General features: G+C 72.8%; 56 protein-coding genes and 1 pseudogene (1 of these 57 cut by a window edge). 27 read left to right on the top strand and 30 right to left on the bottom strand.

Features of this window, described 5'->3' with window-relative positions; all coding sequences use genetic code 11:
• Positions 1–198 precede the first annotated feature (198 nt).
• The 7 genes from E6R62_RS19480 (at position 199) to E6R62_RS19510 (ending at position 5,323) form a co-directional block, all read left to right on the top strand.
• The gene (locus tag E6R62_RS19480) at positions 199–480 is read left to right on the top strand and encodes a hypothetical protein (RefSeq protein WP_136214759.1); all 282 of its coding nucleotides are present in this window, start codon (positions 199–201) and stop codon (positions 478–480) included.
• A gap of 243 nt (positions 481–723) precedes the next feature.
• Positions 724–1,611 (top strand): STAS domain-containing protein, encoded by an 888-nt coding sequence (locus E6R62_RS19485; protein WP_276615618.1) that lies wholly within the window; start codon positions 724–726, stop codon positions 1,609–1,611.
• Positions 1,608–2,015 (top strand): STAS domain-containing protein, encoded by a 408-nt coding sequence (locus tag E6R62_RS19490; RefSeq protein ID WP_136214760.1) that lies wholly within the window; start codon positions 1,608–1,610, stop codon positions 2,013–2,015. The genes E6R62_RS19485 and E6R62_RS19490 overlap by 4 nt, the downstream gene beginning before the upstream one ends.
• On the top strand, positions 1,999–2,469 hold the full coding sequence (locus tag E6R62_RS19495; protein WP_136214761.1) for an ATP-binding protein: 471 nt from the start codon (positions 1,999–2,001) through the stop codon (positions 2,467–2,469). The genes E6R62_RS19490 and E6R62_RS19495 overlap by 17 nt, the downstream gene beginning before the upstream one ends.
• 14 nt (positions 2,470–2,483) lie before the next feature.
• Positions 2,484–3,482: a SpoIIE family protein phosphatase gene (locus E6R62_RS19500; protein WP_240801769.1), complete on the top strand. Its 999-nt coding sequence runs from the start codon at positions 2,484–2,486 to the stop codon at positions 3,480–3,482.
• Complete coding sequence (locus tag E6R62_RS19505; protein WP_136214763.1) at positions 3,479–4,801, top strand: PP2C family protein-serine/threonine phosphatase; 1,323 nt, start codon at positions 3,479–3,481, stop codon at positions 4,799–4,801. Before E6R62_RS19500 ends, E6R62_RS19505 begins: the two co-directional genes overlap by 4 nt.
• 12 nt (positions 4,802–4,813) lie before the next feature.
• Positions 4,814–5,323 (top strand): MarR family winged helix-turn-helix transcriptional regulator, encoded by a 510-nt coding sequence (locus E6R62_RS19510; protein WP_136214764.1) that lies wholly within the window; start codon positions 4,814–4,816, stop codon positions 5,321–5,323.
• Between the two features lie 69 nt (positions 5,324–5,392).
• On the opposite strand, the gene E6R62_RS19515 is transcribed toward E6R62_RS19510, so the two are convergent.
• The 3 genes from E6R62_RS19515 to E6R62_RS19525 form a co-directional block, all read right to left on the bottom strand.
• Positions 5,393–5,854 carry a MarR family winged helix-turn-helix transcriptional regulator gene (locus tag E6R62_RS19515; RefSeq protein ID WP_168714109.1) on the bottom strand — a complete coding sequence of 154 codons (462 nt, stop codon included), beginning with the start codon at positions 5,852–5,854 and terminating at the stop codon, positions 5,393–5,395.
• A gap of 268 nt (positions 5,855–6,122) precedes the next feature.
• Positions 6,123–6,479, bottom strand: coding sequence for a PRC-barrel domain-containing protein (locus tag E6R62_RS19520; RefSeq protein WP_136214766.1), 357 nt, complete (start codon positions 6,477–6,479; stop codon positions 6,123–6,125).
• Positions 6,480–6,621: 142 nt separating this feature from the next.
• On the bottom strand, positions 6,622–6,984 hold the full coding sequence (locus E6R62_RS19525; RefSeq protein WP_136214767.1) for a MerR family transcriptional regulator: 363 nt from the start codon (positions 6,982–6,984) through the stop codon (positions 6,622–6,624).
• A gap of 388 nt (positions 6,985–7,372) precedes the next feature.
• Between E6R62_RS19525 and E6R62_RS19530 the strand changes: the two genes are divergently transcribed.
• A complete protein-coding gene (locus E6R62_RS19530) occupies positions 7,373–7,795 on the top strand; it encodes a secondary thiamine-phosphate synthase enzyme YjbQ (RefSeq protein ID WP_136214768.1) in 423 nt (140 codons plus the stop codon).
• A 53-nt stretch (positions 7,796–7,848) separates the two neighbouring features.
• Here the strand turns inward: E6R62_RS19530 and E6R62_RS19535 are convergent, their stop codons facing one another.
• Both E6R62_RS19535 and E6R62_RS19540 read right to left on the bottom strand, forming a co-directional pair.
• Positions 7,849–8,697 carry an aldo/keto reductase gene (locus tag E6R62_RS19535; RefSeq protein ID WP_136214769.1) on the bottom strand — a complete coding sequence of 283 codons (849 nt, stop codon included), beginning with the start codon at positions 8,695–8,697 and terminating at the stop codon, positions 7,849–7,851.
• Positions 8,698–8,835: 138 nt separating this feature from the next.
• Positions 8,836–10,695 (bottom strand): M1 family aminopeptidase, encoded by a 1,860-nt coding sequence (locus E6R62_RS19540; protein WP_136214770.1) that lies wholly within the window; start codon positions 10,693–10,695, stop codon positions 8,836–8,838.
• A 373-nt stretch (positions 10,696–11,068) separates the two neighbouring features.
• Between E6R62_RS19540 and E6R62_RS19545 the strand changes: the two genes are divergently transcribed.
• Positions 11,069–11,578, top strand: a complete 510-nt coding sequence (locus E6R62_RS19545; protein WP_136214771.1) for a hypothetical protein — start codon at positions 11,069–11,071, stop codon at positions 11,576–11,578.
• A 78-nt stretch (positions 11,579–11,656) separates the two neighbouring features.
• On the opposite strand, the gene E6R62_RS39620 is transcribed toward E6R62_RS19545, so the two are convergent.
• Both E6R62_RS39620 and E6R62_RS19550 read right to left on the bottom strand, forming a co-directional pair.
• Complete coding sequence (locus tag E6R62_RS39620; RefSeq protein ID WP_168714110.1) at positions 11,657–11,818, bottom strand: hypothetical protein; 162 nt, start codon at positions 11,816–11,818, stop codon at positions 11,657–11,659.
• Positions 11,819–12,020: 202 nt separating this feature from the next.
• Entirely contained in the window at positions 12,021–12,731 is a 711-nt protein-coding gene (locus E6R62_RS19550) for a ribonuclease H (protein ID WP_136214772.1), read from the bottom strand.
• 380 nt (positions 12,732–13,111) lie between these two features.
• Here E6R62_RS19550 and E6R62_RS19555 point away from each other — a divergent pair.
• Positions 13,112–13,891, top strand: a pseudogene (locus E6R62_RS19555) (VanW family protein); the annotation flags it as partial.
• An 89-nt stretch (positions 13,892–13,980) separates the two neighbouring features.
• Entirely contained in the window at positions 13,981–15,759 is a 1,779-nt protein-coding gene (locus tag E6R62_RS19560; RefSeq protein ID WP_136214774.1) for a serine/threonine-protein kinase, read from the top strand.
• 44 nt (positions 15,760–15,803) lie between these two features.
• On the opposite strand, the gene E6R62_RS19565 is transcribed toward E6R62_RS19560, so the two are convergent.
• On the bottom strand, positions 15,804–16,310 hold the full coding sequence (locus E6R62_RS19565) for a DUF4232 domain-containing protein (protein ID WP_240801770.1): 507 nt from the start codon (positions 16,308–16,310) through the stop codon (positions 15,804–15,806).
• Between the two features lie 283 nt (positions 16,311–16,593).
• Positions 16,594–17,163: a hypothetical protein gene (locus E6R62_RS19570; RefSeq protein ID WP_136214776.1), complete on the bottom strand. Its 570-nt coding sequence runs from the start codon at positions 17,161–17,163 to the stop codon at positions 16,594–16,596.
• A gap of 543 nt (positions 17,164–17,706) precedes the next feature.
• Here E6R62_RS19570 and E6R62_RS19575 point away from each other — a divergent pair.
• Genes E6R62_RS19575 through E6R62_RS19585 form a run of 3 tightly spaced genes read left to right on the top strand, consistent with a single transcriptional unit; the run spans position 17,707 to position 21,633 of the window.
• On the top strand, positions 17,707–19,131 hold the full coding sequence (locus tag E6R62_RS19575; protein WP_136214777.1) for a hypothetical protein: 1,425 nt from the start codon (positions 17,707–17,709) through the stop codon (positions 19,129–19,131).
• 28 nt (positions 19,132–19,159) lie between these two features.
• The gene (locus tag E6R62_RS19580) at positions 19,160–20,596 is read left to right on the top strand and encodes a hypothetical protein (protein ID WP_136214778.1); all 1,437 of its coding nucleotides are present in this window, start codon (positions 19,160–19,162) and stop codon (positions 20,594–20,596) included.
• Positions 20,596–21,633 (top strand): beta-ketoacyl-ACP synthase 3, encoded by a 1,038-nt coding sequence (locus E6R62_RS19585; RefSeq protein WP_136214779.1) that lies wholly within the window; start codon positions 20,596–20,598, stop codon positions 21,631–21,633. Before E6R62_RS19580 ends, E6R62_RS19585 begins: the two co-directional genes overlap by 1 nt.
• A gap of 24 nt (positions 21,634–21,657) precedes the next feature.
• Here E6R62_RS19585 and E6R62_RS19590 read toward each other — a convergent pair whose 3' ends face one another.
• Positions 21,658–22,491: a lysophospholipid acyltransferase family protein gene (locus E6R62_RS19590; RefSeq protein ID WP_136214780.1), complete on the bottom strand. Its 834-nt coding sequence runs from the start codon at positions 22,489–22,491 to the stop codon at positions 21,658–21,660.
• Between the two features lie 198 nt (positions 22,492–22,689).
• Here E6R62_RS19590 and E6R62_RS19595 point away from each other — a divergent pair, with 198 nt between their 5' ends.
• The 3 genes from E6R62_RS19595 to E6R62_RS19605 all read left to right on the top strand — a co-directional run bounded on the left by E6R62_RS19595 (position 22,690) and on the right by E6R62_RS19605 (position 25,278).
• Complete coding sequence (locus E6R62_RS19595) at positions 22,690–22,941, top strand: acyl carrier protein (protein ID WP_168714111.1); 252 nt, start codon at positions 22,690–22,692, stop codon at positions 22,939–22,941.
• The gene (locus tag E6R62_RS19600) at positions 22,938–24,143 is read left to right on the top strand and encodes a beta-ketoacyl synthase (protein ID WP_136214782.1); all 1,206 of its coding nucleotides are present in this window, start codon (positions 22,938–22,940) and stop codon (positions 24,141–24,143) included. Before E6R62_RS19595 ends, E6R62_RS19600 begins: the two co-directional genes overlap by 4 nt.
• Before the next feature lie 88 nt (positions 24,144–24,231).
• Positions 24,232–25,278, top strand: a complete 1,047-nt coding sequence (locus E6R62_RS19605) for a LacI family DNA-binding transcriptional regulator (protein ID WP_136214783.1) — start codon at positions 24,232–24,234, stop codon at positions 25,276–25,278.
• On the opposite strand, the gene E6R62_RS19610 is transcribed toward E6R62_RS19605, so the two are convergent.
• The 8 genes from E6R62_RS19610 to E6R62_RS19645 form a co-directional block, all read right to left on the bottom strand.
• Entirely contained in the window at positions 25,275–25,982 is a 708-nt protein-coding gene (locus tag E6R62_RS19610; RefSeq protein WP_136214784.1) for a sulfite exporter TauE/SafE family protein, read from the bottom strand. The two genes, E6R62_RS19605 and E6R62_RS19610, sit on opposite strands and share 4 nt — an antisense overlap.
• Positions 25,979–27,385, bottom strand: coding sequence for an amidohydrolase family protein (locus E6R62_RS19615; RefSeq protein ID WP_136214785.1), 1,407 nt, complete (start codon positions 27,383–27,385; stop codon positions 25,979–25,981). The genes E6R62_RS19610 and E6R62_RS19615 overlap by 4 nt, the downstream gene beginning before the upstream one ends.
• Positions 27,386–27,409: 24 nt before the next feature.
• Positions 27,410–28,870 (bottom strand): uracil-xanthine permease family protein, encoded by a 1,461-nt coding sequence (locus E6R62_RS19620; RefSeq protein ID WP_240801771.1) that lies wholly within the window; start codon positions 28,868–28,870, stop codon positions 27,410–27,412.
• A 210-nt stretch (positions 28,871–29,080) separates the two neighbouring features.
• Positions 29,081–29,260 carry a hypothetical protein gene (locus E6R62_RS19625; protein WP_136214786.1) on the bottom strand — a complete coding sequence of 60 codons (180 nt, stop codon included), beginning with the start codon at positions 29,258–29,260 and terminating at the stop codon, positions 29,081–29,083.
• Between the two features lie 181 nt (positions 29,261–29,441).
• On the bottom strand, positions 29,442–30,689 hold the full coding sequence (locus tag E6R62_RS19630) for an SLC13 family permease (protein ID WP_136214787.1): 1,248 nt from the start codon (positions 30,687–30,689) through the stop codon (positions 29,442–29,444).
• 70 nt (positions 30,690–30,759) lie between these two features.
• Complete coding sequence (locus E6R62_RS19635) at positions 30,760–31,212, bottom strand: DUF2267 domain-containing protein (protein ID WP_240801772.1); 453 nt, start codon at positions 31,210–31,212, stop codon at positions 30,760–30,762.
• Between the two features lie 49 nt (positions 31,213–31,261).
• Positions 31,262–31,657, bottom strand: coding sequence for a DUF2267 domain-containing protein (locus tag E6R62_RS19640; protein ID WP_136214788.1), 396 nt, complete (start codon positions 31,655–31,657; stop codon positions 31,262–31,264).
• 203 nt (positions 31,658–31,860) lie between these two features.
• Complete coding sequence (locus E6R62_RS19645; protein ID WP_136214789.1) at positions 31,861–32,298, bottom strand: Hsp20/alpha crystallin family protein; 438 nt, start codon at positions 32,296–32,298, stop codon at positions 31,861–31,863.
• A 134-nt stretch (positions 32,299–32,432) separates the two neighbouring features.
• On the opposite strand from E6R62_RS19645, the gene E6R62_RS19650 reads away from it, so the two are divergent.
• From E6R62_RS19650 to E6R62_RS19660, 3 genes are all read left to right on the top strand, one after another.
• Positions 32,433–33,119 carry an HSP18 transcriptional regulator gene (locus E6R62_RS19650; RefSeq protein WP_136214790.1) on the top strand — a complete coding sequence of 229 codons (687 nt, stop codon included), beginning with the start codon at positions 32,433–32,435 and terminating at the stop codon, positions 33,117–33,119.
• Between the two features lie 216 nt (positions 33,120–33,335).
• Complete coding sequence (locus tag E6R62_RS19655; RefSeq protein WP_136214791.1) at positions 33,336–33,836, top strand: C40 family peptidase; 501 nt, start codon at positions 33,336–33,338, stop codon at positions 33,834–33,836.
• 108 nt (positions 33,837–33,944) lie between these two features.
• Complete coding sequence (locus tag E6R62_RS19660; protein ID WP_136214792.1) at positions 33,945–34,172, top strand: DUF6296 family protein; 228 nt, start codon at positions 33,945–33,947, stop codon at positions 34,170–34,172.
• A gap of 23 nt (positions 34,173–34,195) precedes the next feature.
• Here E6R62_RS19660 and E6R62_RS19665 read toward each other — a convergent pair whose 3' ends face one another.
• Both E6R62_RS19665 and E6R62_RS19670 read right to left on the bottom strand, forming a co-directional pair.
• Entirely contained in the window at positions 34,196–34,798 is a 603-nt protein-coding gene (locus E6R62_RS19665; RefSeq protein WP_240801773.1) for a VanZ family protein, read from the bottom strand.
• Between the two features lie 69 nt (positions 34,799–34,867).
• On the bottom strand, positions 34,868–35,206 hold the full coding sequence (locus E6R62_RS19670) for a hypothetical protein (RefSeq protein WP_136214793.1): 339 nt from the start codon (positions 35,204–35,206) through the stop codon (positions 34,868–34,870).
• A gap of 211 nt (positions 35,207–35,417) precedes the next feature.
• Here E6R62_RS19670 and E6R62_RS19675 point away from each other — a divergent pair, with 211 nt between their 5' ends.
• Positions 35,418–35,639, top strand: coding sequence for a DUF5133 domain-containing protein (locus tag E6R62_RS19675; protein WP_136214794.1), 222 nt, complete (start codon positions 35,418–35,420; stop codon positions 35,637–35,639).
• Between the two features lie 157 nt (positions 35,640–35,796).
• The gene (locus E6R62_RS19680; RefSeq protein ID WP_136214795.1) at positions 35,797–36,375 is read left to right on the top strand and encodes a Dps family protein; all 579 of its coding nucleotides are present in this window, start codon (positions 35,797–35,799) and stop codon (positions 36,373–36,375) included.
• Positions 36,376–36,578: 203 nt separating this feature from the next.
• Here the strand turns inward: E6R62_RS19680 and E6R62_RS19685 are convergent, their stop codons facing one another.
• The 5 genes from E6R62_RS19685 to E6R62_RS19705 all read right to left on the bottom strand — a co-directional run bounded on the left by E6R62_RS19685 (position 36,579) and on the right by E6R62_RS19705 (position 40,628).
• Positions 36,579–37,016 (bottom strand): ATP-binding protein, encoded by a 438-nt coding sequence (locus E6R62_RS19685; RefSeq protein WP_136214796.1) that lies wholly within the window; start codon positions 37,014–37,016, stop codon positions 36,579–36,581.
• Between the two features lie 250 nt (positions 37,017–37,266).
• Positions 37,267–37,638, bottom strand: coding sequence for an STAS domain-containing protein (locus E6R62_RS19690; RefSeq protein ID WP_136214797.1), 372 nt, complete (start codon positions 37,636–37,638; stop codon positions 37,267–37,269).
• Between the two features lie 126 nt (positions 37,639–37,764).
• Complete coding sequence (locus E6R62_RS19695; protein WP_306432446.1) at positions 37,765–38,721, bottom strand: sensor histidine kinase; 957 nt, start codon at positions 38,719–38,721, stop codon at positions 37,765–37,767.
• A gap of 100 nt (positions 38,722–38,821) precedes the next feature.
• Complete coding sequence (locus tag E6R62_RS19700) at positions 38,822–39,607, bottom strand: MEDS domain-containing protein (protein ID WP_136214798.1); 786 nt, start codon at positions 39,605–39,607, stop codon at positions 38,822–38,824.
• A gap of 103 nt (positions 39,608–39,710) precedes the next feature.
• On the bottom strand, positions 39,711–40,628 hold the full coding sequence (locus E6R62_RS19705; RefSeq protein ID WP_136214799.1) for a SigB/SigF/SigG family RNA polymerase sigma factor: 918 nt from the start codon (positions 40,626–40,628) through the stop codon (positions 39,711–39,713).
• 216 nt (positions 40,629–40,844) lie between these two features.
• On the opposite strand from E6R62_RS19705, the gene E6R62_RS19710 reads away from it, so the two are divergent.
• The gene (locus tag E6R62_RS19710) at positions 40,845–44,915 is read left to right on the top strand and encodes a HAMP domain-containing protein (RefSeq protein ID WP_136214800.1); all 4,071 of its coding nucleotides are present in this window, start codon (positions 40,845–40,847) and stop codon (positions 44,913–44,915) included.
• A gap of 87 nt (positions 44,916–45,002) precedes the next feature.
• Positions 45,003–47,420, top strand: coding sequence for a SpoIIE family protein phosphatase (locus tag E6R62_RS19715; RefSeq protein WP_136214801.1), 2,418 nt, complete (start codon positions 45,003–45,005; stop codon positions 47,418–47,420).
• Between the two features lie 44 nt (positions 47,421–47,464).
• On the opposite strand, the gene E6R62_RS19720 is transcribed toward E6R62_RS19715, so the two are convergent.
• The gene (locus E6R62_RS19720) at positions 47,465–47,887 is read right to left on the bottom strand and encodes an ATP-binding protein (protein WP_136214802.1); all 423 of its coding nucleotides are present in this window, start codon (positions 47,885–47,887) and stop codon (positions 47,465–47,467) included.
• A 187-nt stretch (positions 47,888–48,074) separates the two neighbouring features.
• On the opposite strand from E6R62_RS19720, the gene E6R62_RS19725 reads away from it, so the two are divergent.
• Entirely contained in the window at positions 48,075–48,302 is a 228-nt protein-coding gene (locus E6R62_RS19725; RefSeq protein WP_136214803.1) for a DUF5133 domain-containing protein, read from the top strand.
• An 80-nt stretch (positions 48,303–48,382) separates the two neighbouring features.
• Here E6R62_RS19725 and E6R62_RS19730 read toward each other — a convergent pair whose 3' ends face one another.
• Both E6R62_RS19730 and E6R62_RS19735 read right to left on the bottom strand, forming a co-directional pair.
• The gene (locus E6R62_RS19730) at positions 48,383–49,495 is read right to left on the bottom strand and encodes a glutamate--cysteine ligase (protein WP_136214895.1); all 1,113 of its coding nucleotides are present in this window, start codon (positions 49,493–49,495) and stop codon (positions 48,383–48,385) included.
• 98 nt (positions 49,496–49,593) lie between these two features.
• Positions 49,594–49,803, bottom strand: coding sequence for a hypothetical protein (locus E6R62_RS19735; protein ID WP_136214804.1), 210 nt, complete (start codon positions 49,801–49,803; stop codon positions 49,594–49,596).
• Between the two features lie 328 nt (positions 49,804–50,131).
• Here E6R62_RS19735 and E6R62_RS19740 point away from each other — a divergent pair, with 328 nt between their 5' ends.
• A complete protein-coding gene (locus E6R62_RS19740) occupies positions 50,132–51,229 on the top strand; it encodes a YihY/virulence factor BrkB family protein (RefSeq protein WP_136214805.1) in 1,098 nt (365 codons plus the stop codon).
• A gap of 109 nt (positions 51,230–51,338) precedes the next feature.
• Here E6R62_RS19740 and E6R62_RS19745 read toward each other — a convergent pair whose 3' ends face one another.
• The gene (locus E6R62_RS19745) at positions 51,339–52,124 is read right to left on the bottom strand and encodes a VOC family protein (RefSeq protein WP_136214806.1); all 786 of its coding nucleotides are present in this window, start codon (positions 52,122–52,124) and stop codon (positions 51,339–51,341) included.
• Between the two features lie 120 nt (positions 52,125–52,244).
• Positions 52,245–53,489, bottom strand: a complete 1,245-nt coding sequence (locus tag E6R62_RS19750; RefSeq protein ID WP_240801774.1) for a beta-lactamase family protein — start codon at positions 53,487–53,489, stop codon at positions 52,245–52,247.
• Between the two features lie 174 nt (positions 53,490–53,663).
• Between E6R62_RS19750 and E6R62_RS19755 the strand changes: the two genes are divergently transcribed.
• Positions 53,664–55,612, top strand: the 5' portion of a protein-coding gene (locus tag E6R62_RS19755; protein WP_240801775.1) for a helix-turn-helix domain-containing protein. The gene runs 1,834 nt beyond the window's last position; the window shows 1,949 of its 3,783 coding nt (coding positions 1–1,949); the start codon lies at positions 53,664–53,666; its stop codon lies beyond the right edge, outside the window.

Below are 55,612 nucleotides of genomic sequence, written 5' to 3' on the forward strand. Positions count from 1 at the left end.
CCCGCGAGGGCGGCGCGGCCGGCGCCGCCGCCTGCTACGCGGCCGCTCGCCCGGCGGGACCGCGGCGCCGGCGCGCGCTCTCCCTCCTGACCGGCGGCCGCCCCTGAACCTCCACCCGCCCGGCGGCCGGACACCTGACAGCCGAACCACCGTACGTACGCGCCCCTCGGGGGCGACACCCGCCATCTGGAGGCGCCCATGTCAGCACGGGGGAAACTGTCCACGCGCGAGTTCGGCGCGTGGCGCGCCCGACCCGAACCGCGGCCGTCCACGGATCGGCCCGCCGACGCACCCGGCCGGCCGCCGCTGAACCGCGCCTTGGCCGCCGTGATCCTGGGCACGTGCCTGGTGCTCCTGGTGGCGGGCGCCGTCAGCGGTTCGACCGCCATGGCATGGGCGGCGGTGACCGCCTGGATAGGCGTGGTGAGCACCGTCTCCGCCGTGTGCGGCCACGCCTCCCGACCGTCCCACCCCCGCTGACCGGCCCGTACGACGGCCCGTCGTACGGCCCGTCGTACGGCACGGCGGATCGCGGCGCCGCACCGTCCGTGCGCGGTGAGGGCGAATGAGAAGCGAAATCGCGGACATCCGCTGCATCTGTGTGGTGATCCGCCGGACACACCCCGGGCTTTCCACCCGGCTGCGCCGGTGCGTATATTTGTTATCTGACAACTATTGCCACGCGTTAAGTCTCGGCGTCGGGCACAGTGAAGGGAGACCCGCGTGATCAGCAGTTCGGCCGGTGCCGCCGATGTCCGCCAACTCGTGGTGGAGTCGTTGAAGGGACGGTCGGACGACATAGCTGATCGCTGGGTCCTGCTCCAGATGGAGCGCGCCCCGATGGAGCCGGCCAACAGCGAGCGGGAGCTGCGCTATGAGGCCGACACGCTGTCCTCCGCGCTGCTGACCGGTCTCGACACCACGCTGCCGTTCGGCCATCTGGTCCACCAGCACCGCGAACTGCGCGAGGCCGTAAGGGAGTTGTCCATGCGCAGGGCGCGGGCCGGGGCGACCCCGACCGCCACCGCGATGTCGGTGCTGGCCCTGAAGGACGTCCTGCTGGAGCTCCTGCGGGAGACCGTCGAGGACACCGACCGGCTCTTCGCCGCGGCCGTACTGATCGACCGGCTGCTCGACGCCGCCGGCGCGCTGTCCTTCGCCACGTACGTCGAAGGGCGGGAGGACATCATCCGGCGCCAGAGCCGTCAGCTGCTGGAGGTCTCGACGCCCGTCGTGCGCCTGTGGCGGCAGGTGGTGGCCGTGCCGCTGATCGGCACCCTGGACACCGCGCGCACCCAGGTGGTGATGGAGAACCTGCTCCAGGCCATCCAGGACGAGGACGCGCAGGTGGCGATCATCGACATCACCGGTGTGCCGACGGTGGACACCGCGGTCGCCCAGCACCTCATGCAGACGGTACGGGCGGTGCGGTTGATGGGCGCGGACTGCGTCATCAGCGGTATCCGCCCGACGATCGCGCAGACCATCGCGCAACTGGGCATCGACCTGTCCGACATCCTGACCCGCGCGACCCTCGCCGAGGCCCTGTCCGAAGCGATGAAGATCACCGGCGGTTCCGCGCCGGCGCCCCGCGCCCCGGTCGCCCGATGAGCGCCCCCTCATCCGCCGTCCCGATCCTGCGTCTGGGCGACGTACTGGTCACCGGGCTGCTCAACGAACTGGACGACAAGTCGGCGGTGGCCTTCGCGCGGGAACTCACCGAGCGGATCTCCGCCGACCGGGCGCGCGGTGTCCTGATCGACATCTCGCGCCTGGAGATCATCGACTCGTTCGTGGCCCGCAACCTGATGGAGCTCACCGGGATGGCCCGACTGTTGGGCGCCCGCGTCATCGTGGCCGGCATGCGCCCTCCGGTGGCCATCACGCTCGTGGAACTGGGCCTGGAACTGACCGGTGTCGAAACCGCGCTGCACGCCGAGCAGGGCATGGAGGCACTGGGCTGGGTCCGTGCCCCACAGCCGCGGGAAGGGGCGCCCCATGACGCCGCCGGCTGACGGCAAGCGGACGGTGGGTGATCCCGACACGGCGCGGGCGGCCGCCGCCTGCGACACCGAACCCGTCCGGCTCTCGCTGGCCACGGAGGACGATCTGCTGGCGGTCCGACACGCCGTGCGGTTCGCCGCCGTGGCCGCCGGTTTCTCCATCATCGACCAGACGCGGGTGATCACCGCGGCCAGCGAACTGGCGCGCAACGCCTACATCCACGGCGGCGGCGGGGACCTCGTGGTCGATACCGCACTGGCGGAGGGCCGTACGGGGCTGCGGCTGACCATCCGCGACCGCGGACCGGGCATTCCCGACGTGGAAGCCGCGCTGGCCGACGGCTACAGCACCGGTGTCGGCCTCGGTCACGGCCTGGGCGGCGCGCGCAGACTGATGGACGAGTTCGAGGTGCGCAGCACGCCGGGCGAGGGCACGACGGTCGTCACCACCCGTTGGCGGCGCTGATGCTCCCGGTCCCCGTGGCGCCGACGCGCCAGGTCCGGATCGACCACTACAGCGCGGTGCACGTCGCCGCCGAGACCGCGCGGGCGGTGGCGAAGGAGTGCGCGCTGCCCGGCGCGCTGCCCGACCAGGCGGCCGTGGTCGCGTCGGAGTTGGCCGGCAACATCGACAAGCACGCCCGCGACGGAGTGCTCTACATCCAGCCGTTGCCGCTGGGCGGCGGCGTGGAGGTCCTGGCCGCGGACCGGGGTCCCGGCATGGCGGAAGTCGCGCGCTGCCTGACCGACGGCTACACCACCACGGGGACGCTCGGGGCCGGACTGGGCGCGGTCGGACGCATCGCGACGGAGCTCGTCATCAGTTCGCGGGCCGACACCGGCACCGTGGTCTGTGCCCGACTGGCCCTGCCCCGGCAGCGCGAGGCGGCCCGGCAGCCGGTGGGTTTGGTCTGCCTGCCGGCCGCCAACCAGGAGGAATGCGGGGACGCCGCCCTGGTGCACGATGTCGACGCCGTGCGCACCGCGCTCGTCGTCGACGGTCTCGGGCACGGCGAGGAGGCGGCGGAGGCCGCCCAGACAGCACTGCGTTCCTTCCGCGGCGCCGCCGAGGGCGCCCTCCCGGAGGTCATGACGGTCCTGCACCGGGCGCTGCGACACACCCGGGGAGCCGCGGTGGCGCTCCTGCGGCTGCGTGCCGGGGAGGCCGAGTACTGCGGGATCGGCAACGTCCGCATGGTGGCCCTCTCCCCCGAGGGGGCGCACCACCGGCTGACGGGGCAGCCGGGCGTGGTCGGCTGGCGGATGCCGGCCCCGCGCACGCACCGAGTCCCCCTGACCGGAGCGACCACCACCGCCCTGCACACCGACGGCATCGATGCGCGGTGGGCGCACACCCCGCCCGATCACCTGCTGCGTCTGCCCGCCCCGCTGCTCGCCGCGACGGTCGCGCACGGCTACCACCTCACCCGCGACGACGCCGGCGTGCTGGTGGCCAGAGCCCCCGACCGCCCGTCATGAGCCGGCTCTTCCGGGACCTCACGGTGCTCCGCGAGGAGGTGCGCGACCTCGCCCGGGGCTATGGGCTGCCCGCGGACGTGCGGGGCCGGTTGGTGCTGTCCGTGACGGACCTGGCCTCCCCCGAGTTCGAGGCCGGGCACCCCGTCACGCTGACCACCGTGTACGACGGCACGCACGGGGCGCCCCAGTTGAACGTGACGCTGACCGCCCCGCGCGCGGCCGGGCCGCTGCGCGGCGCCGATGTCCCGCTGACCGCGCACGTCACGTCGGCGAACTCGGTCACCTGGCACATCGCCCTGACCGGCCGGGACACCGGACCGGCCGAGAAGGCCCTCGCGGCCGCGCGGTCGTCGGCGTCCCTGCCGGTCCAAGAGCGGGAGGCCGACGAGGAACTCCGTGCCGCCCTCGCCCGGGCGGACTCCCTCACCTCCGACCACCGCCTGCTCAAGCACGAACTCGCGGAGACCAACGCGGGCGTCCTGGCCCTCTACGTACAGCTGGACGAGCGCGACGAACAGGTGCGCAAGGCCCACGGCCGGGTCCTGCGGGAACTGGAGGACGCACTGCGTCCCCCGCCGCCGAAGGTCGACGGCCTGGAACTGGCGGTGCACTACGCGCCCGCCGACCCGGCCGCCCCGACCGGCGGGGACCTCTACGACTGGTTCACCCTCCCCGACGGGACCGTGCACGTCACCGTGGTCGACGCGCTGGGCCACGGCGTGCGCAGCACCCGCGGCGCGGTCACCGTCACCCACGCGGTGCGCACCCTGGCCCTGGAGGGGCACCCCCTGCACTCCATCCTCGCCCGCACCCACCACCTCCTCATGCCCTTCAACGCCGATCTGATGGCGACGGTGCTCCTGGTCCGGCTCGACCCCGCCACCGGGGAGCTCCGGGTGGCCAGCGGCAGTCACCCTCCCCCGCTGCTGGCACGGGAGGGCAGCGCACCGGAGTTCCTCGAAGCGACCGGCCGGGGCATCGGCTTCCCCTCCCCCGGCAGTGACGCGGTCCTGCGCGACCGCATGGAGCCGGGCGACCTCCTGCTCCTGTACACCGACGGACTCACCGAGAGCCGCAGGGACCTGATCGAAGGGGAATCCCGGCTCGTGAAGGCCGTCGAACAGCACTCCCACCGCGCCATAGCGGAGATCCCCGACGCCGTGGCCGGCGAGATGCACACCGTCGTCCTGCACGCCGACGACACGCTCGCCCTCGCCATGCGGATCACCGCGCGGACGCCGGTGACCCCGGCCCGGACGAGGGGCGTCCGCCGCCTGCCGCCGCAAACCAGGCGGGCTGACAAACGGTCTATCGGATGAGAGAGTAGTGCGATGCCGCACAGCTTCCCCTTGCCATCCCGGCACCCCGGGCAGGTGGCTACCGAGGCATCCGCTCTCCTGGAGCTGCTGGACGTCCTCTGGGGTCGCGGGCAGGAAGCCGTCCCCACCCCCGTGCCCCCCTCCCAGCTGCGCGCCCTGGCCGTGATCGACGAGCGGGAGCGCGTCAATCTGCGGGACTTGGGCGAAGCGCTCGGTTCCACGCCGCCCTCGGTGAGCAGACTCTGCGACCGACTGGAAGCGGCCGGTCTCGTCCGGCGCTCCCGGGCCACGGCGAACCGCCGGGAGGTGGAAGTGCGGCTGAGCCGAAGCGGCCTCGGCGTCCTGGCGTCCGTGCGCGCCGCCCGGGCCAAGGAACTCGAAACGGTACTGGCGCGCCTCAGCGGTGATGAGCGACGGGCGTTGTTCGACGGTCTGACCGCGTTCCGCGAAGCCGCCGGCGACAAGCTCGCGGGCCGCTCGATCCGCGCATCCGGTGACGCGCACGTCAGCGACATCGCCTGATCGGACGTACGTCGGTGGCCCGGGTCGGCCGGACGGGTGGGGTGGAGCGGACGGGTCGGGTGGGTCTGCTCAGTCGGCGCCGCCGAGGCGGCGGTGACCCGGCGCCCCGGCGTCCACGGCCCGGGTGAAGGCCAGCAGGCCGGTCACCAGGCTCCGGCGGTCCTCGACCGCCATCCACGACAGCACCTCGCACAGGTCCGCGGCGCGCCGCGCCGCCAGGGACGTGAGCGCCTCGTCGCCGCGGGCCGTGAGGCTCAGTCCGACTTCGCGGCGGTCGGCGAAGGCACGGAACCGGCGCAGCAGGCCGGCGGCCTCCAGCCGGTCGCACAGCCTGCTCGCGGCGGGAACGGAGGCCCCCACCTGCTCGGCGAGCCGCGACAGGTTGACCCCCGGGCAGCGCCGCACGGCGATCAGCGCCCGCACTTGCAGGGCCGAGAGGCCGGGCGGGATGTCGCGGCCCGCACGGGTCCAGCAGTCCACCAGCGCCTCGGCGGCTTCGGCGACCTCACGGGACGCGTCGTCCGCGGGCACTTCGGATCGTCCGGCGCGGTCCATCGTGGCGGTGTCACTTCCCTTGAGCGGGTGCGGCGCCCGGGGCGGACGCCGTCGGCGACGGGCCCACCCGCGCGCGGCTGTCCCGCGTCCGCCCGCGTCGGGCCAAGTATCCCTGCCGACGGCCTCGGCGTCCGGCGGCGGCGACCACGTCACCTGCCGCCGCACCGGATGTCACACGGGGGACCTACACCGCGACCCGTTCGGGTCGCCGCCGGCCGGCCGAACCTACCCCCAGGGGGAGGGGTCAGGCAGGCCGACCGCCGAAGGGGGCCCCGGTGCCGTAGTAGGTGCCGAGCTCCGCGTGGTATCCGGCGTCGTCCAGGTGTCGGTCCCGGTGGAACTCCGGCGCGTTCTTGATCTGCTCCTTGGTGAGGTCCACCAGGACGCGCTTCTCGTCCGGGTCGATAAGCGTGACGGCGCCCGCCGGGATCAGCACCTCCTTGCCGAAGATCCACACACCGGTGTCGACGACCAGGTAGGCGGAACCGACCTCGTACGAGTGCTTGTCGACCTTGCCGATGGTGCCTTCGGTCGCCTCGACCTTGAAGCCCGTCAGGTCCGTTCCCTCCAGGTGTCCGGCCGTCTCACGGAAAGCCCACATGTGACCACTGCTCCTTGCTCGTCGAACGGTCCGTCGGCTCCCCGCATGCCCCGGCCGCCGCCTCGCATGCGGCCGGGCGCACACCACGCCGGCCCCCGCACGACGCCCGACATGCGGTGGAGGGCGAGAGCGACGGGCGGTGTCACGCCGGCCGGTGCGTCGGCGCGGCCTCTTCGGCGCCCGCGGCGCCGCCCGCTTCCGTGCGACGGAACTCGGCGTTGATGCGCTGGGCCTCGGCGAGCTGGTCCTCGAGAATGACGATCCGGCAGGCGGCATCGATCGGGGTGCCCGCGTCCACGAGTTCGCGGGCACGGGCGGCGATCCGCAGCTGGTAACGGGAGTAGCGGCGGTGGCCACCCTGCGAACGCAGCGGGGTGATCAGGCGGGCCTCGCCGATCGCCCGGAGGAAGCCGGGGGTGGTACCGAGCATCTCGGCGGCCCTGCCCATCGTGTAGGCGGGGTAGTCGTCGTCGTCGAGACGCCCGAGCGAGTTCTCTGCTGTCACTTTCACCTCTGCATACGGGAATGCGTCGAGGGGCCCTGGTGCCGTACGGCACCAGGGCCCCGAAGGAAATTCAACACCATCAGCCGGGCTGTACCGCTGCCGGCTCTTCATGTCCGCAGACTCCCGGGAAGACCGGGCTGCGGGGATCTCGGATGCGTGACCGGGAACCACCTTCCCCTCGGGTCTCCAGCGGGGACCGGGCGGCTGTCGCCCACCCGGGTCGAGCATGCTTGACCTTCGTCTACCAACGAAACACTAACCGCTCCGGGCCCCGATGTCTATCGCAGCCAGGATAGATTTAACGGTTCACCTGAATGAGTTAATCGCCCTCCGGTGTGGCCCGGGCCGTAACGGCGCGGTCCGGCGTCCGCGCGCGAAGATGGTGGCCATGGCAGACACCTTCACCACGCACACCCTGAACCTCACGACCGGTTCAACCGAGACGGTCCACGACCTGACCGACGCCTGCGCACGGTTCCTGCGGGAGACCGCCCGGGGCCGGGACGGACTGCTCAACGTGTTCACCCCGCACGCCACCGCCGGTCTGGCCGTGATCGAGACGGGCGCCGGCAGCGACGACGACCTCCTGGAGGCCCTGCGTACGCTGCTGCCCGCCGACGACCGCTGGCGGCACCGGCACGGCTCGCCCGGACACGGCCGTGACCACGTGCTGCCGGCCCTCGTGCCGCCGCACGCCACGCTGCCCGTGGTGGGCGGGGAGCTGGCGCTCGGCACCTGGCAGTCGGTCGTCCTCGTGGACACCAACCGCGACAACCCGCACCGGACCGTGCGGCTCTCGTTCCTGGGCTGAGGCCCTGGGCACTGCCGCCGCGCGGGGCGGCTGCCGGCGCCCCGCCGTGCGGGTCAGTCGTGCACGCGGGCGGTGCCGATCCGGCTGACCATGGCGGGGTCGCGGTGGTCGAAGAAGAGCGAGCTTCCGGTGTCCATGGCGGCGATGCGCGCCATCTCCCCGTCGGTCAGGGCGAAGTCGAACACGTCGAGGTTCTCGGCCATCCGGTCGGCGCGGACGGACTTCGGGATCACGACGACTTCCCGCTGGACGAGCCAGCGCAGCACCACCTGCGGCACGGACTTGCCGTGGCCCTCGGCGATCTCACCGAGGACGGGATCGGAGAAGAGGTTGTTGCGGCCCTCCGCGAAGGGACCCCACGACTCGATCCGCACTCCGCGCTCGCGCATGAGTTCCTGGTCGGCCGTGCGCTGGAAGAAGGGGTGGGTCTCCACCTGGTTCACCGCCGGGGTGACCTCGTTGTGCTCGATCAGGTCGACGAGCCGGTCCGCGTGGAAGTTGGAGACCCCGATCGCCTTGACCCGGCCCTCGTGGTAGAGCCGCTGCATGGCGCGCCAGGAGCCGTACACGTCGCCGAAGGGCTGGTGGATCAGGTACAGGTCGAGGTGGTCGAGGCCGAGCTTGCGCAGCGAGGTGTCGAAGGCGCGGCGCGCGTTCTCCTCGCCGGCGTCCTGGACCCAGAGCTTGGTGGTGACGAACAGCTCTTCGCGGGGGACGCCACTGCTCGCGATGGCCCGGCCGACGGCCTCCTCGTTCTGGTACGCGGCCGCGGTGTCGAGGAGTCGGTAGCCGACGGCGAGTGCCTCGGTCACGGCTCGCTCGGTCTGCTCCGGCGGGATCTGGTAGACGCCGTAGCCGAGGATCGGCATCTCGACGCCGTTGTTCAGGGTGACGGTCCGCATGGGTCTTCCTTCCTCGGGGCCCGTTCCGGTCGAACGCCCTCATGGCGAAGCGGGCGCCGGACGGCGCCCACTGTGCCACCGCGTCCGGGTCGCACGCCGCTCGGCGTGCGACCCGGCGTGGCGGAAGGTTCCGCGCGGTCAGCCTTCGATGCGGTGCTGGGTCCAGAAGGAGGTCAGGTCCGTGGTCGTGGCGGCCTGGGCGGCCGCCTTGAACTCGGCGGTGGTGGAGACGCCGTACCAGTGCGAGGTGGCGTAGTCCTTGAGCAGCTTGGCCATGACGCTGTCACCGAGGACGCGCCGCAGGTCGTGCAGGGCGCACTTGCCGTAGCCGTAGACGACGGTGGAGTACCGGGACGAGTGGGCGTCCCAGTAGGCCATCGGATTGGTGATCTTCTCCGCGGTCGACGCCCAGGAGACGCCGCTCCAGCAGTTGCTGCCCGTCTTGTTGAGCGCCAGGTCGGTGGCGTAGTCGGTGAAGGCCTCGTCGAGCCAGGGGCTCGTGTACTCGTCGTCGCCGACGATGCCGTAGAACCACTGGTGGCCGATCTCGTGGGTGAGCGCCGTGGTGCTGACCAGGTCGAGGACGAAGCCGGGGTATTCCATGCCGCCGAACCAGTAGTTGTTGTCGATCACCGCGTCCAGTTCGCCGTACGGGTAGGCGCCGAACCTGGCGCCGTGGGTGTCCACCGCGGACTTGGCGGTGGTGAGCATCGACTGCGCGTCGGCGGAGCTGATGCCCGAGACGGAATAGATGTTGATCGGGGTGCCGCCGGGCGAGGTGCCGGAGATCTTGGCGAAGGGGCCGGCCGCCCAGGCGAAGTCGCGGACCTTGGAGGCGGTGGCGGTGGTGACCGTACGGCCGCCGGAGCCGGCGCTGTCCACCGAGGTGCCGGTGGCCGGGACCAGGAGGGCCGTGGGGTGGTCGAGCGTCACGCGGAAGTCGGAGGCCAGGGAGTAGAACGACTCGCCGTTGTTGGTGTAGGGGTCCAGGTGCCAGCCGGCCGCGTCCTTGACCGCGAGCACGGGAAGGGCGTTTCCGATGAAGTTGAACGCCCCGTCATGGCCGAAGCGGTCGGCGCCGCTGGGCACGGTGATGGCCAGGTCGAAGCCGATCGTGGCGCTCTGGCCCTGCGCGAGCGGTGTGGGGAGGGTGATCTGCAGGGCCGTGCAGCCGACCGAGAGCGCGCCGGCGGTGCCCCCGGTGACGTTGGTCACCGAGATGGGCATGGCTGAGCAGGTGCCGTGGTAGTTGTCCCACAGCCTCAGGTACACCTCGTTCAGCGCCGTGGCCGAGGCGTTGGTGAAGGTCGCGCTCTCGTGGCCGTTCCATACGGCACCGCTCGTGTCGCTGCTGAGGCTGACGGTGTACGAGGGTGCGGCCGGTGTACGGGTGGGGTCGCCGGGTGGGGTGGTGCCGCCGGAGGTGTCGAGGGCGACGTCGTCGATGACGAAGCTCGTCTGGAGGCTGGAGTCCTCGGTGCCGGTGAAGGCGAGGCTCACCGTCTGTCCGGCGAACGCCGACACGTCGAAGGACTTCTGGACGTACCCGGTGTTCTTGTCGAGGTTCGAGTAGGTCGCGAGCGTCGTACTGCCGATCTTCGCCGTCAACTTGTCGTACTTGGTGGATGTGGTCGTCTCGGCGGTGTCGATGTGCAGCCAGAAGGTGAGCGTGGCCGAGCTGCATCCGGCCGGTACGGTGACGCTCTGGGAAAGCGTGTCGGTGTGCGTGCCGCCGACGCCGTTCAGCCAGGCGAAGGTCGTGCCCGCGTGGGCGCTTTGGCCCGCGCGACTGGTGATCACACTGGTGGACGACTGGCTCCAGGGCGACGTGTCGCTTTCGAAGCCGCCGTTGGCGACGACCTGGGCCGGGGTACAGGCCGCGGCGCGGTGGGCCGCGGACGGCTGTGCCGCTGCCGGGGTGGTGCCGAGCGAGGCTGCGGCCAGCGCGGCGACCGTGAGCACGGTCGTGGCGAAGGCCTTGTGGGGGGTCGATCTCACGCGGAACTCCTTTGCGGCGGCCGGGATTCCGGCCTGCTCGGTGACAGCTCGTCCGGCTGGGTGTGCCGGACGGCGGCCGCGGGCTGCGCGCATCGCTTGCGCGATCGCTGGGGTGAGATTCCTTGCGCGTCCCCCTGGGGTCAGGGCGACGACAGGCGGAAGCCTGGCAGATTTGTCGGGAGCATGCCATCAGGCGCGAGTAAAACCGTCCCCGCCCCCGAACCGGCCCCCTCACCCCCGACTCCCCCTGGCGGACCCACCGGGCTCTCGGGCACCATCTCCTTGCCGCTCGCCGGGCCTACGAAGGAGACGGTCCGGCTCCACCTGCACCGCCAACCCACCGTGCACGGCCACCCGCAGGAGGCACACGCCGATGAAGCTCCGCCCGATCCTCGCCGCCCTCACCCTCACCCTCGCCACCCTGGCCGCGCCCGGTGTCGGGGTGCTGACCGGGGCCACCGAGGCCTACGCGGCCACCAGGATCAGCCACGCCACGGCCACCTCGATGTTCCGCGCCTCCGGGATCACCTGGTCCTCCTCGGGCGGCTGCTCGGACCGCAACAACCCGACATGCACGTCCTTCGAGCAGCTCAACCTGGCCACCGCCCAAGGGGCCCAGACGCTCAAGAGCGCCAGCGGCTGCGCGCTCGACATCACCGGCGGCACCGAGACCGGCCACGCCGCCGGGACGTACTCACACTGGAACGGCTACAAGCTCGACTTCGCCAAGTACACGTGCCTGGGCACCTACATCAAGAACACGTTCGCCTACATCGGTCCGCGCGGCGACGGGGCGCTCCAGTGGAAATCCGGTTCCGGCAACGTCTACGCGGACGAGGGCAGCCACTGGGACGTCACCTACTACAACTGCGGCGGCTGTTGACCGGCAGGCGCGCGTCGGCACGACGAGGTCCCCGGGAGCGGCTCGCGCTCCCGGGGACCCTGGGTCCGCAGCGGTGGTTCAGTCCTCGCCGAGGATGATGTGCTCCTCGGTGGTGCCCGTTTCCCGGATCGGCTCGGAACTCCCGCGGACGCTCTCCGCCGCCTGGCGGCGCGGTCTCACACGCTCCTCGGGCTGATCGGTCGCCCGAGTGGAGTCGTTCCGGATCGTGTTGCGCACCATGTTCAGCTCCTCCTTCGGCCGTGGTGGGCGAGACGTGCCCCACCGGACCCTCCGCGCGTCTCGAACGTGACGTCCGCTGCGCGACGCAGCAGCACGCACCCCACACTGTGACCGCCCCCACCGCCGCGCGCGCCCGCTGGACGCCGATCGGGTGAACGGCCCCGAGTGCCCCTCCCCCGCCGACGCCCGCCCGGCCGGTGTCCTACGCGGTGGGGGCGCAGTCGGGGTGGCCCCAGCCGGAGCCGTGCTTGGCGATCTTGGCTCCGGCCGCGTAGGCCGTTCCACAGGGACAGGTGCCCTTGAACTTCGCCGTGATGGTGCGCACGCCGCGGCCCCCCGCGCCCGCGCCGGCCGCACGCTCCGCGGCGGCGGCCGGCTTGCGACGGGCCGGGGACGTGCGCGCGGGGGACGTGCGGACCGGGGCCGGTACGGGGATGGCGTGGTCGCCCAGCGCGGTGCCCGCGGGCTGCTGCGTGGTCGCGGCGTCACTGGCCGCCTGGTCGGCGATCGCGTTCAGGTGGTCGCCGTCCTCGCGGTGGGCGGGGACGTAGCGGAACTCGACGTCCCGCTCGGCGAGCAGCGCGTCGATGCGTTCGACGAGTTCCCGGTTGGCCACCGGCTTGCCGGCCGCGGTCTTCCAGCCGTTGCGCTTCCACCCCGGCAGCCACTGCGTCACCGCCTTCATGGCGTACTGGGAGTCCATCCGCACCTCGACGGCCGTGCCCGGGGCGACGGCCTCCAGCAGCTTCTCCAGTGCCGTGAGCTCCCCCACGTTGTTCGTGGCCCGACCGAGCGCGCCGGCTTCCCAGCGCTCGGGACGACCTTGCGCGTCGCCGATGACCCAGGCCCATCCGGCGGGCCCGGGATTCCCCTTCGCCGCCCCGTCGCAGGCGGCAATGATGCGTTCAGACATCCCCCGATCATGCCCCACCCGGCTCCCCCGACGGACCATCGCACCCGAGAGGGGCCCCTCCGGCGGGGCGTGAGACCGGGCACATTTTCATCCCCTTTGGTCCTATTTGGCTGAGGATGGTCCGTGGCCTTCCGCCTCGTTCAGCGCGGGCGCCGGGCCTTACCGCGACATCCGCTACCGGGAGTGACATGCGATCCACAAACCGTCGGACCGACACCAGGCGAGCGGCCCTGACCTCGGCCGTCACGGCCGCGGCACTGGGCCTGGGCGTGCTCGCCGCGGGCACGGCGGCGGCCGCCGGGGACCAGCCCGGCGGAGCCCCGACGCCGCGGACCGCAGCCGCCCCGGCAGCCCCGGCAGCCCCGGCAGCCCCGGCCGAGCAGCAGATGTCCACGTTCACGGTCGCGTTCCCCTCCGCTCCCTACCGCACCCACAACATCGCGCGAGCCGTGGAGCTGATCAACGGCTCCGTGGTCCGCCCCGGCACGATCTGGAGCTTCAACAAGACGGTCGGGGAGCGCACGCCGGAGAACGGCTTCGTCGACGGAATCATGATCAACGACGGTCGGTACGTGAAGGCTCCCGGCGGCGGCATCTCGGCCGTGGCGACGACGATGTACAACGCCATGTTCTTCGCCGGCCTCGAGCCCGTGGAGCACGGCGCCCACTCCTTCTACATCGAGCGCTATCCCGAGGGCCGCGAGGCCACGGTCGCCTGGGGCACCCTCGACCTCCGGTGGAAGAACGACTCGGGCCACCCCGTCCGCATCCGCGCCGCCTCCTCCGACACATCGGTGACCATCACCCTCCTCGGCACGAAGAAGTACGACGCGATACGCGCCACCAAGAGCGCCCGGACCCACATCACCCCGCCTGCCAAGCGCACGGCCACCGGTGACACCTGCGAGGAGCAGACCCCGCTGGAGGGGTTCGACGTCTCCGTCGACCGGATCTTCGTCAAGGGCGGCCGGGAGCTGGGGCGCGAGACGTTCCGCACCCACTACACCCCGCGCGACGAGGTCACCTGCCTCCCGGACCCCTCACCGACCCCGACCCCGTCGGCCTCGCCGTCGACTGCCCCGTCCGTGTCGGCCACGCCCGCCGCGCAGGCCGCCCCGGCGGCCGGCGAGTCCGTATCACCGGCGCCGGGCCACAGCTGACGGCACGGGCGGACGGCACCGTCCTGCGCCCGCCCGCCTCCCGGTAAGGTGACCACGCGAATCGCGTACCGACGGGGGACGACAAGACAATGAGCGAGCCCGCAACCGGCCCGGTGTTCCGGCCACTTGGCCCCGAAGATCCCGCCACGGTCGCCGGTTACCGCCTCGCGGCCCGGCTCGGGGCCGGAGGCATGGGCAAGGTGTACCTGTCGCACACGCCCGGCGGGCGGCCCGTGGCGATCAAGGTGATCCGACCCGAGTTCGCCGAAGACCCCGAGTTCCGCAGGCGGTTCCGGCAGGAGGTCCACTCCGCCCAGCGCGTCCAGGGGCTCTACACCGCCCCCGTCATCGACAGCGACACCGACGGCCCGACGCCCTGGTTGGCCACCGCCTACGTGCCGGGCCCCACGCTCGCCGCGGCCGTCGCCGAGAACGGGGCCCTGCCCCCGCGAACCGTGCTCATGCTGGTCGCGGGCATCGCGGAGGCCCTCCAGGTCATCCACGGCGCGGGCATCGTGCACCGGGACCTCAAACCCTCGAACGTACTGCTCGCTTCGGACGGCCCCAGGGTCATCGACTTCGGCATCGCGCGGGCCGCCGACACCACCTCCCTCACCGCGAGCGGCGTCTCCGTCGGCACTCCGTCGTTCATGTCCCCCGAACAGGCCGCCGGTCGGGATGTCGGCACGGCGACCGACGTCTTCGCGCTCGGGTTGATCGCCGCCTTCGCGGCACTCGGCACCTCCGTCTACGGCGACGGGCCCTCCCACGCGGTCCTCTACCGGATCGTCCACGAGGAGCCGGAACTCACGGGACTCTCGGAAGAGTTGCGCCCGCTCGTCACGCGCTGCCTGGCCAAGGACCCCGCGCAGCGGGCCTCGTTGACGGACATCCTGGGCCTGTGCCGCAGCGCCGCCGACCAGACCCAGCTGCGCCGCCCAGAGGACTGGCTGCCGCAGAGCGTCGCGGCGGGGCTGGCGCAGCGGCCCGCGGTCCCCGGGCCGGTCGCGGAGCGCGCCGCCGGGACGCACCCGGTGACCGCTCCCGACCATCCGGTCGCGCCCCCCGCCTACCAGCCGACGGTCGCCGCCCACCCGCCCGCGCCGGCGGCGCCCCCCACGCAGCCCGCGTACCGGCCCACTCCGGGTCCGGGGCCGGTGACGGGCCCGGCGACCGCGGCACCCGCCGGTCCCTACGGAGGGCCTTACGGCGGTCCCTACGGGTACCCGCAGCCCCATCCGCAGCCGCAGCCGCACCCGCAGCTCCACCAGCAGCCGACCGGGGCCTCCGCCGGTCGCCGTGCGGGCATCATCGTCGCCTCCGTCTTCGGGGCGCTGCTCCTGTTGGCCGGCTGCGGTGCCATCGTGAACATGCTGGGCGACGGCGGCAAGGGAGACACGGCCCGCGGGAGCGGCGGCAGCGCGGCGACCCCGGGCCCGTCGCGGTCCGGCGGGACGCAGCAGCCTCGGACCGACCCCAAACCGGCGGCGTACAAGGGCTTCCAGTTCCCCGCCGGCTACCACCTGGAGTTCGGGGACGACCCCTTGCAGCCCCGGGACTCCAATTACGACGACCTCTACTTTTCGTGCGGATCGTCGTCGAGAGACTGTGCGCTCGGCGCGTACGGGTCCAAGCTGGTCGTCCTCGACGGCAGCGAGCAGGGGTCGTTGGCCACGTGCCGGGCCGCGACCCGCTACACCGGCCGCGTCGACGTCGCGTCGCTGTCGAAGGGCTCCGAGCTCTGCGTGCGCACCAAGGCGGGCAACATCGCCCTGGTCGTGTACGGGGGCGCCTCCGCCCCGTCCGACCCCAGCCAGTACATCACCGTCGACGTCACCGTGTGGCGGGGGGCCGTTCGCGAGGACTGACCGGCCCGCGACGGACGGCGTACGGGGTGGTACGCCCGCCGGGCTCAGGAGCCGGCCGGCCGGAAGGCCGTGACCCGGACCGTGTTGCCGCACAGGGCGAACCCGTCGGCGTCGGTGGAAGCCAGCTGTTCCTTGATCCCCGCGAAGCCGACCACCAGCGAGGGGGCGACGAAGGGGTCCGCGCCGGAGGCGCAGTACCCTTCCGCCTCCCCCAGGACCGGCGTGAACGTCAGGTGGGTCACGGCCCGTCCGCCGACGGCCAGTCGCACCGGGCCGTCACCGCCCTGCCGCCGGACGTTCAGGGGCTTGTTCCGCTCGGGCGAGCCCTGGCCGGCGAGGGCCACGGTGGGGAAACCCCGCAGCGTGCAGGGTTTCGTGCCCTTGTTGGTCACGGTGACCGTGACCTGGCTCGAACCCGAGGCGCTCGCCGACAACTGATCGCCCTTGCAGGGGGGCGCCGGGGTCGCCGCCACCGCCGACCCGGCGCCGGCCACTGCCCCACCGGACAGCAGGGCGCCCAGCACCAGCGAGCAGCACGCGATGGTCGTCACGCTCCTTCGTCCTGCACCTTGCATGGCCGTTCTCCCATGGTGTGCCCCCCGGAACGCGCGCTCGCGCCTGTCTCCCTCCCCCGCCGTCTTGCGCCCCCGCTCTCATACCCCCGTGGCTTCCAGCGTGGCACGATCCCACGCCGCCCGCTCCTCGGCGGCGCGGGTCAGCGCGTGGCCCGCCTTTGACGATGGCAGCGGCGACTCGGGGCGCGCCGGAGAGGGGTCGAGGAACGGGTGACCTCTGCCCTGGGGCCGGGGGCGTCAGCCGACCGCCGGCCGGTCGTCAGCCGGAGTTACCCGAGCCGCAGACCTTGTTGAAGGCCGAGTCCGCACCCTGCTGCCAGGCCTTCCAGTAGGCGTCGGAGTGCTGCTGGTTCTTGTTCGGGGTGGGGTGGTCGTCGCAGCTCTTCTGCGCCGCGGAGCGTCCGGCGCGGTAACCGTCGCCGTAACCGCGGCCCTTGTCCTTCATGTTGTTGCTCGGGTTGTTCGTCGGGTTGTTGGTGCCGGTCGAGTCGTTCGACTTGACGACCTTGCAGTTGACGAAGGTGAAGTTCTGGTCCTCGTTGACGGCGAGGACGGTGTAGTCGACGTTCTTCTGGAAGCGCGTGACCTGGAAGTTGCCGTTCGCGTCGACGTTCAGCGGCTCGGTGCTCTCACCGTCGTTGAGCTTGCGCGGCGCCGTGAATCCCTCGCCCTTGATGGTGACCGAGGTGCCGCTCGCGTTCGGGGTGACCGTACAGCTCGCGGTGGGTACGGCGGCGCCGGCCGACGGGGCCAGGGCCACCACGCCGGACAGGGCGAAGGAGGAAGCGAGCAGTGTGGTGATCACGGTGCGTCGTGTGTGTCGGTGCATGGTGGTGCTCCCCTTCCGGGAAGAGACGATGCGGGAACGGGTGCGGTCACGCGCGCACAGCGTCGCCGGCGCGTCGGGGAACCCCGGGTGACCGGGCCACCGCACCTCACCGGCGGCGCACCGCCGTCCGGCGGACTCCGCCCTCTCCATCCTCTCTCCGGCCCTACGGGATGTCGACCGGGCCGGAGTCGGGCCGGTCCGTACCGGTGTTCGGTGGCGGCGGGGCCGGTGTCCGTGAGGACCCGGGTCCGCTCGCCGCCGGCGTGGCCGAATTGCCGGGCCAAGTCGCCGGGTGTCCTCACGGGGTGGCCGACCGTCAACTGGACGGCGCCCCGTTCATCCCCACGGGGCGGGCCGGTTCCCGCGCCCGGAGCGGGCCCCGCGCCCGCCCGGGGCCGGGGTGCGCGGGGCGCCCCCGGGACGCGGGCTCACCCGACCGGCCCGTGGCCCGCGTCCCGGCGATCACATTCGGTGCCACCATGCCTGCGCGAACAGCGGAGACGACGGCGCGGCCGTCGCACAGGGACGAGAGGGAGCACACCCGTGAGTCAGGTGGTCGACGGAACGACTCGGCACGTCCCCGCGCAACAGGGGCCGCAGGACGACGGCAGGAGCGCCCCGGCACGGACCGACGCGGAACTGCTCATCGCGGCGTCGATCCTGCTGGCGGACGCCGCGCTCACCGCGAAGCAGGCGGGCGCGGAGCTCACCGGAGCGCTCACCAGTCCCCGGTTCGCCCTGGAGGCGCTGCGCCGCCCCGGTTGGGCGCTGGGGACCGCGGTCTCGTGCGTGAAGGCGCTCACCAGCCCGGCGGGGCTCGGCTTCGGGGCGAACGGCGGCCTCCTCGGCGAACTGGCGCGGATGGCGGGAAGCATGACGTACCGCCGCCCCGCGAAGGTGGCCATGGCGGTGGACGCGTTCGCGATGCGCATCCGCGCCGTCGCGGTCGACCACCCGAACCTCGACTCGCCCCTGGCCAGGCGCCTGACGGACGCGATGGTCCGCGGGGACCGGATCGAGGCGCTGCGGGCGATGTTCGCGCTGGTCGAGCGGTTCGGCGTGACCCGCGCCCTGACCACGGTCTCACCCGTCATCATGGAACTGCTGGCCCTGTCGGGGCTGCTCGACGAGAACCCCGTCAACGACGACTTCTCCTGGGTGACCCTCGCCGGCGGCGTCCCCACCACCGATCCCTTCCTGGGACTGCCCAGTTCCCTGCTGGGCCACCTCAACCCCGGGCCCGGGCGCGCGGAGCGGGCCGATCCGGACCCGATCCTCGCGCGGGTACTGGACACGTCCCACAACGACATCGTCAGCTACGTCAACGACATCGGTGCGCTGGGCAACCACGGGCTGGTCCTGCTGCGCCGCGTGGCGTGCGCCGACGGGGAGCAGCGGCACGTCCTCCTGCTGCCCGGGACCAGTTTCGGGCTGCTGAGCAACAGCACCCCGCAGGACCTCGTCGGCGCGTTCGACGGGCTGCTGCGCACCGACACGACGTACACGCGCGCCGTGCGGCAGTTGCTCCTGCGTTCCGGACTGCCCGCCGGATCGGACCTCATGATCGTCGGCCACAGTCTGGGCGGGCTGACCGCGATGAACCTCGCGATGGACGTGGACCTGGCGTCGACGTACCGCATCACACACGTGATCACGGTGGGCTCCCCGATCGACGGCAAGCGGCCCGCCGACCACACCACTCGGGTGATCAGCCTCGTGAACAAGCACGACGTGATCCCCATGCTGGACGGGCGCGGACCGGCCTCGCCCAACGACATCCCCGACAGCTGGGTCGAGTTGGCCTGGCTCGACGAGTCGTACGACTACCCGCTGTCGCACGCCCCGCAGGCGTACTCGGACACCCTGCGCGGGGAGTTGTCCCCGTACCGGGAGCGGGTCAACAAGCTGATCACCGCCTACGACGGCGAAGTCGTGTGCAACCAGCCGTACATGCTCCGTGACAAGTGACCACGGCGACCACGAGGGAGAGCGACCGATGACCATTGCCGAGAGCCCGGCCACCACGGCACGCGGGCCGGCCACCGCCCGGGCGCTGGAGAACGCCGTGTTCAGCGCGGCCATGTTGGCGCACCGCCTGCCGTGGACGGACGTCCCGGCCCGCGCCCTGGGGCTGGACGCGCTCACCCGCGAGGGGGTGACGAGCGGGCTGCTGGCGCACCTGCGGCGTACCCGGTCCGGACGCCCGGTACGGCTGCGCACCGCCTTCGGGACCTTCCTCGTACCGTCGTCCCGGGTCGACGCGGCGGGTCTCCTCGCCCGGGCGGAGGAGGCGGGCGTGCTCGGCACGCCGTGCGGTCTGACCGCGGGCGGCCTCCGCTACGGGCTCTCGCCGCACGTGCCGTTGGGGCGGGAGGTCCCGGTGGCGCGCGGGCAATGGGCCGCGCTGGTGGCCGAGGACGTCGACGGGCTGATCGCGGCCCGGCGCGGGGACGGCACGGTCGACTGGCACGAATGGCGGCGCGGTATGGCCCGGGTCGCCCGGCGGGTCGTGGTGGGGGCGGCCGCGGCCGAGGACACGTTGCTGAGCGAGATCGTCGCGCGGGCTTCGACGGAGTCCGGGAGCCGCTCCCACGCGGCCCGGACCGCGGCCCTGGGGCGGCGGCTGGCCCCCTACCTGGCGGATGCCGACCCCGACTCGCCGGCCGGGTGGCTGGTGGCGGACGGGGCCGGACCGGAGACGGCGGCCGCCGCCCTCGCGCACGCGCTCGGCGTGGTCGGCGAGGCCGCCGCCGGGGCCACGCTCCAGGCCTTGGCCCTGCTCTCCGTGGGGGCGGTGACCGGAGCGGGTGAGGCGGTGGGCGAGGCGCTGCGCCGCTATCCGGCCGTCCCCGCCGCGGTGTACCCGGTGAGCGGCGCGTTCGTGTGGGAGGACACGGCGGTCGAGGCCGGGACGGAGATCCTCTGGGCGCCCGGGTGGGCGCGCGACGAGGACCACTCCGGCGCGGGGCCGTCGCCGCTGTGCGGCGCGCCGTCCGGGTGCGCGGCGGCGCGCTTCGCGGAGCACATCGCCCGGGAGGTCGTGGGCCGGGTCACGGAGGCGGTGCACCCGGTGGTCATCTCGCCCCGGTTCGGCGCGGACCGGCTGCCGGAGGTGTTGGACCCGGGCACGCTGCTCGTGGCCTTCCGCGAGGCCGAGGGCCTGCCCGGGGACGGGCGCGTGACGGTCGGCCTGCCGGCGGCGGTGCCGCTCTCGGCGCGCGGGTTCGCGCCGGCGGCGTACGGGGCCCTCGCCCATGCGGGCGCGGACCGGCTGGAGCGACACTCGGAGAGCCTCGCGGCATGCGCCGGCAACGGCGGGTGGGACGTCGACGAGGCGGGCGAGGCGTTCCGCATGACCCTCCTGGGCCATGCCGAACGGTGTGCCAGGGCCGCCGACGACGTGCGGCGGGCAGCGAAGCGGCTGGCCGGCTGATGGCGGCGCACGTACCGGACGGCCGCCGCGGCGCGGTGGTGGCGGGACTGGGTTCCTACGTACCGCCGCGCGTCGTCACCAATGCCGAGCTGTGCGGCAACCGGCCCGTCGGCGACGAGTGGATCCGCGCCCGCATCGGCGTGGGGAGCCGTCGCGTCGCGGACGGGGAGGCCACGGTCGACCTCGCCGTACGGGCGGGCCGGGGCGCGCTGGAGGCCGCGGGGACCTCGCGGGCCGACGCGGTGGTCCTCGCCACCATCTCCCCGGACCGGCTCCTGCCGGCCGGGGCACCGGAGGTGGCCGCGCGGCTCGGGTGCGGGACGGTGCCGGCGTTCGATCTGGCGTCGGGGTGCAGCGGGTTCCTGTACGGCCTGGGCGTCGCCGCGTCGATGATCGTCTCGGGCGCCTTCGACAGCGTGCTCCTGGTGGCCTCGGACGTGTTCAGTGCCTTCGTCGATCCGGACGACTGGCTGATGGCCGCCATCTTCGGCGACGGCGCGGGCGCCGTGGTCCTGCGCGCGGGCGCGGTGGACGAGCCGGGGGCGTTGGGGCCCTTCGACCTGGGGAGCGACGGCGTGGGCGCCGACCTGCTGGAGATCCCCGGGGGCGGGGCGCGGGCACGCAAACGCGGCGCGGGGGCGGCGGAAGACCCGGTCTCGGCGTACTTCCGGATGGACGGTCCGGTGGTGCGCAAGCAGGCGATCGTCGGCATGTGCGATTCGGTGACCAAGGCCACGCACCGCGCCGGGTGGGCGCTCGGCGACCTGGACGCGGTCGCGGCCCACCAGGCAAACCAGCGCATCCTGGACGGCCTCGCCGCCGAGCTGGGGCTGCGGCCGGGGCGGATGCTGTCGCACATCGAGGGGTACGGCAACACGGCGGCGGCCTCGGTGCCCGTCCTGTTGGCCCAGGCGGCAGCCGCGGGAACGCTCCGGCCGGGGATGCGGGTGGCGTTGACGGCCTACGGCGCGGGGTTGGCGTGGGGGTCGACGACCCTGGTCTGGCCCGGGGTGCGGGCGGTGACCGACGACGGGTGAGCCGCCCCCGCCCGCCTGAACCGGTCACCAGAAGGGGGTCTCCCGCCGGCTCCGCTCCCGGTCCACCAGTTCCTGGACGGCGGCCTGTGCCTCGGCGCAGAGCCGGCGGGCGGCGGCCGAGCGCCCGGCGAGGGAATCGGGTCGCGGGGGCGCGGGAATCCGCTCGCCGATGGTGATCAACCACTTGGACGGCAGCGGGAAGAGCGGTGTGATCGGGAAGAAGGGCACGTCGAGGAGACGGGCCAGGGCCGGTACGTCGCCGAGCCTGGGGCACGCCTCCTCGGCCCCGATGACGCAGACGGGGACGACCGGCGCGCCGGCCCGGACGGCGGTGACGGCGAATCCGGGGCTGAACGGACGCAGCCGGTAACGCTCGTCGAAAGGCTTTTCCAGTCCGGCCATTCCCTCGGGAAACACTCCCACGAGTTCCCCGGCGTTCAGGTGTTCCCATCCCAGGGTCGGATCGAGCGGAATCGCGCCCTTCTTTCGGGCGTACGACCCGACGACCGGCAATCGGAAGACCACGGGGGCGGCGGGTACGCGCAGCGGACGGTCGAGTCCGCGGTCGAGCACGCTCTGGAGGACGAACGCGTCGAGCCCCCAGGCACCCGAATGATTGGCGACGAGGACCGCGGGCCCTTCGGCCGGGATGTTCTCCAACCCCGTCACCTCCAGCCGGAAGTACTCGTCGACGAGCCACGCCAGGAGCCGTTCCCAGGCGGTCTCCCCGGCTTCGCCCAACAGGCGGCCGAGGTTGCGGAGCTCCACACCGGCCACGTCGAGCACATCGGCCACGGCGACCGGATCGACGATCGGATCGACCGGATCGACGGTCGAATCCGTCAGGATTTCCGACATGAATGATCCTCACTCTCTCAGCAGGCGTCATCAAAAAGCCGATCGCGGACACGTTTTGAGTAATTAGGCGTCCGTGGTACTTATGTGGGCACGAGCCCCGCTCCACGGCCCGGGAAAATAGCCTTTCCGTTCACCTTCGACCGCCGGCCCCGCGTCACCATGCTGCACGAGGCCGCGAAACCGCAAATGAGAGATGCCGTGACCATTTCCGCGCAGGAATCCGTCCTCCAGGCGATCAGCGAAATGCTCGTCGAGAAGTTCGAGGTCCCCGCCGACGAGGTGCGGGCGGACGCGCCGATGCGCGAGCTGCTGACCGACTCGCTCATGGTGGTCGAGATGGCCATCGCCGTGCACGAGACGTTGGGCGTGAAGGTCGAGGAGGAGGAACTGCGCGCCTCGACGCTCGGGGAATTCGCCGAGGCCGTCCGCGCCCGACGCACGGGCCGTTGAACCGACGCCCCGAGGCCGTCGTCACGGGAGTCGGCCTGGTCACTCCGGCTGGCTGCGACCGGGACACCACCTGGTCGGCGGTGCTCGCCGGTCACCCCACCTCCACCCCCGACCCCGCGCTGGACGGTCTGCCGGTCTCCCTCAGCTGCCGCGTCGCGGAACTGGACCATCCCGTACTGCGCCACCGCGGATCGGCCCGTCTCGACCGGGTCGACCGTTTCGCCCTGACGGCGGTCGCCCAGGCGCTCGACCAGGCCGGGCTGGACCCGGCGCAGTGGGACGGCAGCCGGGTCGCCGTCGTCACCGGTGGCGGCATGGGGGGCCTGCTGACGCAGGAGACGGCGCTCGCCCGATTGGCCGAGCGGGGCCCGGACTTCGTCTCGCCCTACTTCCTCACCGGCTATCTCATCAACATGGCGTGCGCCAACATCGCCCTGCGCTTCGGGGCGACCGGTCCCGCCCTCTCCACCTCCACGGCCTGCGCCTCGGGTACCACCGCACTCGGCCTGGCCCGGGACCTGATCTCGACGGGGCGGTGCGACATCGCGCTCGTCTGCGGCGCCGAAGCGGCCATCACCCGGCTGATGGTCGCGGGCTTCACCCGGATCGGCGCCCTGTCGGGCACGGGGTCGCGGCCCTTCGACGCCACCCGGGACGGCTTCGTGATCGCGGAGGGCGCGGGCGCCCTGGTACTGGAGCGGGCCGAGCACGCGGCGGCGCGGACGGCCCGGCCTCTGGCGCGGCTCGTCGGGTACGCGGCCTCCACCGACGCCCACCACCTGGTGGCCCCGCACCCGGCGGGGCGGGGCGCCGAGCAGGCCGTCCGCGCCGCTCTCGCGGACGCCGGCGCCGCGCCCGCGGACGTCGGCCACGTGAACGCCCACGGCACCGCGACACGACAGAACGACGAGATCGAGGCGGGCGTGGTACGGCGGGTGTTCCCCCACCGGCCACCGGTCACCTCCTCCAAGGGCGTCCTGGGCCACACGCTGGGCGCCGCGGGAGCCATCGAGGCGGCGCTGACCGTGCTCGCCCTGGTGCAGGGCGTGGTCCCGCCGACGGCCGGGCTGAGCGAGCCCGACACCGGGGCGGAGATCGACGTCGTGGCGGGCCCGGCCCGCGAACACGCCTTCGAAGTCGCGGTGAGCAACTCCTTCGGCTTCGGCGGCCACAACGCCGTCGCGGTCCTCGCGCGGACCTGAACCACCCGGGGCCGCGTCTTCCGGCGGCGGCCCCGGTCGGCGAAGATGCGGAGGTCACCCCTGCTCAGCGCGAGGAGCGTTACCCCAGATGTCGCCTTCCGGTACCGGTGCCCGGCCGCCGACGATCGCCGATGTGGCCCGGGCCGCCTCGGTGTCGCGGACGACCGTCTCGCACGCCCTGAACGGGATCGGCAAGGTCGATCCCCGGACCCGCGAACGCATCAAGGCGATCGCCGCCGAGCTCGGCTACCGACCGAACCTGCGGGCGCAGCGCCTGCGCCGAGGCGAGGCGAAGGCCATCGCGCTGGCGTCGTCGATGCCGTTCGCCGTGGCGGGCGGCCCGGCACGGCTCGGCTTCTACATGGAGGTCGCGGCGGCGGCCGCCGAGCGGGCGCTCGTCCACGGTTACGCGCTCGTCCTCGTCCCGCCGGTCCGCAGCGGTTCCCCGCTGTACTCGGTGGACATCGACGGGGCCATCGTCGTGGAACCCGACACGGACGACGTCGCGGTGGCGCAGCTGCGCGAGCGGGGGCTGCCGTACGTGGCGCTGGGCCGGCCGGTGTCCCCCGCCGACGCCGCCCCCTACGTCGACCTGCGCGGCACCCCCGTCGCGGAACTGCTCCTCGGGCACCTGCGGGAGCAAGGGGCACGGCGGCCCGCGTTGATCGTCGGCGACGGCGCGCGGCACTCGGGCGTCGACGCCCGGGCGGTGTTCGAGGCGGCCGCGGCGCGGCACGGGGGGCAGCCGCTGGTGGCGACCGCTCCCGAGGAGGGCGGCGAACAGGCGGGGTACGACGCCTGCGCGGAGTTGCTCGCCGCCCACCCCGACATCGATGCCGTCTGCGCCCTGGTCGACACCTTCGCCGTCGGCGCGGTGCGGGCGCTGAAGGACGGCGGCCGACGGATCCCGGAGGACGTCATGGTCGTCACCCGCTACGACGGGCTGCGGGCGCGGACCTGCCATCCGCCGCTGACGGCGGTCGACCTGCACCTGGACCACGCCGCTTTCGAAGCGGTGGAGCTGTTGCTCGGCCGGTTGCGCGGCCAGGACGCCCCGGCCGTGGCCGCGGCGCCCGAACCCCGTCTGATCGCCCGCGCGTCCTCGCTGCGCGCGGGGCCGCCGCGGACCGGCTAGCCGAGCATCAACACCACCCCGGATACCAGGGCGAAGCCGAGGACGAACAGCCGCATCCGGCGGGCGTCCAGGCGGTGGTGCACCAGGCGGCTCAGCCAGGCCCCCGCCGCCAGGGCCGGCAGCAGCGACAACACCCGCCCGAGCTGTCCCGGATGACCCTGGCCGGTCGCGAACAGCAGGGCGAGCGAGGCCACTTCGCCGACCAGGAAGCAGACGGCGATCGTGGCCCTCAGCTCCGCCGGCGGCCGGTGCTGGTAGACCAGTGCGAGCGGGGGGCCGCCCACCCCCGTCGCGGTTTCCGTGAGCCCGGTGACCAGACCGGCGCCCAGGTACGCGCCCCGGCCGGGGGTGAAGGCGGGCGCGGCCAGGCTGACCAGCGCCGCCAGGACCGTCGCCGCCCCGACGAAGAGTCCGAGCCGGCCCTCGGGGATGGCCCACAGGAGTACGAGCCCGAGCGGGGTCGCGGCCAACCGCGCCCCGGTGATCCAGCCGGCGCCGCGCAGGTCCACGCTGCCCCGCTCGCGCCAGGCGACGTACGCGTTGAGGGGGATCATCGACGCCAGGACGAACACGGGCAGCAGCGACGGGTCCAGCAGGCCGACCACCGGGGCGACGATCAGGGCGAACCCGAGCCCGCTGGTTCCCTGCACGAAGGCGGCGAGCGCCACCGTCGCCGCCAGCAGGGCGAGGGTCTGCGTGCTCACCGCGCCACGCTCCGCTCGGGGTGGCGGTCGGCGCGCGCGGCCGTGGAGGTGGGGTGGGCGCGGGTGACGGCGGCGCGTCCCACCACGGAGCGGGAGAGTTCGACCGCCTGCCGCACCAGCGCCGGCCCGTCCCAGTCGGTGGGCCAGCCGCGCCACAGCCGCAGCCGGCCGCCGACGAACACCGCGCTGATCTGGTCGCGGTTGCCGCGCCGCACCAGTTCCCAGGGCAGGTCCCAGGAGAGCCGCATCTCGGGGGTCGATATGTCGACGAGCAGGAAGTCGGCGGCGGCCCCTTCGGTGACGATTCCGGTGAGGGAGCCGAGGCCGAGCGCGTCGGCGCCGCCGCGCGCGCCGTGCTCCAGCCAGGTCCAGCCCGCTCCGCACGAGGAGTCGCCGGAGGCGAGTCCGTAGGCGAGGCGCTGGGCGGACTCCGCGGCGTCGGCGAGCCGGAAGGCGTCGCCCCGGGTGCCGTCGGTTCCGATTCCGAACCGGATGCCTCGCTCCGCCATCAGGGCCGCGGGGGCGACGGCATTGCCCTTCCAGGCGCTGGCCACCGGGTTGTAGCTGACGGCGGCCCCGCTGTCGGCGAGCAGGGTGAGTTCCGCGGGGGTGAGGAGGGTGGCGTGGGCGGCCACCAACTGCGGGCCGAGGGCGCCCACGTGGTGCAGGTGTTCCAGGGGCCGCAGACCGTGCCGGACCAGGGAGCGTTCGACGGCGACGAGGTGCTCGTTCACGTGGATCTGTACGACGGCTCCCGCCTCGACCGCCAGGCGGGCGGTCTCCCGCAGGGTGCGGGCGGTCGCGGCCTCGGGGATGGATACGGCGAGGGACGGGTGGATCAGGTCGTCGGTGTCGTAGCGGGCCAGGTGTTTGTGCGCTTGGGCCATGACCTCCCGGGAGTCCGCGCCCGGGGCGTCGTTGCACAGGAGCCCCAGGACACAGCGGATGCCGGCGTCCCGCGCGGCCGCCGCGACGACCTCGGCCTCGACGGCCGCGCGGGTGCCCGCCTCGGCGACGGTGGTGAACCCGCCGCGCAGGGACTCCAGCGCGGCCAGCTTCGCCGCCACGTAGGCGGACTCCTCGTCCAGCGCTCCTTCCAGGGGCGCCCATACGCGGCGGAAGATCTCCGAGGGCTCACCGAAGGCGAGGGCCGCGCCGAAGCTCTGGGTGAGGTGGTGGTGGGTGTCGACGAAGCCGGGCATCAGCGCGTGCCCGGGCAGCCGTACGGGGGTCAACCGGGGGTTCAGGCGCTCCAGTTCGGCGGCGGGGCCGACGGCGCCGAAGGAGCCGTCGGCGACGACGACCGCGTGGGCGTCGAGCGGGCCGTCCGGGGTGATCACCACGTCGGGCACGAGCAGCCGGGGGCCGGTGCCGGCGAGGTGGTCGGGGGACACGTCGTTCATGGTTCTCTTTCCGGTGAGGGGAGTTCAGCCGCGCGGTGCGGGCTCGTGGAGGGGCCGCGCCTGCGGCTCGGGGTGCGGCGCGGTCCCGGGCGCCTCGGTCGCGCGGGCCCGGCGCAGCCTCGGGTGGTGGAAGAGGACGTTGAGGAGGGCGGCGGTGAACGCCCCGACCGCGACGCCGCTTTCGAGCAGAATGCGCGGTCCCGAGGGCAGGCTCCCGTAGACGCCCGGGACCAGGATGGGCAGCAGACCGAGGGCGAGGGACACGGCGCAGATGAAGGTGTTGGTGTGCCGGTCGAGTTCGGCGCGCGCCAGCATCTGGATGCCGAGCACCGTGATCACGGCGAAGACGACCATGGCGGTGCCACCGACGACCGCCGCGGGCACGACGCTGATCGCGCGCGTCACGGGGGCTAGGAACCCGACGCAGATGAGTACGACGCCGGCCGCGGCGGTGACGAAACGGCTCCGGACGCCGGTGACGCGGACGATGCCGATGTTCTCGCCGCTGGTCACCATCAGCGGCAGTCCGAAGAAACCGCCGAGGAAGGAGACGACCGCGTCGCCGCGGATGGTCTTGGGGACGTCGACTCGCCGGTCGATGGGCTTGCCGACCGCCTCCGCGTTGATGACGGTCTGGCCGGTGGCTTCCGCCATGGAGGCGAGGCTGTAGAGCATCAGCGGGAGCGCGGCGACCAGGTTGAACTGCGGTGAGCCGAAGGGCAGCAGTGCGGGCGCGCCGAGCAGCGGGCCGTGGAGGGCCGGTCCGAAGTGGACGGCGCCGAGCGCGAAGGCGAGGACGGTGCCGGCGATCAGGCCGAGCATGACGGCGAGCTGGCGCAGGACGCCGGTGAACAGCCGGTAGAAGGCGATGGTGAAGCCGATGGTGGCGAGGCCCAGTACGAGGTGGGTGGGATCGGCGAAGCCGGGCTCGCCGGGCCGACCGGTGACCAGGACCGCGCCGACCTTCACGAGGTTCACGCCGACGATGACGATCATCGTGCCGATGACGAGAGCGGGGAAGAAGGCGAGGAGCCGGGAGAAGACCGGCAGCACCACGAAGTAGAAGGCGGCCGTGAGGAGCACGGCTCCGGTGGCGGTGCGCAGGCCGTGCTGTTGCGCGATGGCGAGGAACAGGATGAGCGGGGCTCCCCCGGGGAGCATCACGAACGGGAGGCGGGGGCCGATCTTCCAGGGTCCGAGGGACTGGATCAGCGAGCCGATCCCGGACAGGACGAAGGCGGCGGAGAGGAGTTTGACCGTGAGCCCGGAGTCGAGCCCCAGGGTGGCGCTCATCAGGAAGATCGCCGAGATGGGGGTCGCGGCCATCACCAGGACGTGCTGGATGCCGAAGAGCAGGATGCGCCCCGGCGGCCGGGTCTGGTCGACGGGGTGGGGCTGGTCCCCGGGGTGGTCGGGGGCGGACCGGTCCTCCGAGGGGGACTGCGACGCTGCGGGGCGGCGGTTCGCGGTACGGAAACTGGGCACCTTCGAGCTCCGTTCGGCTCGTTCCGGATATGGCTGTCCCACGGCCCGGGACGGGGGTCGCGGAACAAAGCCAAATCGATTTGGCCGCCAGTATGTGAGGGCTCTTCCAGTGCGTCAAGATGTCCGGGCGGAAGCGGACGACATCGTCCGGTTACAAAAAATCCCCCTCCCCCACGAGGGGGTCGGGGGAGTAGGGTGCCCGGGTGCGGGTCACTGCGGAGTGTGGAAGCGGCCCGCACCGCGCTGCTGGGGAACGGTCTTCAGCCGGTGCGCGCCGGAACGTCCGCGGCCCGGAGAGGGGTTGCGCCGCGTGGGGGCCGAAGGGGCCACGACCAACAGGGCGATGACGGCGAGGACCGCGACGAGGATGAGCCCGGCAACGAGGTTCATGTTCCTGCCTTCCGTCGGGTACTGACGGTGCTGACTGTCTTTCACTACATCCTGTAACCGAAAATCCCGGCGGTAAACACAACGCGTGAGATGAGCCTGCCCGTCCGCCACTCCGCCGACCGTGTCCACAACGCCTTCCTCGGGTGCGGGAGTTGCGTCAGCCGGAGGTCGACCGCCCGCGTCAGGTGCCGAAGAGCCACAGTGAGGCCCACAGGGCGAGCGTGGAAGCGGCGAGGGCAGCGGGGACGGTGAGGAGCCCGAGTCGGGTGAACTTCCCCAGGCTGATCGGGTGGTCGTGCCCGTGGGCGATGCGCCGCCACAGCAGGGTGGCCAATGACCCGGCGTAGGTGAGGTTGGGACCGATGTTGACCCCGATGAGTACGGCCAACACGGCTCCCGGGCCGGCGGCCGCGGCCGCCGGGACCAGGGCCAGGACGGCGGGCAGGTTGTTGATCAGGTTGGCCAGCAGCGCGGCGAGCGCCGCGATGCCGAGCAGGGCGACCGGCCCCGTGCCGCCGGGCAGGAGGTGGCCCAGGGCGTCACCGAGGCCGTGGTCGACGACCGCCCGGACCACGATGCCGAGCGCGAGCACGAAGGCGAGGAACGAGGGGGCCGCGGAGCGCAGGACGGCGCCCGCCGTGGTGCGGCGGCGCACGAACGCCCGTACGACCATCACCAGCGCCCCGGCGGCCGCGGCCCAGGCCGGGTCGACCCCGAGGGCCGACGCGACGGCGAACCCGACCAGGGTGGCGGCGACGGTCACGAGCGCGAACAGCGGCGTTTCGGGCTGTTCCGCGGCCTCGGCGCGCTGCGCGGGCGCGTTCAGGTCGGCGGCGAAGAAGCGGCGGAAGACCAGGTACTCGACGCCGATCGCGACCAGCCACGGCAGCGTCATCAGCAGCGCGAAGCGCGTGAAGGTCAGACCGCTGGCGGTGTAGGCGAGCAGGTTGGTCAGGTTCGACACCGGCAGGAGCAGCGAGGCCGAATTCGACAGATGGGCCGCCGCGTACACGTGGGGCGCGGGGCGTGCGCCCATGCGGGCGGCCGTCGCGAACACCACCGGGGTCAGCAGGACCACGGTGGCGTCCAGGCTGAGCGCCGCGGTGATCAGCGACGCGAGGGCGAAGACGGCGCCGAGCAGTCTGCGCGGGCGCCCCGCCGCCCAGCGCCCCATCCAGCTCCCGCAGGCGTGGAAGAGTCCGTCGTCGTCGCAGAGTTTCGCGAGGACGAGGACCGCTGCGAGGAAGCCGATCACCGGCCCGAGCCGCTCCGCCTCCTCGCGTACGTGCCCCAGGGTGATCCCGCCGACTGCGATGACCACCACTGCGGCCGGTACCGCGAAGACGGCCTCCGACCGGCCGAAGGGGCGGACGACGGCGCACACCAGGACGACGACCAGGGCGATCACGGAGACGAACTCGACGGGCATACCCCTGATCATCGCGCAGTGCCCCCGGGGGCGGCGCCCGCCGCCCCCGGTTCCCGCACGTCCGCCGGCGTCAGGCGGCGCTGCGGGCGGGCTGCGGGGAGAGGAGTTGGGCGCGGCCGAACAGGAGGGCCCAACCCTCGGGCAGGCCGGAGAGGATACGGGCGAGGAGATCGGGTCCGGCGAGGGCCGCGACGATGGTGAGGACCGCGCCGGCCTCCCAACGGGCGGTGGCGGGCGTACCGCCGGTCCGCGCCGCGAGGTCCTTGACGAAGGCCCAGCCGGTCAGCGGGTCGGGGTCGGGGACCTGGCCGGTGAAGGCGAGGGCGGCCTCCACGGGCAGTCGGGCGGCCAGGCCCACCCGCTCGTCGCCCGTGATCTGGCGGCCGAGGGCGGACATGACGTGGTGGACGGCGTCCTCGGCCCGCTCCCGGGTGGGGTACGCGCCTTCGTACCGCACCTTCTCCACCATCTGGTCGTAGGTCATGTCCGGCGCCTGCCGGCGCTGTTCGGGCCGGTGGAACATGGATGCTGTGCGCCTTTCTCGTCGACGGGTCGGGGTGGCGGAAGAGGGTTCAGGTCGGCTGCGGGCTCCCGAAGAGGAGGTCGTAGCCGGGTGGCAGTTGGAGCAGGAGCCGGCGGGTGAGGTCATCACCGGCCGCGTCGGCGACGACGCTGAGCACGGCGCCGACGTCCCAGGCCGCCGTCGCCTGCGAGGCGCCCTCGATCCAGGCCGCGGTGGCGCGCACGAAGCGCTCCGGCGACAGCGGCTCCGCCGCCTGGAGGGGGTTGAGGAGGATCAGGGCGTACGTCTCGGGCAGGCGGGCCGCCAGTTCGGCGCGCTCGGTGCCGACGATGTGGGCGCCCAGCAGGGCCAGGACGACACGGGCGGCCCGATCGGCTTCCTGAGGGGTGTCGTATTCACCGCGTTCCCGGACCTGGTCGAGGAACGCCTCCCAACGCAAGGCCATGGGCCTGTCCTCCTCGGTGCGTGTGCTCGCGGGGACGGGGTCCGCGGGCCCTGGGCCCGCGGACCGTGCACTCGGGACGGAGGACGGGACTGCCGGGGGGAGTGAGCACCCCGCCCTCCGCGCCCAGGGCCCTGTCCGGGCGGGTCGCCGCCTCGCGTGGCGTCGGCCGCGGGGCCGGACAGGGCAAGCGGCTGATGGGCCGGTCAGCCGGAGATCTCCTTGCGGCCACCGCCGGTGGCGCTGATGGTGACCTTGCGCGGCTTCGCGCGTTCGGCGATCGGGATGCGCAGGGTCAGGACACCCGCGTCGTAATCGGCCTTGATGTGCTCAGTGTCCAGGGTGTCGGCGAGCATGACCTGCCGGGAGAACACGCCGAGCGGACGCTCGGAGAGTTCCATCTGCACGTCCTCGCTCTTTGCCGTCGGCCGGCGCTCGGCCTTGACGGTCAGCATGTTCCGTTCGACGTCGATGTCGATCGCGTCCGCGGAGACACCCGGGAGATCGAAGGCGATCACGTAGTCGTCGCCTTCCCGATAGGCGTCCATCGGCATCACGGACGGCTTCGACCAGGTACCGGTGGTCCCCATCAGCTGCTGGGTGAGCCGGTCGAGCTCGCGGAACGGGTCGGTGCGCATCAACATCGCGAAACACCTCCAGTCGGTCACGGCAGGAACTGCCAATGCGCTTCAACGTGCTTCCGTTGTAACATGTCATCCAGACGATGACAAGCGAGCCGTCATCGAGAGGATGACGAAATCGATCCACGGAGAGATCCATGACCCCACCCGCGCAGCCCACCCCCCCTGCGGGCACGGGCCCCGCCTCCTTCCTCGCCGCGGCGGCCGCCCTGGAGACCATCGACCGGGCCGTCCGCGAGGCCCAGTCCCATGGCGACACGCACGCCGCGCACCGCGGCGGGGCCGCCGCCGAAGACGGTCCCCACCCGGCCCTGGCCAGCCTCCTGTTGCTGCGCCACGTGCGGGAACAGCTCGCCGGCTGGGAGGCCGGACTGATCGAGACCGCCCGCGAGGCCGGCGCCAGTTGGGCGGATTTGGCCGGGCCCCTCGGAGTCGCCAGCCGCCAGGCGGCCGAGCGCCGCTACCTGCGCCAGCGTCCCGGCGAGGCGGGCGTCACCGGAGAGCAGCGGGTGCAGGCGGTGCGCGACCGGCGGGCCGCGGACCGCACCGTCACCGCGTGGGCCCGGGACAACGCGGCGGGCCTGCGCCGGCTGGCCGGGCAGGTCACCGCACTGACCGACCTCCCCGCGAGCGCGGACGGACAGCTCGGGGAGCTCAACCAGGCCCTCGCCCTCGATGACGCGGCCCACCTCGTCGGTCCGCTCACCGACACCCGGCGCCATCTGCGCCCCGAGCACTCGGAGCTCGCCGAGCGGATCGACGAGATGACCCGCCACACGCACCGGCTGCGCCGGGACAGCGACACGCAGCGCCGGGAGGGCTGAGAGACGGCGCCCCAGGGCTCCACACCACGGGACGCTCGTGACTTTGCGTTAAAGAAACGTCTCTTTACGTAACCGATACACCGCGTGGGGCGCCCAATGACCGGAATCCTCCCGGCCGGGAGGAAGACTGGTCGGCCGTCGAGAGCCAAGCGCATGTCAATCAAGACCGGCCCCGCGATCGGGGCTGTTCCTGCCACCCAATGCGGAGGTATCACGATGGCCCCCTACGGAACGGAACACGCGCATTCCCCCGGAGAACCAAGGCCCCCGGCCCCCTCGCCCCGCGTCCTCGCCCTGTCCTTCCTCGGCCTGTTTCTCGCCGCCTCGACGGTGACCGGCAGCGCCGCACCGGCCCAGGCCGCCGTATCGCACGGCGTAAGAGCCGTCGAGGTGGCCGCCTCCAAACGGGGGGCCCCGTACGCCTACGGCGCTGCGGGGCCCAAACGCTTCGACTGCTCAGGACTTACCTTCTACGCGTTCCGCAAGGCCGGAGGCCGATTGCCCCGCACCGCGGAACAGCAGTGGCGACACACCCGCCACATCCCGCCCGGCCGACGCGCCCCCGGTGACCTCGTCTTCTTCCCCCGGGGCGCCACCATGCAACACGTCGGCATCTACGCCGGGGGCGACAAGATCTGGCACGCCCCGCGTCCGGGCGGCCGGGTACGTCTCGAACGGATCTGGACCTCCGACGTCCGGTACGGCCGCGAGGGCTGACCGGGCCCGTCCCGAACGGGGCGGCGCCGTCCTCGCGCGTCGTCCGCCCCCTTCGCCCATGATGGAAGGAGGAGAGCCCTCGACGGGCCCGACGGAAGGAGGCCCCAGGTGAGCGCCGAGCGCTACGAACTGGTGCTTCCCGGTGAGCCCGGTGCGGGACCCGACACCGTGGTCGTGTCCCGGACCCAGCAGTCCGGACCGGGCGGCCACCCCGTGTACGAGGACCCGACCGGCATCGTAAGGGCGGAGATCAGCGACCGCGGCGAGGTACGCATGCTCCCGTCGGGCGGCCACCAGGACCCCGTGACCGCCCTGGAGGCCCGGCCGCTCGGATGAGGGCGCCGGTCCGGCCCCCGGCTTCACTCCCCCGTCGCACCGGCCTCGGCCGGGCGGGACCAGCGGTGCCACCAGTGCCTGCGGCGGGGATGGACGGCGCGCCCGAGGCGCCGTCCGATCAGCAGGTACCCCAGCAGCGCGCCGGTCGTGTTCAGGATGACGTCGTCGACGTCGAAGGCCCGCCCGCTCACCAGGGCGCCCTGGATCAGCTCCACCAGCGTCATCAGGGCCGCCGTCACGACGGCCACCCGCAGCAGGCCGCGGGCCGGCGGGACGAGCACGGGCAGCAGCACCCCGAGCGGCACCCCGAGCAGGACGTTGCCGCCGAGCTGACGCGCGGCCTCACGCACCGACGGCCCGTGCAGGTAGGCGTTGATGGAGCGGCCGGGGTGCACATTGCTGTGGACGAGCGCCACGGACGCGGCGGACGGCTCCAGCGTCAGGCGGGCCAGCACCACGCTGAACCCCACGGTCGCCGCGAAGGCCCCGACCATGGCGACCGCCCGGATCACGGGCGACGCCGGAGGCCGACCGCGCGGCACGGCCCCGGTGCGGGCCGGCGGCGCCTCCCGCGCGGTCGGTTCGTCGGGTTTCCTCGTACGCCACCACATGGGCCTCGTTGTCATGCGGGCCCTTGTACCCCGGCGGCGGCTTTGAACTCGCCCCCGGCGAGGCCGCCTTGGCGACCGTACGGCTCAGGACGGGCGGTCCTCACTCTGCCCGCACACCCAGGCGAGGGCGTCGTGCACCCCTTGGATGTGGTCGTGCGGAACGGAGCGTGGCGGCTGCTCCTCCAGCCGTACGACGGCGGCGTCCACTTCCGCGACGAGCAGGTCCATGCCTGGCGGCCCTTCGGCGTGGACCCCGGTGACGGGCCCTTCGCCCTCCCGGCCGAGGGCCCACTGGTAGCCGCTCGCGGCGCCCCGGGAGAAGGGGGTGGTGCGCTCCAGTCTCCCGTACTCCCGTTCGATGTCGGCCCGGCGGCGGGTCCCGACCATCTCTTCGCCACCTCGGTCGGTGGATCGAGTCGCCATACGTACCCCGCCTCCCCGGGTTCGTCACGGCCGGCCCCGCGCGCCGCGGGGCACCTGTCTGCCCGCCTGCCCGGTTGGCGGGCCGACATGCCGATCGGCCGGGAAGGGACCGGAATGGAGTACCGCACGTGCGCGCGGAAGGCGTGCATCTTTTCGGCGTTCGAGGGCAGTTCGCTGATCAGTCCCGTGAACCGGCCCGAAAGGACCTTCCATGTTGATGCCGTCCCCGATCGTCGTCCGTTCCCTGCTCGCCCGGTACGCCTCCCTGGCCGACCAGGACTCCGCCGCCGCGCGGCAGGAGCTGGAGCAGGTCTCGTACACCCTCTGCGTCACGACCGCGACGACCACGATCGAGGACGCCCTGGCCGCGGCCGCGATCATGGCCGAACGCGAACTGCCGACGAGCCGGGAGGAGATGCGTCCCGCCGCGTAGTCGCCGGCGAGTACGCCGGTCGCGCCTCCACCGTGGTCGCCGCCGCGCGGCGCCTTCGCGGGCCCGGAACCTCGTGCGTGAATGACCCAATGCATGAATAGGGACGAACGAGGCAGACGGCGAATATCGACCATAGGTACAGATTCGGAGTTTCGTCATGGATGAGCACACCACCGCGCCGCACTACACCGTGCCGGGGATGTCGAAGGAGGACGCCGGCCGCGTCGTCGAGGTACTGCGCATGCGGCTGCACTCGCTCAACGACCTGGCGCTGACGCTCAAGCACGTCCACTGGAACGTGGTGGGACCCCACTTCATCGCCGTCCACGAGATGCTGGACCCCCAGGTGGACGCGGTACGGGAGATGATCGACACCACCGCGGAGCGGATCTCCACCCTCGGCGGCGTCCCCGCCGGCACCCCGGGCGCACTGGTGGCCGAGCGGACGTGGGACGACTACGACGTGGGCCGGGCCGACGCGGTCGCACACCTCGGGGCGCTGGACCTGGTCTACGCGGGCGTCATCGAGGACCATCGGGCCGCCATGAAGACCACCGACGAGCTCGACCCGGTCACCCAGGACATGCTCATCGGCCAGCTCGCGCAGCTGGAGCTCTTCCAGTGGTTCGTCCGGGCACACCTGGAGAGCAGCGGAGGGCGTCTGAGCACCGCCGGCGCCCACACCCTGGACGAGGCCGCCGACCAGGCCCTCAGGGACGCTCGCCGCACGGCCTGACGCTCATGGGCCCACGGGTACACGTCGGGGTCGTCCGTTTCCCGAGAGGGAGCGGGCGGCCCCGGCGGCGGCGTGTGCGAGGCGGCGACACGTGCGACGGCCCGGCCGCGCCGCGGCCGGGCCGGTTCCCGGTCGACCCGGGTGATCCGAGGTCGTCGTCCGGCAGAACCGGTCCTCGGGCGTCCTCTGTCGCTCGGGCGTCCTCAGTTGAGGGAAGGTTCCGGCGACGCCGGCTTGGGGGCGGGCCGGCCCGTCACCAGCCGGTCCGCTTCGATCTCCGCCCAGACGGACTTGCCGCTCTCGTGGCCGACCCAACCCCAGCGGTCGGAGAGGCGCTGCACGATGTACAGGCCCTGGCTCCCGGGGGCTCCGCGCTGGTGCTTGAGGGCGGGACGGGGAGGCTCGGGGTCCCCGTCGAACACCTCGATCCGCAGACATTCGCCCGCGACCAGCAGCAGCTGGTCACAGCCGCCCGCGTGCACGTTGGCGTTGGTCACCAGCTCCGAGACGATCAGCAGGGCGTCATCGGCGGTCTCGGTCCCGTCCCAGCCCCAGTCGCCCAGGACCCGGTGCGCGAACTCGCGGCACTTGGCCACCTGACCGCGGGTACCGCCGAGGGTGAGCCGACGGCGCTGGCCCATGACCGGCGGTCCTGTGGGCAGTGGATCGCTGGTGTCCGATCCGATGGTCTTCACTGTGGTCTCACCCCCGTCGTTGACGCTGTTCGTCGTGTATCGCGAGCTGCCGGTGTTTCCGGGCCACCGGGCGTCGTCGCCCTCGGTGCCTCAGATTTTGCGTATGCCCGGTCTGACCACCCGGACACGTGGATACCCCGATCGGCGCAAGGCCCCCGGTGTACGCGGACAGGGCGTGTGGCGGGCACGAGCGGGCTCAGGGCGCGCTGAGCGCGGCGTCGACGGTGGCGTCGATGGTGAAGACACTGTCCGCGCCGGTGATCTCCAGAAGCCGCAGGAGCTGCTGTGTGGGCGCGGCCAGCCGCACCGCGAGACCGGCCTTCTCCGCGTCCAAGCGCACGCCGAGCAGCAGGTTGAGCCCCGAGGAATCGCAGAAGCCCAATCCGGTCAGGTCGATCACCAGCCGGTTCGCGCCCGACCGGAGCGCCTGCTCCAGCTGCGGACGGACGGCGCCGAGGCCGTCCAGGTCCAGGTCTCCGGTGATCGCGCACACCACGACCTCCGTCCCGCCGCCACGGAGGCCCGTGCCCTGCGGTCCGTCTGTCGCCGTGCCCCCCTGCGGGGTCACTTCGCCGTCTCCCGGGTTGCCAGTTCCCACGTCAGCCTCTCCGTCGCCCGTGTTCCGTGCTGGCGCAACATTACAGGCGCCGGTGGCGCCGGGGGGAGGCCCGGGGGGGCGGCGCCCTCGGCGCGGTCAGGCGCCGCTGACGTGGAGGCGCAGGGTGAGGCCCGTGTCCAGGGCGCGGATCTCGACGAGGTCACAGAGCTGGTGGATCATCCACAGGCCGCGGCCGCCGTTGCCCGACGTCAGGGAGGGGCGCCGACGGCCCGCGAGGGCGTTGGAGAGGCGGCCGCTGTCCTGGATTTCCGCCACGGCGCCCCCTCCGCTCGCGTTCCACAGCCGCAGGGTGCCCTTGCCGCCGCCGTGCGCGACGGAGTTGGCGGCCGCCTCGCTGACGGCGAGCACGAAGTCCCCCCGCCGGGCCGTGTCGAGGCCCGTACCGCGAACCCAGTTCTCGGCCTGCTCGCGCACGTGGTGGAGTTCGCCGCCGGCGTACTCCACCAGGACGAGGTCCCGGGCGGGCTCGGGGAGGGGAAGATCACAGTCCGCGCAGACCACCGCGGCGTCCGTGTAGTACGGGCTGACTCCGTCCAGACCGTCCTCGATCACCGTGGGGTGGGTGCGCCGGGCGTCGGCGACGACGCTCTCCGGCAGGGCGGAGAGGTCGTACGGACAGAGGATCGTGGCGGGCCGTCCGGCGAAAGCGGTGTTGATGAGCGCCTCGTGACGGGTGGCCTCCAGGATCTCGCCTCGGGAGCGGCCCGCCCAGATCGGCTCGCCCACGATGCGGGCGGCCCGGCCGGGCTCGCGGTCCGCGAAACCCTGGAGCGCGGCGAGAATGCGGCCGGGGTTGCGACCCAGCTCCCGCATGTCCACCCAGTCGATACCGTCGGCGTCGCCGCCCAGGCTCTGGCGCAGGGCGTCCAGGTGCGGCCCGGGGACCGCCAGCAGAACCGGCTCCCGCGCCTCCAGGGCCGCGCGTACGAAGCCCCCGATGCCGGCCGTGTACTCCTCCAGGTCCCGGTAGAAGAGGGCGGGGTGGACGAATTCCGCGGGCTCCGCGTTCGCCGGAACAGGTGTGACCATCATGCTGCGACCTCCAGCGCGGCACATTCCTCCGGAAACAACTCGGCCACTTTGCGCAGCGAGTACGGGGGCTTGTGGAGAAGGAGGCTCCGGCCCTTCCCGGTCAGTGAGTCGAGATGTCCACGAGCACGGCGACCGCGCCCGGGTCGAGGTAGGTCACCGCCGACAGGTCGAGGTGGACGATGGGGCCGGGCATCCGCGCGAGGGCGGCGAGCGCCGCGCGCAGGATGTGGCGGGTGTCGATGTCGCCGCTGCCGCTCAGCCGGATGCCGGAGCGGTCCCGCATCGGGACGGCGGCCAGGGCCACGGGCAGCGGCCCCGTCCCGCCGGAGGCGGGACCGGGCGGTTCGGCGCGGATCGTGTGGGCGCGGGTCAGCAGGTCGGCGGTCGACGCGGGGATCAGCCGGCGGTCGAACAGGCAGAGCCCGGTCAGCGGGAGGTCCGCGTAGACCTCGCGGTCCAGGCGCAGTTCCGATTCCAGGATGCGGTCGACGTCCGCCACGTCGCGCGCGGACCACGACATCTCCGCGAGGACGCGCAGCCCCGTACAACCGTCCGCGAGGGCCTCGGTACAGGCCGCGCGGAACATGGAGACGACCCTGTCGGGGTCGAAGGGGTCGCGACGGAGGTGGGACAGGTCCGTCCCGGTGACGCTGAGCCGGGCGTCGCGTCGGGCCGCGTCGACGTCGACGGCGCCGCGGCGCAGTACGTCGATGACGACGCCCGGCTCGGTGCTGTCGGCGCTGTACCACACGCGCTGTCCGCGCTCCAGGCCGTCGCTCACGAAGCGGACCACGGTGTCCGCCCACGCCAGGTCGTCGTCGTAGACGAAAAAGGAGTGCTCACCACGGGCGGCCGGGGGCCGACGGTGCTGAGACGGCGAGGTCACGTTCTTGCCTCCGGGGGCGGGCGGTTGGCCTGTGGACTGACAAGGCTACCGCCGGTCCACGGCCGGCACCGGCCCGCCCGCCCCCTCGGCGGGAGTGTGCGCTTCAGGAAGCGAGCATCCCGGTGCGCAGACGCGCCAGGGTGCGGGACAGGAGGCGGGACACCTGCATCTGGGAGATGCCCAGCTCGGCGCCGATCTCCGCCTGTGTCTTCTCGTCGCCGAACCGCATCTGCAGGATGCGGCGGTCGCGCTCGTCGAGTTCGGCCAGCAGCGGCGCGAGGGTGTGGAACTCCTCGAAGAGTTCCATCCCGTAGTCGGCTTCGCCGAGGGTGTCGGCCAGCGATCGCGTCCTGCGGCCCGACGCGGAGTCCTCCTCCGAGCCGGAGGAGGCGTCGAGGGAGTCGCTGGTATAGCCGTTGGCGGCGACCAGTCCCTCCACGACCTCGTCCTCGCTGAGTTCGAGGTCCTGGGCGAGTTCCTTGACGGTCGGGGCCCGGCCCAGGAGGTCGGTGAGCGCTTCGCGGCTCTTGGCGAGTTCCGTGCGCAGTTCCTGGAGGCGACGCGGGACGTGGACCGCCCAGGTGGTGTCACGGAAGTAACGCTTGATCTCGCCGGTGATGAAGGGGAGCGCCAGTGTGGCGAACTCCACTTCGCGCTCGGGGTCGAAGCGGTCGATCGCCTTGATCAGGCCGATCGTCCCGACCTGGAGGATGTCGTCCATGTCCACGCCGCCGCCGGCGGAGCGGGCACGGAAGCGCCGGGCGGCGAAGTGCACCAGCGAGATGTTCATCTCGATGAGCGTGTTGCGCGCGTACTGGTACTCGCGGGTGCCCTCCTCCAGGAAGCGCAGCCGCAGCAGGAAGATCCGCGAGAGTTGCCGGGCGTCGGCGGGGGCCACCTCGCGGGCATCGGCGATCCTCGGCAGTCGGCTCTCCGCCTCTTCGGTCGTACGGCCGGTGGCCGGTGCGGCCTTCGTGTCTGTCCTCTGGACAGGTTCAACAACTACGGCGGAGCGGGGCATGGGGGACCTTCCTCCCGACGACGGACGGCTGACGTGGCGCGCTTGCCCCGATAATTCGACTCCACACGGGGTCCATGCGATTTTTTTTCGGAGACGGTGCTCACGGGCCCACGGGGGGCCTCCGCCCGCCCGGGATGTGGTGGACTACGTCCCGGCGTGAGACGGAAAGACCGTGTCCCGTCCGTGACGAGGTCTCGGGAGATGGTGGGGAAGAACATGACGAACGCTACGGTCACGCATGGTCCGGACCCGGACGCGCCGGACGCGCCGGGCGCGGTGGGCGAGCCGGAGCTGCGGCAACTGCTCGCCGGTTTGACGGCGGTGCGTGACGGCGACTTCGGCACCCGGCTGCCCGACGGGGCCGACGGCCTCCTCGGGGAGATCGCGACCGTCTTCAACGGCATGATCGACCAGTTGTCCCTGTTCACGTCGGAAGTCACCCGCGTGGCCCGCGAGGTCGGCACCGAGGGCACCCTCGGCGGTCAGGCCGAGGTCCCGGGCGTGTCCGGGAGCTGGGCGGACCTCACGGACTCCGTGAACGCGATGGCGGGCAACCTCACCACGCAGGTCCGCGACATCGCCCAGGTCGCCACGGCGGTGGCGCGGGGCGACCTGTCGCAGAAGATCGCGGTGGACGCCCGCGGGGAGATCCTGGAGCTGAAGGACACCGTCAACACGATGGTCGACCAGCTCTCCGCCTTCGCCGACGAGGTCACCCGCATGGCGCGGGAAGTGGGCACGGACGGCATCCTGGGCGGTCAGGCCGACGTCAAGGGCGTCTCCGGCACCTGGCGCGACCTCACCGATTCGGTCAACTTCATGGCCGGAAACCTCACCGCCCAGGTGCGCTCCATCGCCCAGGTCGCGACGGCCGTCGCCAAGGGCGACCTCTCGCAGAAGATCCGGGTCGACGCCCGGGGCGAGATCCTGGAGCTTAAGGACACCATCAACACGATGGTCGACCAGCTCTCCGCCTTCGCCGACGAGGTCACCCGCGTGGCCCGCGAGGTCGGCACCGAGGGCAACCTCGGTGGTCAGGCCACGGTGCGCGGCGTCTCCGGCACCTGGAAGGACCTCACCGACAACGTCAACGTCATGGCGTCGAACCTGACGGGGCAGGTGCGCTCCATCGCCCAGGTCGCGACGGCCGTCGCCAAGGGCGACCTCTCGCAGAAGATCACGGTCGAGGCGAAGGGCGAGGTCGCCGCGCTCGCCGGGGTCATCAACACGATGGTCGACACGTTGTCCGCCTTCGCCGACGAGGTCACCCGCGTCGCCCGCGAGGTCGGCACCGAGGGCCGGCTCGGCGGGCAGGCCCGCGTCCCCAACGTGGCGGGCACGTGGAAGGACCTCACCGACAACGTCAACTCCATGGCGAACAACCTCACCGGCCAGGTCCGCAACATCGCCCTGGTCACCACCGCCGTCGCCAACGGCGACCTGTCGAAGAAGATCGACGTCGACGCCCGGGGCGAGATCCTGGAGCTGAAGACCACGATCAACACCATGGTGGACCAGCTGTCCTCCTTCGCGGCCGAGGTGACGCGCGTGGCGCGCGAGGTGGGCAGCGAGGGCCGCCTCGGCGGACAGGCGGAGGTCGAAGGCGTCGAAGGCACCTGGAAGCGGCTCACGGAGAACGTGAACGAGCTGGCCGGGAACCTGACCCGGCAGGTGCGGGCCATCGCCGAGGTCGCGAGCGCGGTGGCGGAGGGCGACCTGACGCGCTCCATCACCGTCGACGCCTCCGGCGAGGTCGCCGAGCTCAAGGACAACATCAACTCGATGGTCGGCTCCCTGCGCGAGACCACCCGCGCCAACCAGGAGCAGGACTGGCTGAAGTCGAACCTCGCGCGCATCTCCGGACTGATGCAGGGCCACCGTGACCTGTCCGCCGTCGCGGAACTCGTCATGGACGAGCTGACGCCGCTCGTGGACGCCAGCTACGGCGCCTTCTACCTCGCCGAGGAGGCCGAGGGCGAGACCTGGCTGACCCTCATCGGCTCCTACGGCCGCCCCGCCGGGAGCCCCGCCTCCGTGCGCCTTCGGCGCGGCGAGACCCTCGTGGGCCAGGCCGCCCGCAGCCGACGGATCATCGTGGCCGACGAGGTCCCGCCCGGCTACGTGGTCTCCTCCGGGCTGGGCCGCTCGGCCCCGGCGGGGCTGATCGTGTTGCCCATCGTCGTGGAGGAGCAGGTGCTCGGCGTCATCGAGCTGGCCACCTTCAAGACCTTCACCCCGGTGCACCGGGACTTCCTGGGCCGGCTGATGGAGACCGTCGGCGTCAATGTCAGCACGATCGTCGCCAACGCCCGCACCGACGAACTCCTGGGCGAGTCGCAGCGGCTGACGGTGGAGTTGCAGGCGCGTTCGGAGCAGCTCCAGGTCCAGCAGGACGAACTGCAGCGCTCCAACGCCGAGCTGGAGGAGAAGGCAGCGCTCCTCGCCACCCAGAACCGGGACATCGAGACGAAGAACCTGGAGATCGAGCAGGCCCGGCAGGAACTGGAGGACCGCGCACAGCAGTTGTCGCTCGCGTCGAAGTACAAGTCCGAGTTCCTGGCGAACATGAGCCACGAACTGCGCACGCCGCTCAACAGCCTCCTCATCCTCGCCCAGCTCCTGGCGCAGAACCCGACCCGCAACCTCACCGCCAAGCAGGTCGAGTACGCCGGGATCATCCACTCGGCGGGCTCCGACCTGCTCCAGCTGATCAACGACATCCTCGACCTGTCCAAGGTCGAGGCGGGGAAGATGGACATCAACCCGGAACGGGTCTCCCTCAAGCAGCTCCTGGGCTATGTGGAAGCCACCTTCCGGCCGCTGACCACGCAAAAGAGCCTCGAATTCGAGATCGTGACCGCGCCGGGCGTGCCGGTCGACCTGCTGACGGACGACTCGCGGCTGCGTCAGATCCTGCGCAACCTGCTGTCCAACGCGGTCAAGTTCACCGAGCACGGCCGGGTGGAGCTGCGGATCGAACCGGCGGTCTCCGACGAACTGCCCGGCCACCTGGACCGAGCCGGATCGGTGGTGGCCTTCCGGGTCGTCGACACGGGCATCGGGATCGCCGAACAGCACCTGGAGTCGATCTTCGCCGCCTTCCAGCAGGCCGACGGCACCACGAGCCGCAGATACGGGGGCACCGGGCTCGGTCTGTCGATCACGAGGGAGATCGCACGGCTCCTCGGCGGTGTGGTCACGGCGCGCAGCGTGCCCGGCGAGGGCTCGGTCTTCACGCTGTACCTGCCCGTCTCCTACGACGACTTCCACGACCTCGTCCTGGAGGGGCAGGCCCTGGAGGCGGCCCCGGAGGGCGACCGCGAGGCGATCGACGGTCCCTCCGGCGCGATGGCGGCGCTCCCCCCCGCCGATGAGGACGCGCGCCATCCCCGGCGGCTCCTGGTGATCGAGGAGCGCAACAACGGCCTGCTCAGTCTCGTCGCGGAGAGCGCGGCCCGTGATCTCGCCGCGGGCCGGGCCGCCACGGGTACCGAGGAACAGGTGGAGGTGGCGACCGCCGTCACCGCCGTCGAGGCGGCCACCGTCCTCGCCCAGGCCTCCTTCCACTGTGTCGTCCTCGACCTGGGCAGCGACGGGGAGGCCCTGCGCTTCCTGGACGCCATGGCGGGCGATTCGGCCCTGGCGTCCCTGCCGGTGCTCGCCCACGACGGCCGCCGGCTGACGACGGCGCAGCGGACGGAACTGGCCCGGCACGCCGCCCACCAGCCGCTCGAAGTCCTCTCCAGCCTGGACGAACTGCGCGAACGGATAGCGCTCCACCTCTCCGCGGAGTGGCCCGGAGCGGTCCCCCCGCTGGTGCGGACCGGCGCGCCCTCGCCGGCCTCCGGCCCGGCGGCGCACGTCGACGACCGCCTGGCGGGCCGGTCGGTCCTGGTGGTCGACGACGACGCCCGCAACCTGTACGCGATCAGCGGCATCCTCGAACTCCACGGCATCGAGGTGCTGCACGCCGAGAACGGCCGCAAGGGCATCGAGGCCCTCGCCGCGAACCCGGGGATCGACCTGATCCTGATGGACGTGATGATGCCGGAGATGGACGGGTACGCGGCGACCGCCGAGATCCGACGGATGCCCGCCTACGCGGGGCTGCCGATCATCGCGGTCACCGCGAAGGCGATGCCCGGCGACCGGGAGAAGAGCTTCGCGTCCGGCGCCAACGACTACGTCACCAAGCCGGTCGACGCGAACGACCTGATGTCCCGGGTCCGTCGCTGGCTGCTTCCGCAGGAGTCCGGCCAAGGAGCCGAGAGTGCCGCCGGTGCCTGACGTACGACTCCCCTCCCCCGCCCAGAAAGCCGGTCCACGGTGAACACGCCCACGTATGCAGGAGACGAGCCCGGTGACGTCCGGCCCGTGCCCGAGCTACGCCCGCGTCAGGGCGGCGACGGCCCCGGGCCCGGCTTCCCGCCGGTCCGTACCGACGCTTCCCCGGCGGTGACCGACGCCGGTCGGCTGGCCGCCACCGTCGAACGGTTGCGCCAGGAGGTGCGGGAGGCCCAGGCCACCGCGGACGGCCGGGCGCTGGTCGAGATGGCCAAGGGCGTGCTCGTCGGCCGTCTCGGGTGCGGTCCGGCCGAGGCGGCGCGGCAACTGGCCAAGCTGGCCGAGCAGTCGGGGACGACCTTGCTCGCGCTGGCGGTCGACGTCGTCAACCAGGCCGCGCGCGACCAGGTGAGCGAGGTCGCGCGCGAGTTCCTGGAGAACGCCGCCCAGCCGACCGCCGGCGCCGGCGCGAGCACGCCGGCCGTGCGGCTCCGCGCCGCCGAGAGCGGGCTGCTGGCCGCCGCCGACTCCCAGGCCGTGGCCGCGGCCCTGCTGGAGAACGCCCTGGCCGCACTCGGGGCGCACGGTGTCGCGATCTGGGTGGCGGGCTCGGATTCCTCCCTGACGCTCGTGGGGCACGCGGGCTTCCCGGAGGAGGAGGCGAGCCGGTGGCGCTACGTCCCGCCGGAGGTCGCGACCTGCGCCCATCTGGCTTTGGACAAGCGCGAGTTGACCGTCGTACCGCGGCTGAGCGACTCCGGTATCCCCTCGATCGGCCGGCGCCAGCACCCGGGAGGCGGCCGCGTCGTCGTGCCCGCCGGCACCGGCGGCCGAATCCACGGCGTGCTGGAGGTGTGCTGGCCGGAACCCCTCGAACCGCAGTCCCCGCAGGTCCTGCGCCAGTTGGAGGCGTTGGCGGAACTGTGCGCGCACACCTTGGGCGACCAGGACGTGACCCCGTCCGCCGAGCCCGAGGTCCCGGAGCACGGCGTCGCCGGAGTGGCCGAGATGGTCAACCTCGCCGACAACCTGTACGACCCGGCCCTGGTGCTGACGCCCTGCCTGGACCTGGGCGGCCGGCTGGTGGACTTCCGCGTCCACCACGCCAACGACCGGTTCATCGACCCCGCCGGGCGGCCGCGCACCTCGGTGTGCGGCTCGTCGTTCCTGGAGGCGTACCCGGCGGCCGCCGAGGACAACGGGCTCTTCGACAAGCTCGAACGGGTCTACGCGACGGGCGAGCCCTGCCGTACCCAGCGGATGGCGCTCACCGCGTTCGTGGACGACGTACCCCTCACGGCGATCGCCGACGCCAGCATCAGCCGCCACGGCGCGGCCCTGCTGCTCATCTGGCGGATAGAGGACGAGACGGCGCGGCTGGCCAGCCTGCTCCAGCACGCCCAGCGCCTCGGCCGCGTCGGCGGCTTCGAGGAGAACATCACGACGGGTGAGATCACCTGGAACGGTCAGCTGTTCACGCTCTACGGGCGGCCCCTGACCTCCTCCCCCGTCCCCCTGGAGGAGTTGCGCGCCCACGCCCACCCGGACGACGTGGCCTCCATCAACCGTTTCCTGCGCACGCTCCTGCACCACCAGCGCGAATCCTCGGTGGACTTCCGGCTCCAGCGCACCGACGGCATCACCCGGCACATCCGTCTCGTCGCGGAACCCGTCCTCGACGACCGGGGCAGCCTCCACGCGGTGCGCGGCGCCTACCAGGACATCTCCTCCCAGCACTGGACCGAGGTGGCCCTCGCCGCCACCCGGGACCAACTCGCCCACACCGAGGCGGAGGCGGCCGAGCGCAGCCGGCTCGCCCTCCAGCTCCAACACGCCATCATGCCCGCCGCGCCCGCGCCGTTGGAGGTTCCCGGCATCCGGATCGCGGTGCGCTACCGGCCCGCCGAGTCGGAGGCGATGGTGGGCGGCGACTGGTACGACTCGGTCGTCCTGCCCAACGACAAGGTGCTGCTGTCCGTGGGGGACGTCGCCGGGCACGGCATCGAGGCGGCCACGGGCATGGTCATCCTGCGCAACGCCCTGCGGGGGCTGGCGGTGACCGGGGCCGGGCCCGCGCAGCTCCTGTCCTGGCTCAACACCGTCGCCCACCACCTGACCAGCAACGTGACCGCCACCGCCGTGTGCGGCGTCTACGACCCGCGGACGCGGGTCCTGCGCTGGGCGCGCGCCGGGCACCTGCCGCCGGTCCTCGTGCGGGGCACGAGCGCGCAGGCCTTCCCGATGGCCCAGGGCCTGCTGCTCGGGGCGCTGCCGGAGGTCGTCTTCGAGGAGGAGGAGGTGCGGTTGGAGCCCGAGGACACGCTGCTGATGTACACCGACGGGCTCGTCGAGCGCCGCGACGTCTCCGTGACGGACTCCCTGTCCCAGCTCCTCTCCCTCGCGGGGAGGGAGGCGGACACCCTGGACAAACGGCTCGACCGGCTGCTGACGCACAGCCGGTCGGACACCGACGACGACACCTGCCTGATCGGCATCCAGGTGCGCTGAGGATCAGTCCCCGTCGCCACGCGACCGGGCCGGCCGGCCGGTGGTCACTCGGGGACGGGCTCGCCGTGGGGGTCGGGCACCTCCGGCGGGTGGAAGCAGGCGCTGATGGCCTTGCCTCCGTGGAAGGCGTGGACGTCCAGCGTGTCGGCGAGGGCGTCGACGATGCCCAGGCCCCGGCCCGAGGTGGCGTTCGCGTCCGCCTCCCGGGGCCGGGGCAGTCGCGGATCTCCGTCGGCCACGCTCACGTGCAGGCACTGACCGTCCCACGTCAGGACGAGGTGCGCGGTCTCGGCGGCGTGCACATGGGCGTTCGCGACCAGTTCGGAGACGCTGAGCAGGATCGAGTGGACGGTGTCCGGGGCGTGGGGGGCCCAGTCCAGCGACGAGAGGTGCTCCGCGGTCCACTGCCTGGCCGCCCGGACGCCGTTCGACACCGGAAAGGAGCGGGCCCATCCCACTGCCCTCATCGCCATCATCCTCACCGGGTCCTCTCGTTCGTCGGGGTGTCGTGTCCTGCCGACGCGGTTACCCCGCGCGGACCGGGGCATCCCCGGCGGCCGGCGCCGGGGATCGGGTGCCCGGGGCAGGTGTAGCGCCGGACAACCGGGGCAGCCGAGGGCCAAGATCGTCCGGCTTCCCGAAAGGACTCCGCCCATGCTGATGGCCCACCCGGCCGTGCTTTCCGGTCTCGTCGAGCGCTACTGGGCGCTGGCGGTCCTGTGCGCCCAGGACGACACCCCCGAGATCCGCGGCCGTATGGACGACGTCGTGCACGCCCTGTGCGTAGCGACGGGGACCTCCGGTGTGGACGCGGCGCTGGCGGCCGCCCGTTACCGGCTCCCGGGCGCCCGCACCCTCGACGACTCGGTCCTGGCCGGTTGACGGCCGGCTCCCCCGTGAACCGGCGCCCTGCCCCTCGGCGAGAGGGGCAGGGCGCCGGTTCGTGGGCCGTGGGGGCGGTGTCACGTGGTGGTGGGGGCGGAGGAGGTGGTGATGCGGGCGCACTCCCGCACCACCGCGCCCAGGTCCCCGGTGGCGCGCAGGAGTTCGCGCTGGACGCGTGCCCCGTTGCCGCGCGCGAAGAGTTCCTCGATGCCGCGCCGGACCGCCGTGGCGTCCCCGTGGTCCTCCAGGGCTTCGCGGACGTGCTCGAACAGCGCGTCCACCACATCGCGGGCCGGCGCCTCCAGCATCGTCGCCGGATGGACCAGGGGCCCGTCGATGCCCGAGCGGGCCGCCCGCCAGGACGCCAGCCGCAGCAGGCCCACGCCGATGCGCGCCGGGGGCTCGCCGGCCTCCCAGGCACGCGCCGCCGTCTCGACGAGTCCCCGGACGAGGCTCGCCAGCAGGACGGTGGTGGAGGGCTCCAGACAGACGTCCGCGACGCGGATCTCCACGGTGGGGTAGTTCGCCGCGAGCCGGGCGTCGAAGTAGATCATGCCCTTGTCGCGCAGCACCCCGGTGGCGACCATGGCGGACACCTGTTCGTGGTACCGGTCGGCGCTGCCGAAGATCTCCGTCGGCCCCGCGGAGGGCCACCGGTTCCACACCCGGCTGCGGTAGCTGCCGTACCCGCTGTCCTGGCCCTGCCAGAAGGAGGAGTTTCCGCTGATGGCGGTGAGGACGGGCAGCCACGGCCTGATGCGGTCGATCACGGCCACCCCCTCCTCGTCGGAGTCGACGCCGACATGCACGTGACAGCCTGATGTCAGCTGTTCCTGCGCCGTGAGGCCGAAACGCTCCGCGACCCACCGGTAGCGTTCCCCGGGGCTGGTCGAGGGCAGTACGGGCAGTGGTGAGGTGGCGAGCGCGGCCACCTCGGCGCCGGCCTTGGCGGCGTGCCGGGCGGCCTCGGAACGCCACCTGACGATCTCCTCGGCCAGCTCTCCCATCTCCGTCACCGGCTTGGTGGAGAACTCCAGCTGCTCGCGCATCAGCTCCGTCTCGAAGGTGCCCTCCTCCTCACCCACACCGTGCCGCTCCGCCTCGGCCAGAACCGCGCCCGACACCGAGAGCGGCTCACCGCTCTCCGATCCGATCAGGAGGAGTTCCTCCTCCACCCCGACGCTGCGCAGACGCACCCGCACCACTTCCGTTCCTCGCTTCGTACCGATGGTGGGCGGCTGCCCCGCGCCGTGGGTCCCATGCGCGGCCCGGGGGTGCGGGCGAGGGGTTACGGCTTGTTGGCGATGGCTCCGAGGTACTGGTTGAGGGACTCCAGGCGGGCGTCGAGGCGCTCGGCGCTCCCGGCCAGGTCCTGCAGTTCCCGCGCCGCGGCGAGTACCGCGAGGACCAGGGCGCGGGCCGCGGGGTCGCCGACGTCGCGCAGCGCGGTCCTGGCTTCCTCAAGGAGGGGGGAGGGGACGGGAACAGTCGATTCCATGTCTGTCTCCTGTGGGTCCTGTGGGTCATGTTCGGTGCTGTGGCTCGGGGGCGGGCGCCCGCCCGCCCCCGAGATCAGCGGCTGCTCCGCCTGAGGTTGTAGACCAGGATGAGCATGGCCACGGCCATCAGCGCCAGGTGCAGCCATACCGGGCCTGCCGGAACGTGCTCACCGGCCGTCGTCGTCCACATCCGCGCCGCCTTCCGCCGGGCTCGGCGTTCTGCCGTCGCCGTGTTCCCGCGTATGCCCGCAAACGAGGGTCCGACGCGGCCGGTCGGCCCGGACCCACACGAGGTTTCGCCCGCCCGCCAGTGGACATCCGCCTGGCATGAACGACACTCCAGCTCCGCGCGACAGCGGCGACCGCGACGGCCGGGCCCGGCCCGTGGACCCCGCCCCCGGCCGCAGTCCCGACGACGGTCACGGCCGCGGTCCCGGTGACGGCCCCGGTCCCGGCCCCGGCCCCGAGGTGGAGCGCAGGGCGCCGGACGAGCCCACGGACCTGCCCGGCAAGTCCTGGGTGGCCGTGCTGAAACGGACCGTCCGGGAGTTCCAGAGGGACGAGCTCACCGACCGGGCCGCGGCCCTGACCTACTACGCCGTCCTGTCGCTGTTCCCGGCGCTGCTGGTGCTGGTGTCGCTGCTGGGCGTGGCCGGGAAGTCGGCCACCCAGTCGGTGCTGGACAACCTCCAGAAGCTGGCCCCCGGCTCCGCGCGGGACATCATCTCCAACGCGGTCCGTCAGCTCCAGGGCGGCGCGGGGCTGGGTTCGGTCATCGCCGTCGTCGGTCTGATCGCGGCGATCTGGTCGGCGTCCGGGTACGTCGCCGGGTTCATCCGCGCGTCGAACGCCGTCTACGACGTGCCCGAGGGGCGGCCCGTGTGGAAGGTGCTGCCCTTGCGCTTCGCCCTGACGGTGGGGCTGCTGGTCATGGCCTGCGCGAGCGGGCTGATCGTGGTGTTCACCGGGAGCCTGGCCCGGCGGGCGGGGGACGCGCTGGGTCTCGGGCAGACCGCCGTCACCGTGTGGTCGATCGCGAAATGGCCCGTGCTGGTCATCCTCGTCACGATCATGATCGCGGTGCTGTACTGGGCCGCGCCCAACGCGAAGGGCCGCGGGTTCCGCTGGGTCACCCCCGGCAGCTTCCTCGCACTGCTGATCTGGATCATCGCGTCCGCGGGCTTCGCGCTGTACGTCGCGAACTTCGGCTCCTACAACAAGACGTACGGCACGCTGGCCGGTGTGATCGTCTTCCTGATCTGGCTGTGGATCACCAACCTGGCCATCCTCCTCGGTCTGGAGTTCGACGCCGAGATGAGCCGGGCGCGGGCGATCGCGGGCGGTCTCCCGCCGGATCAGGAGCCGTACGTCGAACCGCGCGACACCCGCGAGTGGACCGAGGAGGACAAGCGCCGGGCGGAGTGACGCCCCGCTGACAAGGGTCGCGTGGGCTCGCACCGGGACGGTGGCGGCGGGCGGTGGCGCCCCCGTCCCGGCGCCCCTCGACGACGAACCCCCAGTCGACGACGAACCCCTAGTCGGCGTCCGACAGGGACGCCGTGACCGTGAACAGCGCGCCGTCGGGGTCGCGGAGCGCGGCCCAGCGTTCGGACGCGTTCTGCTCGATGTCCGACATGACGCGTCCGCCCAGTGCGGCGGCCGCCTCCATGGCGGGTTCCAGCGCGGGGACCCGGAAGTGCACCCGCCAGCGCGGCCGGACCTGCGGCTGAAGCGCGGCCGTCTCCACCGGGCCGCTGTTGAGCCGGGCCACGGGCTCGCCGAGGTGGCGCAGGACGACCTGATCGTCCTCGTAGGAGATCTCGCAGGGCCCGTCGGTCCACCGGAGCACCTCGCCGTAGAAGAGGGCCGCGTCGAAGGCGTTCAGGGTGAGCAGTTCCAGCCAGGCCGGCGCGTGGCCCGAGCCCACGCGCCAGCCGGAGAAGACGATGCCCTCCCAGATCCCGAACACGGCGCCGTCGCGGTCGGTGCACAGGGCGCCGCGTCCGCCGGTCTCGAAGGAGACGGGCCCGACACCCACCGTCCCGCCGCGCTCGCGGATGCGGGACACCGTCTCGTCGGCGCTCTCGACCGCGAAGTAGGCCGTCCAGGCCGCGGGCACCTCCAGCTCCCCCGCCAGGGCCCCGATCCCCGCGACCGGCGCGCCCTCGACCTCGGCGACGGCCAGGCCCTCCCCGAGGCCGCCCGGCCGGAACGACCAGCCGAGCACCGCCCCGTAGAAGCGTTGGGCCGCCTCCAGATCCCGCGTCGCCAGACTCACCCAGCACGGCGCGCCCAGGGCATCACCCGTCGAATCCCGCACAGCCGCGCTCCGTCCCTCGCCCGATGCCGGGGCGCCGGCGGCGGCCCCCCTCAAGAGGTACCGTCCCGGCCCCGCCGGAGCGGTGAGGACGCGCCGCAGGGCACCCCGGCCGGAACGGGATCAGTTCGCCCGGCCGCGTTCGGGCAGGTCCGCGTCGGCGGGGAGGGCGGCGAAACCGCGGAGGGGGGCGCCCTTGGCGGTGGTGGGCGGTTTGCCGCAGAACGCCGCTTCGAGGGTGCCGCCGAGCGCCGTGTTGGCCTGGCCCCGGTTGGAGGTGTTCGCCATGGCGGCGAGGGTGCGTCCGCCGTCGCGGGTGGCGAAGGCGTAGGTGTAGAAGCCCTGGACCGTTCCCGTGTGGCCGTACACCGAGGTGCCGCAGGAGAGGTCGTAGCGGCGCAGGCCCAGACCGTAGAAGCGGGTGTTCGACGCGTCGGTGGGCGTCATCTTGAGCATGTCGTCCAGCGTGCGGGCGGGCAGCAGTCTGCCGCCCAGCAGGGCGGAGACGAAGGTGTTGAGGTCGGCCGCGTTCGAGATCATCGCACCGGCGGACTGAGCCCAGGAGACGGTCTGTTCGGTGGAGTCGACCAGCGGCGCCGCTTCCTCGTCGGGATGCAGGTAACCGTGCGCGTGCGGGCCCTTGATCTCGGTCCGGGGATGCACGTAGGAGGTGTTCTTGAGCTTCAGCGGCTTGATGATGCGCCGCTCGTACTCCACGGCGACCGGGTGGCCGCCGGCCCTCTCGATGAGCATGCCGACGACGACGAAGTTCGTGTTGGAGTACTGGTACGCCGCGCCCGGTTCGGCGGTGCGCGGCTCGCGCAGGGAGAGGTCCACCAAGTCGCGGTAGCCGAACACCTTGTTGCGGACCGCTTCGAAGCCCGGGACGGTCCGGTCGAACATCGTGTTCGTGTAGTCGGCGAGTCCGCTGCGGTGGGTGAGCAGGTGACGGACCGTGATCCGGTCGTCGGGCAGCAGGCCGGGCAGGTAGTGGTCGACCGGGACGTCCAGACCGATCTTGCCCTCGTTCACCATCTGGAGCAGCACCACGGTGGAGAACGTCTTGGTGACGCTGCCGATCCGGAAGCGGGCGTTGACGTCCATGGGGGCGCCGGTGTCCCGGTCCTGCACCCCGACGGCCTGGGTCCGCACGCCCGAGGGGCCGGTGAGGCGGACCATGGCGCCGGGGGCACCGGCGGCGGTGGTGTTCCGCAAGGCCTGCGACAGGGCTTCCGCGTCGGGCGCCGCCGTGGCGCTCGGGAGCGTCGGCGCGGAAGGGGCGGCGTACGCGGTGGCGGGCGCGAGCCCGGTCATCACCGTGATCAGGGCCGCGCTGACGGCCAGGCGACGGTTTACGGTCAGGGACACGTGGTTCCTCAACTGGGCTCGGAGGGCGAAGCGATGGTCGCAGCCTACGCAGATCGGGCCCCGTTCCCGCATGGTGGCGCCCGGCTGACGGGCCGTCGTTCGGATCGGCCACCGGAGCGGACGAACTCGTTCCCCATCAGGCGTACGTTCCGCCCGCGAGGGAAGGTACGCCCCGTGCCGACGGACGACGAGACCACGGACGGATTCGCGGCCGAGCTACGACGCCTGCGCCGGCGGCGCAATGTGTCGCTCTCGGAGCTGGCCCGCTCGATCCACTACAGCAAGGGTTATCTCAGCAAGATCGAGAACGGGCGGAAGCCACCCACCCCCGACGTCGCCCGCAGATGTGACGAGGCGCTCGGCGCGGGCGGTGAACTGGTGCGCCTCGTTCCCCCGGTGGCGGCCGTCCCCCCGGTACCGGCCGTCCCCCCGGCCCGCACCGGGGACGACGGGGTCGCCCCCGAGGGGTCCGGCGCGCCCTGCCCCTACCGGGGGTTGGCCGCCTACGGGCCCCGGGACGCCGAGTGGTTCTTCGGCCGCGCGAGGGCCACCGCCGAGCTGACCGGGCGGCTCGCCGAGCGGATCGGGCGCGGCGCGGTGGCGGTGGTGGCCCCGTCGGGGGCCGGGAAGTCCTCGCTGCTGCGCGCCGGGCTGCTGCCGGCGCTGCGCCGCGGGGCCCTGCCCGTCGCGGGGTCGCGGGACTGGCCGGTGGTGGTGTGCGCGCCGGGGGCGCACCCCCTCAAGGAGCTGCTGCGCTGCGCGGCGGACGTGCTGGGGGCCCCGGCGGCGGGGATCACCCCCGAAGAACTGGTCGGTCGCCCGGACCGGCTGCCGGAAGCGGCGGCGGACTCCGCCGGCCGGCCCGGACTGGTCCTCGTCGTCGACCAGTTCGAGGAGGTGTTCACGCTCTGCGAGGACGACCGGGAGCGCGGGGCCTTCGTCCGCGTGCTGCACTCGCTGGCGGCCTCCGCCGTCGTCGCCGTCGTCATCGGGATGCGGGCCGACTTCTGCGGGCACTGCCTCGACCACCCGGAGCTGGTGGAGGTCTTCACCAACGGCTTGTTCGCCCTCGGCCCGATGTCCGACGGGCAGTTGCGCCAGGCCATCTGCGAGCCCGCGGGGCGGGCGGGGCTGAACCTGGAGGTCGGCCTGGTCGAGCTGCTGTTGCGCGATCTCGGGGACCGCTCGGCGGCGCACGCGGGCTCTCTTCCGCTCCTGGCCCACGCGCTGCTCGGCACCTGGCAACAGCGCGCCGGGAGAACGCTCACGGTGGCCGGTTACGAGATGACCGGCGGGATTCGCGGAGCGGTCGCGCGCACCGCCGAGTCCGTGTTCGCCCGGCTGGATCCCGCCGAGCGGCGCATCGCGCGCCAACTCCTGATCCGGCTCGTGCACATCGCGGACGGCGCCGGTGCCCAGACCCGCCGGCCCGTCGAGCGGGACCGGCTGCTGCGCCAGGTGGCGGACGCCGGGGCGGGCGGACGGGTACTGGACGCGTTCATCGAGTCCCGGCTCGTGACCGCCGACGGGGCGTCGGTGGAGATCACCCACGAGGCGCTGCTGCACGCGTGGCCGCGGCTGCGCGAGTGGATCGAGTCCGACCGGGCGGCTCTCGTGGTGCGCCAGCAGGTCTCCGACGCGGGCGCCGAGTGGGTGCGGGGAGGTCGTGACCCGAGCCTGCTGTTCCGCGGCACACGGCTCGCCGGGGTCCGGGAGTGGGTCGAGCGCCAGGACCCGGCCCAGTTCGGTCCCGAGGAGAAGGAGTTCATCGCCGCCTGCGAGGTCGAGGAGGAGCGGCGCGGCAGGGCGGTGCGGCGCCAGAGCCGGATCCGCCGGGCCCTGGTGATCACCTTGGCGGGGCTGCTCGTGGTGGCGCTGGTGGCCGGGGCCCTGGCCTTCCAGCAGCGTGCGCGGGCGCTGGACCAACGGCGTACGGCGCAATCGCAGGCCATGGCGGTACGGTCGCGCTCCCTGGCGGCGGGGCAGCCGGAGGCCTCCGCGCTGCTCGCGGCCGCCGCCTACCGCACGGCCCCCACCGCGGAGGCCCGCGGGGCGCTCCTGAGCAGCCAGGCCCAGTACTTCGCGGGACGGTTGCGCGGGCACACGGGGGCGGTCAACTCCGT

It is taken from the genome of Streptomyces sp. A1136, assembly GCF_004795055.1.
GTDB lineage: Bacteria > Actinomycetota > Actinomycetes > Streptomycetales > Streptomycetaceae > Streptomyces.

What these genes read in the sequence shown, in the direction of transcription:
- E6R62_RS19480 (WP_136214759.1), top strand. Translation starts at nt 199, where the DNA reads ATGTCAGCACGGGGGAAACTGTCCACGCGCGAGTTCGGCGCGTGGCGC.
- E6R62_RS19490 (WP_136214760.1), top strand. Translation starts at nt 1,608, where the DNA reads ATGAGCGCCCCCTCATCCGCCGTCCCGATCCTGCGTCTGGGCGACGTA.
- E6R62_RS19495 (WP_136214761.1), top strand. Translation starts at nt 1,999, where the DNA reads ATGACGCCGCCGGCTGACGGCAAGCGGACGGTGGGTGATCCCGACACG.
- E6R62_RS19505 (WP_136214763.1), top strand. Translation starts at nt 3,479, where the DNA reads ATGAGCCGGCTCTTCCGGGACCTCACGGTGCTCCGCGAGGAGGTGCGC.
- E6R62_RS19510 (WP_136214764.1), top strand. Translation starts at nt 4,814, where the DNA reads ATGCCGCACAGCTTCCCCTTGCCATCCCGGCACCCCGGGCAGGTGGCT.
- E6R62_RS19520 (WP_136214766.1), bottom strand. Translation starts at nt 6,479, where the DNA reads ATGTGGGCTTTCCGTGAGACGGCCGGACACCTGGAGGGAACGGACCTG.
- E6R62_RS19530 (WP_136214768.1), top strand. Translation starts at nt 7,373, where the DNA reads ATGGCAGACACCTTCACCACGCACACCCTGAACCTCACGACCGGTTCA.
- E6R62_RS19535 (WP_136214769.1), bottom strand. Translation starts at nt 8,697, where the DNA reads ATGCGGACCGTCACCCTGAACAACGGCGTCGAGATGCCGATCCTCGGC.
- E6R62_RS19545 (WP_136214771.1), top strand. Translation starts at nt 11,069, where the DNA reads ATGAAGCTCCGCCCGATCCTCGCCGCCCTCACCCTCACCCTCGCCACC.
- E6R62_RS39620 (WP_168714110.1), bottom strand. Translation starts at nt 11,818, where the DNA reads ATGGTGCGCAACACGATCCGGAACGACTCCACTCGGGCGACCGATCAG.
- E6R62_RS19550 (WP_136214772.1), bottom strand. Translation starts at nt 12,731, where the DNA reads ATGTCTGAACGCATCATTGCCGCCTGCGACGGGGCGGCGAAGGGGAAT.
- E6R62_RS19560 (WP_136214774.1), top strand. Translation starts at nt 13,981, where the DNA reads ATGAGCGAGCCCGCAACCGGCCCGGTGTTCCGGCCACTTGGCCCCGAA.
- E6R62_RS19570 (WP_136214776.1), bottom strand. Translation starts at nt 17,163, where the DNA reads ATGCACCGACACACACGACGCACCGTGATCACCACACTGCTCGCTTCC.
- E6R62_RS19580 (WP_136214778.1), top strand. Translation starts at nt 19,160, where the DNA reads ATGACCATTGCCGAGAGCCCGGCCACCACGGCACGCGGGCCGGCCACC.
- E6R62_RS19585 (WP_136214779.1), top strand. Translation starts at nt 20,596, where the DNA reads ATGGCGGCGCACGTACCGGACGGCCGCCGCGGCGCGGTGGTGGCGGGA.
- E6R62_RS19590 (WP_136214780.1), bottom strand. Translation starts at nt 22,491, where the DNA reads ATGTCGGAAATCCTGACGGATTCGACCGTCGATCCGGTCGATCCGATC.
- E6R62_RS19605 (WP_136214783.1), top strand. Translation starts at nt 24,232, where the DNA reads ATGTCGCCTTCCGGTACCGGTGCCCGGCCGCCGACGATCGCCGATGTG.
- E6R62_RS19615 (WP_136214785.1), bottom strand. Translation starts at nt 27,385, where the DNA reads ATGAACGACGTGTCCCCCGACCACCTCGCCGGCACCGGCCCCCGGCTG.
- E6R62_RS19625 (WP_136214786.1), bottom strand. Translation starts at nt 29,260, where the DNA reads ATGAACCTCGTTGCCGGGCTCATCCTCGTCGCGGTCCTCGCCGTCATC.
- E6R62_RS19630 (WP_136214787.1), bottom strand. Translation starts at nt 30,689, where the DNA reads ATGCCCGTCGAGTTCGTCTCCGTGATCGCCCTGGTCGTCGTCCTGGTG.
- E6R62_RS19635 (WP_240801772.1), bottom strand. Translation starts at nt 31,212, where the DNA reads ATGTTCCACCGGCCCGAACAGCGCCGGCAGGCGCCGGACATGACCTAC.
- E6R62_RS19640 (WP_136214788.1), bottom strand. Translation starts at nt 31,657, where the DNA reads ATGGCCTTGCGTTGGGAGGCGTTCCTCGACCAGGTCCGGGAACGCGGT.
- E6R62_RS19645 (WP_136214789.1), bottom strand. Translation starts at nt 32,298, where the DNA reads ATGTTGATGCGCACCGACCCGTTCCGCGAGCTCGACCGGCTCACCCAG.
- E6R62_RS19650 (WP_136214790.1), top strand. Translation starts at nt 32,433, where the DNA reads ATGACCCCACCCGCGCAGCCCACCCCCCCTGCGGGCACGGGCCCCGCC.
- E6R62_RS19655 (WP_136214791.1), top strand. Translation starts at nt 33,336, where the DNA reads ATGGCCCCCTACGGAACGGAACACGCGCATTCCCCCGGAGAACCAAGG.
- E6R62_RS19665 (WP_240801773.1), bottom strand. Translation starts at nt 34,798, where the DNA reads ATGACAACGAGGCCCATGTGGTGGCGTACGAGGAAACCCGACGAACCG.
- E6R62_RS19670 (WP_136214793.1), bottom strand. Translation starts at nt 35,206, where the DNA reads ATGGCGACTCGATCCACCGACCGAGGTGGCGAAGAGATGGTCGGGACC.
- E6R62_RS19675 (WP_136214794.1), top strand. Translation starts at nt 35,418, where the DNA reads ATGTTGATGCCGTCCCCGATCGTCGTCCGTTCCCTGCTCGCCCGGTAC.
- E6R62_RS19680 (WP_136214795.1), top strand. Translation starts at nt 35,797, where the DNA reads ATGGATGAGCACACCACCGCGCCGCACTACACCGTGCCGGGGATGTCG.
- E6R62_RS19685 (WP_136214796.1), bottom strand. Translation starts at nt 37,016, where the DNA reads ATGGGCCAGCGCCGTCGGCTCACCCTCGGCGGTACCCGCGGTCAGGTG.
- E6R62_RS19695 (WP_306432446.1), bottom strand. Translation starts at nt 38,721, where the DNA reads ATGATGGTCACACCTGTTCCGGCGAACGCGGAGCCCGCGGAATTCGTC.
- E6R62_RS19705 (WP_136214799.1), bottom strand. Translation starts at nt 40,628, where the DNA reads ATGCCCCGCTCCGCCGTAGTTGTTGAACCTGTCCAGAGGACAGACACG.
- E6R62_RS19710 (WP_136214800.1), top strand. Translation starts at nt 40,845, where the DNA reads ATGACGAACGCTACGGTCACGCATGGTCCGGACCCGGACGCGCCGGAC.
- E6R62_RS19720 (WP_136214802.1), bottom strand. Translation starts at nt 47,887, where the DNA reads ATGAGGGCAGTGGGATGGGCCCGCTCCTTTCCGGTGTCGAACGGCGTC.
- E6R62_RS19725 (WP_136214803.1), top strand. Translation starts at nt 48,075, where the DNA reads ATGCTGATGGCCCACCCGGCCGTGCTTTCCGGTCTCGTCGAGCGCTAC.
- E6R62_RS19735 (WP_136214804.1), bottom strand. Translation starts at nt 49,803, where the DNA reads ATGGAATCGACTGTTCCCGTCCCCTCCCCCCTCCTTGAGGAAGCCAGG.
- E6R62_RS19740 (WP_136214805.1), top strand. Translation starts at nt 50,132, where the DNA reads ATGAACGACACTCCAGCTCCGCGCGACAGCGGCGACCGCGACGGCCGG.